General features: G+C 61.2%; 38 protein-coding genes (1 of these 38 cut by a window edge). 14 read left to right on the forward strand and 24 right to left on the reverse strand.

What is annotated here, in order from left to right:
* The 3 genes in view from J3R75_RS06240 to J3R75_RS06250 are tightly spaced (at most 58 nt apart) and all read left to right on the forward strand, a layout consistent with a single transcriptional unit that may run on beyond the window.
* Nucleotides 1–316: the 3' portion of a GldG family protein gene (locus tag J3R75_RS06240; protein WP_307260532.1), read on the forward strand. 1,616 nt of this gene lie to the left of the window's left edge; 316 of the gene's 1,932 nt are visible here — the last part of the coding sequence; its start codon lies off the left edge, out of view; it ends in the stop codon at nt 314–316.
* A complete protein-coding gene (locus tag J3R75_RS06245) occupies nt 313–1,542 on the forward strand; it encodes a DUF4340 domain-containing protein (protein WP_307260534.1) in 1,230 nt (409 codons plus the stop codon). The genes J3R75_RS06240 and J3R75_RS06245 overlap by 4 nt, the downstream gene beginning before the upstream one ends.
* A 58-nt stretch (nt 1,543–1,600) precedes the next feature.
* Nucleotides 1,601–2,392 (forward strand): TatD family hydrolase, encoded by a 792-nt coding sequence (locus tag J3R75_RS06250; protein WP_307260536.1) that lies wholly within the window; start codon nt 1,601–1,603, stop codon nt 2,390–2,392.
* A 29-nt stretch (nt 2,393–2,421) separates the two neighbouring features.
* On the opposite strand, the gene J3R75_RS06255 is transcribed toward J3R75_RS06250, so the two are convergent.
* The 9 genes from J3R75_RS06255 to J3R75_RS06295 all read right to left on the reverse strand — a co-directional run bounded on the left by J3R75_RS06255 (nt 2,422) and on the right by J3R75_RS06295 (nt 14,106).
* Nucleotides 2,422–4,122, reverse strand: coding sequence for a putative manganese-dependent inorganic diphosphatase (locus J3R75_RS06255; protein WP_307260537.1), 1,701 nt, complete (start codon nt 4,120–4,122; stop codon nt 2,422–2,424).
* A 69-nt stretch (nt 4,123–4,191) separates the two neighbouring features.
* Nucleotides 4,192–4,890 carry a DUF1559 family PulG-like putative transporter gene (locus J3R75_RS06260; protein WP_307260540.1) on the reverse strand — a complete coding sequence of 233 codons (699 nt, stop codon included), beginning with the start codon at nt 4,888–4,890 and terminating at the stop codon, nt 4,192–4,194.
* Between the two features lie 105 nt (nt 4,891–4,995).
* Entirely contained in the window at nt 4,996–5,412 is a 417-nt protein-coding gene (locus tag J3R75_RS06265) for a secondary thiamine-phosphate synthase enzyme YjbQ (protein WP_307260542.1), read from the reverse strand.
* A 43-nt stretch (nt 5,413–5,455) separates the two neighbouring features.
* Nucleotides 5,456–6,790: an SGNH/GDSL hydrolase family protein gene (locus J3R75_RS06270; protein ID WP_307260543.1), complete on the reverse strand. Its 1,335-nt coding sequence runs from the start codon at nt 6,788–6,790 to the stop codon at nt 5,456–5,458.
* Between the two features lie 270 nt (nt 6,791–7,060).
* Nucleotides 7,061–7,990, reverse strand: coding sequence for a hypothetical protein (locus J3R75_RS06275; protein ID WP_307260545.1), 930 nt, complete (start codon nt 7,988–7,990; stop codon nt 7,061–7,063).
* Between the two features lie 150 nt (nt 7,991–8,140).
* Nucleotides 8,141–9,010 carry a sugar phosphate isomerase/epimerase family protein gene (locus J3R75_RS06280; protein WP_307260547.1) on the reverse strand — a complete coding sequence of 290 codons (870 nt, stop codon included), beginning with the start codon at nt 9,008–9,010 and terminating at the stop codon, nt 8,141–8,143.
* 733 nt (nt 9,011–9,743) lie between these two features.
* On the reverse strand, nt 9,744–10,745 hold the full coding sequence (locus J3R75_RS06285; RefSeq protein WP_307260548.1) for a hypothetical protein: 1,002 nt from the start codon (nt 10,743–10,745) through the stop codon (nt 9,744–9,746).
* A 4-nt stretch (nt 10,746–10,749) separates the two neighbouring features.
* The gene (locus tag J3R75_RS06290; RefSeq protein WP_307260550.1) at nt 10,750–11,889 is read right to left on the reverse strand and encodes a GntR family transcriptional regulator; all 1,140 of its coding nucleotides are present in this window, start codon (nt 11,887–11,889) and stop codon (nt 10,750–10,752) included.
* A 1,644-nt stretch (nt 11,890–13,533) separates the two neighbouring features.
* Nucleotides 13,534–14,106 carry a DUF6788 family protein gene (locus tag J3R75_RS06295; RefSeq protein WP_307260552.1) on the reverse strand — a complete coding sequence of 191 codons (573 nt, stop codon included), beginning with the start codon at nt 14,104–14,106 and terminating at the stop codon, nt 13,534–13,536.
* A 697-nt stretch (nt 14,107–14,803) separates the two neighbouring features.
* On the opposite strand from J3R75_RS06295, the gene J3R75_RS06300 reads away from it, so the two are divergent.
* The 5 genes from J3R75_RS06300 (at nt 14,804) to J3R75_RS06320 (ending at nt 25,773) form a co-directional block, all read left to right on the forward strand.
* Complete coding sequence (locus J3R75_RS06300; protein ID WP_307260554.1) at nt 14,804–18,988, forward strand: carbohydrate binding domain-containing protein; 4,185 nt, start codon at nt 14,804–14,806, stop codon at nt 18,986–18,988.
* A 209-nt stretch (nt 18,989–19,197) separates the two neighbouring features.
* Complete coding sequence (locus J3R75_RS06305; RefSeq protein WP_307260552.1) at nt 19,198–19,770, forward strand: DUF6788 family protein; 573 nt, start codon at nt 19,198–19,200, stop codon at nt 19,768–19,770.
* A gap of 1,670 nt (nt 19,771–21,440) precedes the next feature.
* Nucleotides 21,441–23,423: an acetylxylan esterase gene (locus tag J3R75_RS06310; protein WP_307260556.1), complete on the forward strand. Its 1,983-nt coding sequence runs from the start codon at nt 21,441–21,443 to the stop codon at nt 23,421–23,423.
* A 104-nt stretch (nt 23,424–23,527) separates the two neighbouring features.
* The gene (locus tag J3R75_RS06315; protein ID WP_307260558.1) at nt 23,528–24,337 is read left to right on the forward strand and encodes a PHP domain-containing protein; all 810 of its coding nucleotides are present in this window, start codon (nt 23,528–23,530) and stop codon (nt 24,335–24,337) included.
* Nucleotides 24,338–24,654: 317 nt separating this feature from the next.
* Nucleotides 24,655–25,773 carry a bifunctional heptose 7-phosphate kinase/heptose 1-phosphate adenyltransferase gene (locus J3R75_RS06320; protein ID WP_307260560.1) on the forward strand — a complete coding sequence of 373 codons (1,119 nt, stop codon included), beginning with the start codon at nt 24,655–24,657 and terminating at the stop codon, nt 25,771–25,773.
* A gap of 380 nt (nt 25,774–26,153) precedes the next feature.
* Here J3R75_RS06320 and J3R75_RS06325 read toward each other — a convergent pair whose 3' ends face one another.
* The 5 genes from J3R75_RS06325 to J3R75_RS06345 all read right to left on the reverse strand — a co-directional run bounded on the left by J3R75_RS06325 (nt 26,154) and on the right by J3R75_RS06345 (nt 36,255).
* Nucleotides 26,154–29,342: a carbohydrate binding domain-containing protein gene (locus tag J3R75_RS06325; protein WP_307260561.1), complete on the reverse strand. Its 3,189-nt coding sequence runs from the start codon at nt 29,340–29,342 to the stop codon at nt 26,154–26,156.
* A gap of 112 nt (nt 29,343–29,454) precedes the next feature.
* Nucleotides 29,455–32,055, reverse strand: a complete 2,601-nt coding sequence (locus tag J3R75_RS06330; RefSeq protein ID WP_307260563.1) for a carbohydrate binding domain-containing protein — start codon at nt 32,053–32,055, stop codon at nt 29,455–29,457.
* A 344-nt stretch (nt 32,056–32,399) separates the two neighbouring features.
* The gene (locus J3R75_RS06335; protein ID WP_307260565.1) at nt 32,400–33,248 is read right to left on the reverse strand and encodes a carbohydrate ABC transporter permease; all 849 of its coding nucleotides are present in this window, start codon (nt 33,246–33,248) and stop codon (nt 32,400–32,402) included.
* 17 nt (nt 33,249–33,265) lie between these two features.
* Nucleotides 33,266–34,750: a carbohydrate ABC transporter permease gene (locus tag J3R75_RS06340; protein WP_307260567.1), complete on the reverse strand. Its 1,485-nt coding sequence runs from the start codon at nt 34,748–34,750 to the stop codon at nt 33,266–33,268.
* Between the two features lie 2 nt (nt 34,751–34,752).
* Nucleotides 34,753–36,255 carry an ABC transporter substrate-binding protein gene (locus J3R75_RS06345; RefSeq protein WP_307260569.1) on the reverse strand — a complete coding sequence of 501 codons (1,503 nt, stop codon included), beginning with the start codon at nt 36,253–36,255 and terminating at the stop codon, nt 34,753–34,755.
* A 186-nt stretch (nt 36,256–36,441) separates the two neighbouring features.
* Between J3R75_RS06345 and J3R75_RS06350 the strand changes: the two genes are divergently transcribed.
* Nucleotides 36,442–36,915, forward strand: a complete 474-nt coding sequence (locus J3R75_RS06350; RefSeq protein ID WP_307260571.1) for a hypothetical protein — start codon at nt 36,442–36,444, stop codon at nt 36,913–36,915.
* Nucleotides 36,916–36,989: 74 nt separating this feature from the next.
* Here the strand turns inward: J3R75_RS06350 and J3R75_RS06355 are convergent, their stop codons facing one another.
* The gene (locus J3R75_RS06355) at nt 36,990–37,805 is read right to left on the reverse strand and encodes an alpha/beta hydrolase (protein ID WP_307260573.1); all 816 of its coding nucleotides are present in this window, start codon (nt 37,803–37,805) and stop codon (nt 36,990–36,992) included.
* Nucleotides 37,806–37,962: 157 nt separating this feature from the next.
* Here J3R75_RS06355 and J3R75_RS06360 point away from each other — a divergent pair, with 157 nt between their 5' ends.
* On the forward strand, nt 37,963–38,598 hold the full coding sequence (locus J3R75_RS06360; RefSeq protein WP_307260574.1) for an SGNH/GDSL hydrolase family protein: 636 nt from the start codon (nt 37,963–37,965) through the stop codon (nt 38,596–38,598).
* Nucleotides 38,599–38,655: 57 nt separating this feature from the next.
* Nucleotides 38,656–41,601, forward strand: a complete 2,946-nt coding sequence (locus J3R75_RS06365; protein WP_307260577.1) for a glycoside hydrolase 5 family protein — start codon at nt 38,656–38,658, stop codon at nt 41,599–41,601.
* Nucleotides 41,602–41,843: 242 nt separating this feature from the next.
* Here the strand turns inward: J3R75_RS06365 and J3R75_RS06370 are convergent, their stop codons facing one another.
* From J3R75_RS06370 to J3R75_RS06395, 6 genes are all read right to left on the reverse strand, one after another.
* On the reverse strand, nt 41,844–42,533 hold the full coding sequence (locus J3R75_RS06370; protein ID WP_307260578.1) for a DUF1559 family PulG-like putative transporter: 690 nt from the start codon (nt 42,531–42,533) through the stop codon (nt 41,844–41,846).
* 203 nt (nt 42,534–42,736) lie between these two features.
* Nucleotides 42,737–43,174 carry a 23S rRNA (pseudouridine(1915)-N(3))-methyltransferase RlmH gene (locus J3R75_RS06375; RefSeq protein ID WP_307260580.1) on the reverse strand — a complete coding sequence of 146 codons (438 nt, stop codon included), beginning with the start codon at nt 43,172–43,174 and terminating at the stop codon, nt 42,737–42,739.
* 21 nt (nt 43,175–43,195) lie between these two features.
* Nucleotides 43,196–44,632, reverse strand: coding sequence for an oxidoreductase (locus J3R75_RS06380; protein WP_307260582.1), 1,437 nt, complete (start codon nt 44,630–44,632; stop codon nt 43,196–43,198).
* A 556-nt stretch (nt 44,633–45,188) separates the two neighbouring features.
* A complete protein-coding gene (locus J3R75_RS06385) occupies nt 45,189–46,892 on the reverse strand; it encodes a hypothetical protein (RefSeq protein WP_307260584.1) in 1,704 nt (567 codons plus the stop codon).
* 30 nt (nt 46,893–46,922) lie between these two features.
* Nucleotides 46,923–47,561: an Rnf-Nqr domain containing protein gene (locus J3R75_RS06390; protein ID WP_307260585.1), complete on the reverse strand. Its 639-nt coding sequence runs from the start codon at nt 47,559–47,561 to the stop codon at nt 46,923–46,925.
* A 192-nt stretch (nt 47,562–47,753) separates the two neighbouring features.
* Nucleotides 47,754–49,034 (reverse strand): O-acetylhomoserine aminocarboxypropyltransferase/cysteine synthase family protein, encoded by a 1,281-nt coding sequence (locus J3R75_RS06395; protein ID WP_307260586.1) that lies wholly within the window; start codon nt 49,032–49,034, stop codon nt 47,754–47,756.
* 125 nt (nt 49,035–49,159) lie between these two features.
* Here J3R75_RS06395 and J3R75_RS06400 point away from each other — a divergent pair, with 125 nt between their 5' ends.
* Nucleotides 49,160–50,203, forward strand: a complete 1,044-nt coding sequence (locus J3R75_RS06400; protein WP_307260587.1) for a serine hydrolase domain-containing protein — start codon at nt 49,160–49,162, stop codon at nt 50,201–50,203.
* A gap of 541 nt (nt 50,204–50,744) precedes the next feature.
* Here the strand turns inward: J3R75_RS06400 and J3R75_RS06405 are convergent.
* Nucleotides 50,745–50,867 carry a hypothetical protein gene (locus tag J3R75_RS06405; RefSeq protein WP_307260588.1) on the reverse strand — a complete coding sequence of 41 codons (123 nt, stop codon included), beginning with the start codon at nt 50,865–50,867 and terminating at the stop codon, nt 50,745–50,747.
* Nucleotides 50,868–50,988: 121 nt separating this feature from the next.
* Between J3R75_RS06405 and J3R75_RS06410 the strand changes: the two genes are divergently transcribed.
* The gene (locus J3R75_RS06410) at nt 50,989–52,920 is read left to right on the forward strand and encodes a sulfatase-like hydrolase/transferase (protein ID WP_307260590.1); all 1,932 of its coding nucleotides are present in this window, start codon (nt 50,989–50,991) and stop codon (nt 52,918–52,920) included.
* Between the two features lie 27 nt (nt 52,921–52,947).
* Here the strand turns inward: J3R75_RS06410 and J3R75_RS06415 are convergent, their stop codons facing one another.
* On the reverse strand, nt 52,948–54,504 hold the full coding sequence (locus J3R75_RS06415; RefSeq protein WP_307260591.1) for a hypothetical protein: 1,557 nt from the start codon (nt 54,502–54,504) through the stop codon (nt 52,948–52,950).
* Between the two features lie 66 nt (nt 54,505–54,570).
* Nucleotides 54,571–56,196, reverse strand: coding sequence for a glucose-6-phosphate isomerase (gene pgi / locus J3R75_RS06420; protein WP_307260593.1), 1,626 nt, complete (start codon nt 56,194–56,196; stop codon nt 54,571–54,573).
* Nucleotides 56,197–56,406: 210 nt separating this feature from the next.
* On the opposite strand from pgi, the gene J3R75_RS06425 reads away from it, so the two are divergent.
* Nucleotides 56,407–57,666: a hypothetical protein gene (locus tag J3R75_RS06425; protein WP_307260595.1), complete on the forward strand. Its 1,260-nt coding sequence runs from the start codon at nt 56,407–56,409 to the stop codon at nt 57,664–57,666.
* Nucleotides 57,667–57,671 lie beyond the last annotated feature (5 nt).

Raw genomic sequence — 57,671 nt, forward strand, 5'->3', positions numbered from 1 at the left:
CTACCGCGAACAGATCGCCAAACTCGAAGCCGAAGTGCAGGACATCCAGCGCGAAATCAATGACCTGCAGCGCAAACGCCAACCCGGCGAGCGCGATCTGCTCTCCGCCGAACAACGGCAGGCCCTGGCCAAATTCCGTAAGAAGGAAGCCGAGGCCAAGCAGAGCCTCAAGAGCGTCCGCAAGCAGCTGCGACAGGACATCGACGCCCTCGAAAACAACATCATGCTGGCTAATATAGCCCTGATGCCCGCGCTGGTCGTCATCGGCGGTCTCACCTTGGCATTGGTCAAACGCGGAAGGAGCAAACGCAAATGAACAAGAAACAACTCATTGTCCTGATCTGCGCGGCAGTCGTCCTCGCCATCGCTGCCTACGTCATGAACCGCCCGGAAAAACGCGGCTGGCAGGGCGGCGCCGCCGCCGGCACCACGCTGGTGCCGGAGAGTTTTGACAGCAGCGCCGTCACGCGCGTCACGTTCAGCTCGGGCGACAAGACCGTGACCCTGGAAAAAACGGAACCGGGCTGGAGCGTCAAGGAACGCTATGGCTTCCCCGCCAATTTCTCCGAGCTGAACCAGTTCGTCTTCGACCTCAGCGAGACCCGCGTCGCCCGCGAACTGGCCATTGCGCAGCAGCACTTCGCCGAGCTGCAACTCACGCCGGCCGACGGCGCAGTCACAGTCAGCTTCCATAATGCCGCCGGCGATGCCCTCCAGACCCTCGTCTTCGGCAAGAAGCACGAGCAGGAATCCGCCGAGCCGGCCATGCCCGGCATGATGCCCGGCGAGAACACGGCGCCCGTCGGCCGCTACCTCCTGCTCAACGACCAACGACCCGTCATCGCCGCCAACACTTTCGCCCTGGTAGACGAGCCGGTGACTTTCTGGCTTAACAAGGACTTCTTCAAAATCAGCGACCTCAAATCGGCCACCCTCAGCGCCGGCGATGTAACCATGTGGACCGTCGAACGCAAAAGCAAGAGCGACAATCTCGCCGTTGTCGGCGAGATACCCGAAGGCAAGGAAGCGGACACGTCCAAGCTCAACAGCATCAAATCGGCCTTCTCCTGGATCCGCTTCAACGACGTCGCTGACCCGGCCGCCAAACCCGAAGATGTCGGCATGGACGAGGTCAAGACTTTCACAGCCACCGATTTCGACGACCTCAGCTACACGATTCTCATCGGCAAAACCGTCAATGGCAAACGCTACCTGCGCATCAGCGAACTGACCTGGAACGGCAAGACCACCCGCGATGCCGCCGAAGACGAAAAACCCGAAGATAAAGCACGCCTCGACGCCGAATTCGCCCAGAAGGTCAAGGACGGCCAAACCAAGGCACAAGAACTCTTCGCCAAACTCGCGCCCTGGACTTTCGAAGTCGGCACCTACGCCATCAGCAATATCGATAAAAAGCGCGACGAGCTCTTCAAAGACCTCCCTAAACCCGAACCAAAGGCCGATGCAACGCCCGCGCCCGCACCGGCGCCCGCCGCACCTGCCCCAGCTGCTCCTGCACCAGCGGCGCCCGCCGCACCATAATCGTCTCAGCCACCCTCGGCCCGGCAATCCGCCGGGCCTTTTTTTCGGGAGCCGCGACATGGCAAACCTCCCACTCTATGACGCCCATGCGCACTTGGCCGATCCGCGCCTGGCGCCGATCCTGCCGCAGCTCTTCGCGGAGTGCGTGGTGCGCGGCGTCCGCCGCATTCTCGCCAATGCGGCGCGACGCGACGAATGGGACGCCGTCGCCTCCCTCAGTGCCCGCCATGACATCGTCTATGCCGCCCTGGGCATGCACCCGTTCTTCCTCGCCGACTGGGATGACCACAGCGCCGACGAGCTACGCCAGGCCATCGCCGCACCGCCCCCGGGCGCCAAGATCATCGCCGTCGGCGAAATCGGCCTGGACTTCCTCAGTCACCGCGACAGCACCGCCAAACAGCTCGCCGCGCTGGCGCAACAGCTGCTCATCGCCCGCGACTTCGACCTGCCAGTGTGCCTGCACAACCGCAAAGCCTGGCCAGAATTCTTCGCGCTGCTCAAGGACCTGCGCATCACCACCCTGCGCGGCTACTGCCACCATTTCGGCGCCAGCCGCGACATCGCCCGCCAAGCCCTCGACCACGGTCTCCACCTGTCCTTCTGCGGCCCCGTCGCCGACCCCAATAGCCGCCGCGCACGCGCCGCCGCGCTCTACGCGCCGCTGGACCGCATCCTCAGCGAAACCGACTGCCCCGACCTGCCCGCACCACAATACCACGGCCAACTCAGCCAGCCATGGCAGGTACACGCCGTCGTCCAGGCCATCGCCGACATCAAAAAGGCCACCCCAGAAGTCGTCGCCGCAACCATCGCCCAAAACTGGCAAGAGCTCTTCACCCAACCGTAAACGCCGTTTTTTTATCCGCGGATAAAGAATTACCGTTGGTCCTGCAGGGCCGCCGTGATGGCCAGGACCTGCGGCAGGAGTTGTTTTTTGCGGCTGAGGACGCCCGGCAGCACGAAGAGGTTCTCTGCCAGCGCCGCGTAGGGCAGATTGCGGATCAGCTCCTCGCAGCCGATGATCAGCAGCTCGGACGTCTCCCGCACCGCGTCTGTCACCATCAGGCCGACAAAATCTAGCTGCTGATCGGCAAGGACCTTCTGCATCTCGGCCAGCAACTCGTCCCGCCGTTGGTGCAGTAGCTCCAGGTTGGTTTCTTCCACCTGCGCCAGGGTGAAGCGGAAACGGCCGTCGCTGTAATCCTTGCGGTCGCCATGGATGACGTCATGCGCGGGCTTGGCCGCCAGCGGCGAATCGATCCGCAGCAGTTCGTCCATCAGCACCTCGGGCTGCACGCCGGCGATTTTGGCCAGCCAGTCGCACATGCGCCGGTCGAGGTCGGCGCTCGTCGGCGAGCGCAGCAGTAGCGTGTCGGAGATAATCCCGCCCAGCAGCAGCCCCGCCAGCCCCGCCGAAAGGCGTTCGCCGGCGCTGCGGAACATCGCCGCCACCAGCGTGCAGGTGCTACCCACCACGTCGCCCGTGAAACGGATCGGCGCCGTCGTCGGTGGCATGCCGATGCGGTGGTGGTCGATGACCTCAATCACCGGTATTTCCTCAACGCCCGGCAGGCTCTGCTCGATCTCGTTGTGATCGACCAGGATCATGCGGAAGGGCGGCGGCTGATTGCAGGCGTTCTTCAACACCACGCCACACAGCAGCCCGGCCTCGTCCACCACCGGCACCAGGTCGTCAACGCTGTTCAGTATCCGATTGCGCACGTCGCGCAGGCGGTCACGCGGCGACAAACACAGCTGGTTCGCCGGGAAACGGCTGAACTCCACTGGCACACTGAATTTCAGGCGCCGGATCACCGCCGCCGAATCGTAACGCGTCAGCAGTATGGATACCTTGGCGCGCGCCGCCGCTTCGACAATTAAGGGGTCCACCGGCCGATTGCCGGTCACAATCATCAGCCGCATCCGCCGGTGCAGCACCCGCAGGTGAATTTCCGGCCGGTCGCCGACAATGACCGCCAGCTCGTGGCTGGCCGTGTCCGGCAGATGCTCGGTGAAGCTGTCCAGGCTCATGGCGGCGACATAGACTTGGAAATCCTGCGTGCTGTCGGCGTCGTCCGCCGTGAGCACTTCGGCTTCCAGCACCTGCTGAATCAGCCGGATGGAGCTGTGAATGCAGCGCCCCGTCAGGCCGCTACCGGCGTCGTTGCCGATGTCCAACAGATTCGAGATCAGCGCCAAGCCACTGAGCATGCCGAGAAAACGGCCGTCGCCCTCGACCACCGGCAGCTGCTGCCGGCCCGTCTCGCGGAGTTTGCCAACGGCGTCAAACAAGGTCGTGCCGGTGCTGACCGGCGTGGCCGGGGTCATGACGTCCCGCACCCGTGTATAGACATCGTTGCGGCTCTGCGGCGGCTCGATGCCAAAACGCTTGAACAAATACAGCGCCCGCTCCGGCAACACTCCCGGACATAGCGCCGTGATCTCCGCCTGGCCCTGTCGCCGCCGCAACTCGGCAATCGCCACGGCCGCCGCCAGACTGTCAATGTCCGGATTGCGATGCCCACTGACCAATACCCGATAAGGCGCCTTCTTCTCCATAACCTGCTGTTCTGTCATATCCCGCCGTTGTCATCCGCCGCGCCGCCGCGGCCTGCTGTTTCTATCATCAATCCGCTGTTACTCTGCTCAGAGATCCGGATTCCACAGTTTGCGCATCTCGACGCTCGACCCGCTGAGCGACGCCAAATACGTCGTCTTGGAGCCATACCACAACACATGGCCATCGGCGTGAACCGCATTCGCGCCGCGGTTGTGCCGCCCGGGCAGCAGACTCAAATCCAGCGATTCACCCAGCTGTTTCTGCGTCTCCGCGGCGTTGCTCATCACGCAGCGGTAGCCCGAATTCACCTGATCGACCGCAAAGATGATTGCCGAGGGATTCTTGACCTCAATCATCGTCCGCGGGCTTTCTTTGTGCAGGAGGTAGTTGGCCGCGTAGGACACGGCGCACTGCGCGTCAGCCTTGACGCCAGTAATCATCACCAGGATACCCGAGTCGTTCGTCGTCGCTACAGTACGGCTATCCGATGCGCATTTGAAGACATTGCGTTCGCCGATGTAGTGCAGATAGGCCTGGCGCCACGTCGATGCCGACGCCGACCAGTTCGAACCGCTGCTGGCCAGGCCATTCAGCGGCGGGAACCAGTCCTGGTTGTCCTGCGAATACAGCGTCATGCCCAGGCCGATCTGTTTCATGCTGCTCGCGCAGGATATCGTCCGCGCTTTCTCTCGGGCTTTGCTCAATGCCGGCAAGAGCATCGCCGCCAAAATCGCAATGATCGCAATGACTACCAGCAATTCAATCAGAGTGAAGAACCGTTTCATCGTCGTCTCTCCTTTTTCCGTTGTCGCTGTTTCGTCGCCGTAACTGATTACACCTATGTGGCTTGTCGTTACGGGGCTTGGCGAGCTGCGCGCCGTCGCTCAGTCCTACTCGCCAATGACCTTGACCAGCACGCGCTTGTCGCGCTTGCCATCAAATTCATAATAAAAGATCTGTTCCCAGGTGCCGAAATCCAGTCGCCCGTCCGTGATGGCCACCACCACTTCGCGCCCCATGATGGTACGTTTGAGGTGCGCGTCGGCGTTGTCCTCAAAGCCATTGTGGGCATACTGACTGTAGGGTTGTTCCGGCGCCAGCTTTTCCAGCCAGCGTTCGTAGTCCGCATGCAGCCCGCTTTCGTCATCGTTGATGAACACACTCGCGGTGATATTCATGGCGTTCACCAACACTAGGCCGTCCTTGACGCCGCTCTCAATGACCGCCTGCTGCACCTGGCCAGTGATATTCACCAGGCCACGCCGCGCCGGCAGATTGAAATGGAGTTCCTTGCGAAGTGTTTTCATGCGCTTTGTCTGCTCCTTCCTCTCATATTGCTCCCCGGCCCGTTCATGGTACAATTTCACCGACCAGCAGGATGTTCCCCGCGTACCAATGCTGCGCCGACAAAGGCGAGGCCGCCAGCGCCTCGGCCGTCAACTCACGGTACTTCGGGCTCATCTGCAGCACCGCCAGCTTGTCTGCAATGGGCTCGGGGGCGACAAACATCTTCACGCTGTGCACCTTGTCTTCCAGGCCCATGGCCACATTGATGGTGCCCAGTATGTAGCAGTCCGACCAATAACCGCGACTGATCTGCGTCACGGTCTGCAGCGGCCCATCATCCACCGAGTAGCTCACTTGGCCGCAGTCTGGCCCAACCAGGCCGTAGATGCGCATTTCCGTGCCCTTAAAGCGTAGCTCCAGCGTGGCGCCCGGACCCGCCGCCTGCCACAACTCCGGCAGCCGCAGGGCGACATTCTTCGCCGGCAGCTCGCTGGCGCTGTCCTGCCGCCGCCACGAGCCCGTCAGTTTTGCGGCCGACAGCGGCAGCGTCCGCGCATTCTCAAGATTGTCCGCGCGATACGGCGCCGCTAGCGCGTGGGGCTTTTGCGCCGGCGCCACCGCTGCCCGGAAAGCGGCGAAGCCGCGCTTGATGGCCTCCGTGTAGAGCGGGTGACCAGTGTCCGCGTAGGGATGGACATTGTCATTGGTGAAATGCCAGACGCCGTCGTCCTGCAACGCCTTGCGGCGCACGGCCTCGGGCTCGGCCGATTTGAAGATGAGCTTGCCCTCGGCGGCCCGCCGGGCCACGTCGTAGCCCAGGTGGATGCTGGGAATGCCATAGTAATCGGCGATGTCTTCCATGCAGCTGGCGGCGTGAGGATAGACGCCCTTGGCGAAATCGGCGACCATGCCGCCCGTAAGGGTGTACACGAAACAAATGTCGGTTTCCGGGCTAGCCTGCCAGACTTTGCGCACCACGCCTTCCATGCCGCGATGGATCTCCTTGGCGCTGGTACCACCATCATTCACCGCGAACTCCACAAAAAGCAGGTCAGGTTTGTGCCTCAGCACATCATAATCCAGGCGATACACGCCTAGCCCCACGTTCGTGCCGCTGATGGCGCCATTGATCTCAGTGATCTCCGCCGCCGGGTAGGACTCCCGAAACCACGCGAGCGTCTGCACCCGCCACCCCCCGGCCGCTGTGATGCTGCCGCCAAAATAAGCCACCCGCAACGGCGCCATGCCGCCCTCGGCCTGGCGATAAAAATTCGGCAGTCCTCCACGCACCGTGTATTCCACCGCTGGGCGCCGCGTCGCCGGCTCTTCCGCGGCCTCCGCCGCCACCGCACAACCCGCCAATAGTGCCGCCGCCATCATGCCTACCTGCCTGATCATAGTACCCGCTTTCATCGTAACGCATTTTTGCCGTTCGTGGCAAGCCCCCCGGCCACCCTGTCGGTCGCTACTGTAACGCCGGTGAACTCAGCCTGCAATGGCTGTTCACCACGGCAGAATCAGTCTAACACAAATTCAATCAATTATCAACATTTCCCAACCCCGCCCAGTGATCGAAACGCGACGCCGACGGCAAGGTCTTTTGCGCCTGGGCATTGGTGCGGAGCACCGGTGGTCTGCCTCATGGCACTGCGCGTGCGGCGGCGCTGTTCAGCGCGGTGCGAGGACGCCGTTGCTGTCGTCGCAGAGAACATCGGCGTTCAGGTGGTCGAGGACGATGACGCCGTGGAGGGTGCCGGCAAAGGCCGAGTCGTGCCAAGTCCAGACGAGTTTGCCGTCCTGGTCGAACTGCAGGAGCTGCGGGCCCTTCTGGCTGTCCTCCGGCCGATGCCCGGTCCAGTTGCACACCACCACGGTCCCGTCCGGCAGGATCTGCATGCCGGCGAAAAACTGGGTATTGACGCCGCGCGCCTTGTCGTCCGCACTCGCGGCGAAGCGCCTCAGTTCCTTGCCATCGGCGGCGAATTCGATGACCGCCGAGCCGTAGCCACTGGCGACCACGGTGCTGCCGCCGGGCAGACGCAGCGCTTGATAGACATGGCGGCCGCCGGGAATGACGATTTCGCGGCGGATGACGCCGCTCATGTCGGCCTCAACGATCGTGTTGTCGGGCCCGCCAAAGAGCAGCGTGTCATCGCGGGTGACGCGCATCAGCCGTAGGCTCTTGCGACCGCTGAAGAGCGCCTGGCGCAGCAGTTCGTCATTGGCGCCGAGTTCATAAATGACGGTATTGCCCTGCTGGATGCAGCCGATGAGGGTGCGCCCCTCGGGGGTGCGGCGGACGGACATCGTGCCCGCGTAGTCCGGTTTGCTGAAGGTCTTGACACAACTGCGCGTCGCCAGGTCGTATTCGTAGTAGCCGTTGCTGCCACTCAGTAGTACCCGCTGCTTGCCGATCAGCTGAATATCCCGGCATTTCACCGGCAGCGACAGCGCCCACGACTTACTCGCGTCAGCAGTATCAACATAAATCAGCTGGCCGCGGGATTCATCGACCCCGAGAAAGCGCTGCGGCGCCGCAGTCAACGCCGTGCAGCAGGCGATGACAAGCATCAGGATGAGCGTCAATGTGTTTTTCATGGTGGGTCCTTCCGGGCTTTGTGTGTGGAGAGATACTACGGCGGGATCGCTCACGGCGCAAGAGGAAACGTGGGTAGCAAAGGAAACGCGCGAAACGCCGTGCTTCTTGGCGCCTCGCGCGTGAGGGCGACGGCAGATGCCTGGATATGCTCAGACCATGGCCAGGAAAGTCCGGCAGACGTCTGCAATGCTGCTATTGGTGCGGACAGGAATGACCTCGCTCTGGAAGCACTTTATGCGCGGCGCCTGCTTGAGCAGCGCCATGCAGTGCTGCCAGTCGATGGTGCCGCGGCCGGGAAGCAAGTGCTGGTCGTTTTGGCCGTCATTGTCATGCAGATGGCAGGTGGTGATCTCTGGCAGGAGCTTCTCGAGAATCTGGTCGTCGTAAGGCACGGCGCCGAAGCGTTTCCAGCCGTTGATGGCGGCGCTGACCTCGAAATGGCGATCGACTGCCATCAGGTTGGCGTGGCCGGCATCGAAGCAAATGCCCAGGTGCTCCGAACGAAAATGAGCAATGATGTCCAGCAGCTTCTCGGGCGTGCTGGTGGGAAACCAGATGTTCTCGATGGCGATGGTCACGCCCAGACGCGCCGCCAGCGGCAGCAGTTCCTCCAGCGAACGAATGATCGCCGCGTGAAGATCGTCGAGGCTGTACGCCGCAAAGGTCTCCGGCGTATTGCCCACATGCACGGCAATGCTGTCAACGCCGAAATCCGCCGTGATGCGCAGCGCCAGCTTCAGCCGCTCAAGCATGATCGGCCGCTGCTCGGCAATAGGCACATTGAGGTCTTCGTTGACGCCGAAAGGCGCGTGTGCATCCACAAAGCGGGTGCCGGTGTTCTTCAGGTCGTCACGGAGTTTTTTGGCGAAGCCCGGGCTCTTCATGATCTCGCTGATGAGCGTGTCCGTCAATACCAGATTCGTCACGCCGTTGACGGCGAACTCCTGCATGACATACGGGCGAGTCTTGTCATTCGTGTGCTCAAAATCAAAAAGACAGGTCAGGGGGGCGGTGTGCATGATCGACTTCCAGGGGTTGGGGATGAAATTGTGGCTGAACCAGGACGACCTTGCAATATAGAACCCCAATCAGCCACGGCAACACCCGCCACACACACACACAAAGCAAAGGACGTAATGCCTCACCCATTGATACTGGCGGTTCCAAGGAACGCCAGGGACCGTGCGGACTAATTGGCGCGGCGCACTGGGGCGAGGACTCACGGACTCATGAGGCATGATCCCATGGATTGGACCGTGGGGATTGACTCCCGACGCCTTGGACTGATTAGGGACTGATTCGACTCCTGGGAGCGCCGCCGTCCCGGCGGCATTTGAGCGCTGAAAGCGCGAAGCATACCAGCCCAGGGCAAGCGACGCCGAAGGCGGAGCGCCGCCCTGGGTGGAGCGCCATTTTTGCTCGTGTTCCTCGGCCTCTTTGGCCCCAGTCGGCGCAGCTGACTGGGGCCAAAGAGGCAATGGAACTCATTGATTGCTGCGGCAATTTTGCGCTGCGACCCATCGTCGCAGGTCTTTTAGGTCGCCCTTTCAGGGCTCTTTTCGGGTGGGACTTTTACCCAGGGCAACGCGCCCTGCGGGCGCTTGCCCTGGGCTATCTTAGGCCGCGCCTTCGGCGCTGAAAACAAAGGCCGCAAGAATATGGCCGGTATCAATGGGTGAGGGATTACCAAAGGACCGCCAAGCAAACCAAGAAACCAGATCAGACCGATCAGACCGCAGGAAAAACCCCAGCTCAGAACAGCGCCTTGCCGTCGTCTTTGGGCTTGTTGGCGCTGGCGCTGGCGTCGTTGGCGGCGGGCACGTCAGCCGCAGTATTGCCGCGGTCGATCTTCCACGGCTTGCGCTTGCGGAATTTCGTGGCGAATTTGTGGGTGAGGCGGCCAGCTTCCTCCAAGTGCACGTAGCATTCGCGCATGCAGCCACGGGCGCCTTCGAGGGCGGATTGATGGCGCATGTAGAGGGGGATGATCTGGCTGTCGGGGAAATCCGCCAGCGTCTGACCGTCCTTGAGGAAGGGATTGTACTCGTTGTTGCCGCCGCGATAGGCATTGCCGCATTTATGCAGGTCGATCTTGGCGTATTCGCAGACATGACCGGCAATGGTGATGTGGTCGCTTTCGGTCTTGGAGATGGCGTTGCCAGTGCAGGCCTGGGCGCAACGCAGGCAGCGGTCACAGATCTTGCCGGTGAAGATCGGGTCGGGTTCCAGCTCGTAGTCCGTCAACATGGCGGCGAAGCGCTGCATGGGGCCGAATTCCGGGGTGAGGAACACCTTGCTCCAGCCGTATTCGCCGAGGCCGGCAGCAAAGGCTGCTACGCGCATGTCGATCATGATGTCGGGCTCAGGGAGGCCTTCACGCACAGGTATGCTGCGATTGAACGGCTTGTCCCAGCTCATATTTGGGCGCAGGTAGATGTTCGGCAGCGGCACGGCCTCGTAGCCGTGGTCCTCAACGTAACAGCACATGCGACGGATTACGGCCGGCGCGAAGACTTCGTTGATGCCAGCATAGCCCATGGACGTGTAAGCCGAGAAGTAAGTGCCCTCCTCAATACCGCGAAAGTAGCCGCGGGGAATACGGAAGGCCATGACAATACAGCTCTTGGCTTCCGGGAAGATATAACGCGGATCCTGCCGTTTTGGTGCGCCTGCAAAGCGGTCCATGGAGGCAATGCCTACCAGATCCGCCCCGTATTCACGGGCCATTTTCTTTACGTCCTTCGCAGTCAGCATGATGTCAATCCTTCTCCTTGGTGGTGTTCTTCCTGGCATGGGCACGGCGCCGTGACGCCGGCAATGCAGTGGGTGAAGCGCCGGCTGCCGGCGTGGCCGCGCCGCGCACGGTGGCGCCGACATGCAGCGTCGGCGCCAACAGGGTAAGCGCCGGCGCCGAAGCGCCAGCGCGGAGGCTATCCAGCAGCCGCACGATAGCCTGCGCGACACCGTTGGTGGCATGGCCGACCGCCGTGATCGGCGGCTGATGAACCAAGCATTCATGCGAACTGGCCAGCGCTATGAAGCCAAAGTCGTCGGGAATGCGCCGCGTCGGCGAAAAAGAGCTGTAAAATAGCTCGATCATGCCGTCGCCAGCCACAAACAGCGCGTCAATGTCCTGCCGCAAAAAGTCGTCAATCTTCCCGAGGTAATCGCGGATAAAGGCCAGCGAGGACGCCCCGACCATGTGCAGCTTCGGTGCGTCATAGCCCGGCAGAACCCGCGCCAGCTCGCCACAAAAGCCCTCTTCGCGGTGCTCGAAGGCGAAATAGCCGTCTTTGCGCCGCAGAATGGCCGGCCGCTGATAGCCCGCCGCCAGCAGCGTCTGCGCGGCAAGACGGCCGGCGGCCCGATTGTCCAACGCGACCACATAGGGCAGCAGCCCGACGTGATTCTCCTGGACACCAATGACCTTGCCGCGCTTGGCCGCGTAAGCGCCCAGACGCCGTCCAGCCGCATCGGCGCTGCCGCTGTAGATGATCGCATCAGCGCGGTCGAGGACGTCCTCACTCACCTCGCCCAGTGCGAGCTCACAGTCGTAGCCGGCGCGACCAGCCAACTCCTTGAACACGAACCACAGGCGGTTCCACGCCGGCAGCTGAATACAACTCCGCCCCTGCGAGATAAACAGCACCCGGCCCTTGCCCGCAGCAGGCGACGAACCCGCAATAACCCGCCCCTGAGCACAGGACGACGCCAACAGCCCCTCGTTCTCCAACTCCGCTAACGCAATCCGCAAGGTCACCCGACTCGTCCCAATCTGTTCGCATAACGCCCGCTCCGACGGCAGAAATACCTGCCCCGCCGAACGTAATTCTGCGACCAACACCCGCATACGCTGCAAAACCGCGTCACGACGACAATTTTCCCGGCGATCCGCCATGATCTATCCCATCGGCAAAATGAGTTGAATTGTGGTGAAAACCCTATAAGTATACCACTGGTATTTTCATTGTCAACCCCCTACCGCCATTGGCCCGGCACCACCCAGTCCCAAAGAATCAGCCGTTGCCATTAAGACCACTTCACGCTGCTTGCTGGGAAAAAACGATTTGGGCGCTAAGGTAGCGTGTCGCCTTCCTCCTGCTGCACCTTAAGTTTGGTTAAGTTCTTAATGTTTGTGCGCACAGTTGAGGCGACTTTTTCGTTTCTGGATTGTATCGCGGGTTTTGGACTGGATTGGCGGTCGGCTTCCACGCTCATGCCGTGTCGAACTCAAGTCGCCATTCCCCTACGTCGATCTGACTCAAGGGTCTGGTCGTGATCGATCTTTTGAATTTGCACATCAAGTTTTTGATGGTGCCGTACCATGTCATCATCCGTTCGCGGATTGTATGCTTGACGCGATCCGGATTCTGGTGCTGCTGGAGACGGCGAAACAGGTTGCTGTGCAGCATGAGTTCCAAGATGATGTTGGCGATTTGCACGATGTGGTAATAGTTGGTTCCCGCGTGTCCCACTGTGCCGAACGCTTGTTCCAGTCCAAGTCCGTGACATTTCTGAACCTTGAATGCTTCTTCGATTTGCCAGCGCGTCCGACATACGTCGTCGAGCAGGTTGGTTGCCCTCCTTTTGTGAATGAAGATGCTGGTTGCGTAGACGAATTTATCCGTCTTGCCCTCGCTGCCTGTCTTGGTCATGGCCAGGACGTTGAGGCTGACCTTGGTTTTTCCGAATGTGTGTTGCACGTGGTTGGTCCAGGTGACCACGCGTTGCTTGCCATCGGCCGGGTCATCCTCTTTGACCCGGTTTCTGTGGTCGGCAGCCATTTTTTGTTCTGCTTTGGCAAGGAACGCGGATGTATTGTCCTTGACCGTCACCGATAGTTCCATGTGGTTTTTCCTGGTCAGATTAACGATGTCCTCGCACAGATAAAGCCCATCCATCAGGATAATCATGGGAAGTCTGGGATACTTGTCCCTCAGTCGGACCAGGAGCCTTTTGGCCGCTACCAGTTCGCTGTCTTGCTTGTTGTACTCGCCCCCCTCGGGATTCTCAATGGGTTCGGTCATCAACGGGATTCTTACCCCGCCTGGACAGACCATATGGGCCTCCAGCGCTGTCAACATGTGCTCAACCGTTCCATCTGAACGCGTTTTGTGGGTGGAGTGCGGCAGTTCCCGGGACGACGTGTGATAATGGACGCCGTCGATAGCGACGAGAAAATGCTTTTTCCCGGTGAGCGTTTCATCCGTGCGCATGCCGTCAAGGACTTTATTCCGGATAAGCCGGCCAAGCATCTTGTTGCGCATGCCGGCCAGTTCTTTCGGGGGAAGACCTTCCATGGAGTACTTCAAGGTGTCCGAATGGGGAAACCTCTCCATCTTGCCGCCAGTCAAGGTGTTCAGGTTGTCCAGGAAAGCCTGTTCGTCCTGCTCGTTGTCCGTGTCGCGATTGGCCGTGTTGCCCATCAGGCGTGACAGAACGCACAACATGACAATGACGTAAAGCGGGTAGGTAATGCGATCCTCTCGCCTGAAATCATTGATGTCGTCGACGTACCGGTTCAGCTGCGGAAAATAGGCGTCTATGACTCGGATGAGGTCGCCGTGGTTGATGCCAGGCTCGCGTTCCTGCGCTTTGCGGCCCGGGCGCGCGGAACATGAAGGCGTACCACCTTTTCCGCCAGCACGTCTATTTCCTTGAGCAGTTTCTTTACTCGCTTGTATTCGCTTGTCCATGCCTCAACCTCGTCGGCGATGCCGACTGGTATGTAGATGGCCTTGGTCTTGCCGGCGACCTTGCTGGTCACCGCACATGCGGGATGCGCTTCGCCACCCTTGGCGCAGGCGCAGGCGGGGTTTCCGCATACGCGTCGCTTGCGCACGAAGGTGCCCGACATGAACAGCCCGGCCTTTCCCAAAGCCTTGATTTTTGCATGCATCTGCGCCTTGAGGGTCTCGATGGATTCAGGCATTTCCATGGCCACATCTCCCTGATCAATAAAAACACGGATAAAACAAGCCGTATATATACGGCTCAGGTAATTTACGCCGTCAATAGCTGATTTCAAGGTGTTGCGCAAAAAAACCACCGAAAAAACACAAGAAAATTTAAAGATCGTATAATTACGGCTCAGATATTTTTTACAAAAAGACAAAAAAAGGCCTTTGCGAACTAATCGTCGCAAAGGCCTGGAGGATTCACGCACGATCCATGCGCGAACTATTTCTCATTCTTTGTTACTGGGCACCACCGGGTGTTGCCTCCGCAACAAAGAGCCGCCGGGACGGCGGCGCTCCCAGGTTCGATGCCGCCGGGACGGCGGCGCTCCCAGGTTCGATGCCGCCGGGACGGCGGCGCTCCCAGGAGTCCAACCGGTCCCCAATCAGTCCCCAGCGTCCAAAGCGTCAATCCCCACGGTCCAACTCGTCCCCACGGTCCAATCCATGAGATCATGCCTCATGAGTCAGTGAGTCCTCGCCCCAGCGCGCAGCCGCCGCCAAGAGCCGCCGGGACGGCGGCGCTCCCAGGAGTCCAACCGGTCCCCAATCAGTCCAATGCGTCCAAAGCGTCAATCCCCACGGTCCAACTCGTCCCCACGGTCCAATCCATGGGATCATGCCTCATGAGTCAGTGAGTCCTCGCCCCAGCGCGCAGCCGCCGCCAAGTGCCGCCGGGACGGCGGCGCTCCCAGGTTCAATGCCGCCGGGACGGCGGCGCTCCCAGGAGTCCAAAAAGTCCCCAATCAGTATCACGCCGTGGTTTGTTTCGCGCTATGCGTAGACTACAGTGAAAGTCATGTTTCACGGGCGTATTTATACACGTTCCATGCTTCAAAAATGGAGGACTTAGTGATGACTTGTCGCGTTTTTCTTGGTCTGCTTGCCCTGACTGCCGCCTATGCGTGGTCGCAGTCGCCCAATCTGGTACCCAACGGCGACTTTTCATTGCGGCCGCGTGATCCGCGCACGGCGGTGGGCTGGGAGCCCCAGGCGGCGGCGGGAACGGTAGTCATAGAAGTGGATCGCGACATTGACTTCAGAGGCTCGCCGGCTCTGCGCATCCGTTCGGGAGCCGATGGCGAAAAGAAGTGGCATTGGTCATCGCGGACGGTGCCGGGCTTGCGGGCGGGCACGCCCTACACTCTCAGCGCCTATGTGCGCACCGAGGGCCTGGGCGACGGATCGATGGCCTACATTTCGCTGAATTGTTATCGTGGCGCCGGCGCATCGAATCGCCTGCAGACCAACGACAGCCCCACCAAACTCAGCGGCACGACGGACTGGACGCGCATTGTCATGACCATTCCCGAGCTGGCCAAGGGCAGCTCGGAGGTGCGCGTCCACCTCTGTCTTTACGGCACGGGCACCGCTTGGTTCACCCAGGTTCAGGTTGAAGAAGGCCGCGACGCGACGCCTTTCCAGCCCGCCGACGCCGACCGCCGCGACGGCCATCAATCCGATGCACAACAGGCGCTGGCCCGCGAATGGCTAGCGGCCCTGCCCGCCAGCGCGCAACGCATCGCCGTGCTCGATCTGGGGCCGCTCGACCACCTCGGCCCCGGCCGCGCGCCGGCGGCAGTGCCCACACTAACCAAGGCGCTCGCCGCCAGCGGCTACCAGGCCGTCGCCATCCTGGCCGCACAGCTCATCAACGACCACTATTTCAACAGCGACAACTTCGAGCTGCTGGTCGTCCCCAGCGGCGATGTCTTCCCCGCCAACGCGCACACGGCGCTGACGCAATTCCTACAGGACGGCGGCCTGCTGCTGACCATGGGCGGCTACGCCTGCGACCGCCCCGTCAACCAAGACCGCGATGGCCGCTGGCGCGACCAGCGGGACATCCCACGCGACGGCCTGCGGCCGGACCAGCCCGTCGCCATCGGCGACGCCGGCCGCTGGCGCCCGTCCACCAACCGCAAAGACCGCCCGACGTTAATCAACGCCATCGCTGGCCCCGATGGCAGCGACGGCATTGAGATCGCCACGCCGGAATTGTCCGGCTGGGACACCGGCCTGTTCCGTTTTGCCGACGAGCTGCCGGCAGCATGGTCCGTCCTGAGCTTCTGGGTCAAAGGCGGCCCCGAAACCAGCCGCGCATGGTTCGAGCTCACCGAAGAGGACGGCTCGCGCTGGCACTACGCCGTCGAGCTGACACCCGAATGGCGCGAAGTCGTCATCACCATGGAGCAACTCACCTATTGGCATGACAACCCCAGCATCGGCCGCGGCGGTGATGGCGACTTCATCAATCCGCGCGCCGTGCAGCAGCTGTCCTTCGGCGTCGCCCTGGACATCGTCAAGACCGGCATGGCGCACCAGGCGGCCATCGCGGGACTGAAGGCGGGCGTCGATCCGCGCTGGCAGGAGCGCCTGGCCGTCTGGCCGCAGATCAACACCCGGCGCGCCCGCATTCGCGACGCCATGTGGCCCAAGGCGACCCAGATTGGCGCCTTCGACCCGTCCTTCCCCTTACGCGACGTCGCCCGCACGGCATCGGCGCCGGAAGCCGCCGGGATATTCCCGCAGTTGACCCTGCCGGGCGCGGTCGGCGGCTGGTCGGCGGTGGCGATGCTCGGCCTCAACGGCCATGGCTTCGGCCCGAACCACGCGCGCTGGCTGCCCCTGCTGGAATGCTACGACGGCGCTGGCAGTTCCCGCGGCCACGCCGCAGCTGTCATCAGGCATTTCGGCGGCGTGTTCTCCGGCTCATCGTGGGCGATCTTTGGCGTCAACGACCGCGATCTTTTCAGTGCGGACAGCCCCGTGCTGAATACATTGCTGCCGCCGCTGCTGGCGCAGCTCCTGCGCCGTTACTTCCTCCACGACACCACTACGGGCTACGCCTGCTATCGTCACGGCGAAACCGCCGAATTCAAAACCACGCTGAGCAACTACGGCGACAAGGACATCAGCACCGTGGTCCGTTTCACGCTCAAAGACGAAGCCAGCGCCGTCCTGGCCACTTGGGACCAGCCGACGACAGTGGGGCCCATGGCCAGCCAGACGCTAACCCAGGCCTGGCCCGTGCCCGCCGACGCCCCCGACTACATCGACTTCAGCGCCGAACTCTGGGAAGACGGCCGCTGCCTCGACCGCGAAGAAGGCGCGGTGGTCATTTGGACCCCCGCCGTCATCGCCTGCGGCCCCAAGCTGGCCAAGGACGGCCTGATGCTCAGCATCGACGGCCAGGCGCGCTTCACCATGGGCTGCCAAAACTACTGGGGCCAGCACAACTCCGTCACCGCGCGCTCGCCGCGCGCTTTCAATCGCGATTTCAAACAGATGCGCGAACACCATCTGCGCTGGTCGCGCTGCTTCCTGCCCATCAAGAACGAGAGCGACGCCCGCGTCAGCGACGCGATTGTCCAGCTGGCGCAGAAGCACGGCATCGTCCTCTACCACACGCCAAACCTCAGCAACACCCTCGAAGAATGGTCGCTCGCCCAGCAACGCCAGAGCGCCAGCGACATCGGTCGGCGTTACCGGGACGTGCCCGGACTGGCACTGGACATCTGCAACGAACCCAGCATGAAATTCGCCGCACCGGGTTTTGAGCAGGCCCTCGGCCACGCTCCCAAGCCCGATGGCCACTGGGCAGACCCGCAGGTGCACAACACCTGGCGCCTGGTCAGCGACGCCCAACGGCGCTGGGCCCAGAACAGCCGCGACGCCATCAGGGCCGAAAAGCCCGCGTTGCCCGTGTCGATCGGCTGGAGCCAAGGCTGGTCCGGGGGCGTTGCCGCCAAAGACCCGCTGCTGGCTTCGCTTGACCTCGATTTCACCGACCGGCACTACTACGGCACGCCTGCGGCCTTCGCCGGCCATGTCAAAGACGTCGATTTGCGGGTGCTGGGCAAGCCCCTCATCGTCGGCGAATGCGGCGCCAAGAACCACCCGACCTTCAAGGAGCAGGACCCCTGGCGCAACGGCGATGACGACGAGAGCTACAGCCGGCGTTTCCTCTACCTGGTCCACCACGCTTTCGGTTTCGGCGCCACGGCGCTGCTGTCCTGGCATTGGCGCGATCCCATGGAAGGCATCTTCCCCTGCGGGCTCATCCATCAGACCGGCACGCCGCGACCAACCGCCGCTCTCTACAGCGACATGGCCCGCGTCTTCGGCTTGCTCGAACTGGTCGACAACCCGCCCGACGTCGTGCTGCTACTGCCGGACTACCTCCGCCACACGCCCAAACGCGGTACCCTCACTGAGGCCGCGCATAATGTCACCGACGCCCTTCTCTGGCACGGCGCCAATCTGTCGCTTCTCCCCGATTCGCTGGCAAGCGAGCTGCCCGCCAGCGTGAAGCTGGTGATCTATCCCCTGCCCTACGTGGTCAGCGACGATACGCTGCAGGCCCTCACGGCATTCGTCCAGCGTGGCGGCGTGCTCTGGCTCTCCGGCGACATGTCGCGCGACAGCGCTAATCCCGGTGGCGACCCCATCCCCGCGCGCCTGGAGGCGCTCTGCGGCGTGCGCCCCACCGCGCTGCTGGCAGCCGAACCCATGGTCGCCGGCCCCGACACGCTGCCGCCGGTCGCCGCCGGCCCCCTCGCCGGCCAGCAGTTCCGGCCTGCCATGGCCCTGGAGCTAACCACGGCGCTGCCCTGGTTCAGCGCCGGCGACACGCCAGTGGTCGTGCAGAATCGCCTAGGCGCCGGGACGGTCGCCTTCACCGCCGATCCGCTGGAAATCAGCAGCCTCAATCGCCACGCCATGCGCGTCATCTACGGCAAACTGCTCAAACAGGCCGGCGCCCAGACGACCCGCCACGCCGATACGCCCGACGACCTCACCACCTTCCGCGTCCCCGGCCGCAATGGCACCGCTTGGGTCTTCTGGAACAACGGCCTGGACAGCATCAACGCCGTCCACAACGACATCACCCTCCCCGTCGCCGCCGGCTACGGCGCCTGCCTCATCATCGGTCACGACGACCGCATCATCGCCCTCGAAGCACATGGCGATGTCCGCCGCGGCAACAAGGTCGTCGCCAAACTCAATGGCCACGGCTTCGTCGTCATCGAGAAATGATCCGACGGATCTTCTGTCTATTATCGCGGACGGATCGGACGGATCGGACGGATCGGACGGATCAGACGGATCGTTGACTTGATCGGTCCGATCGGTCCGATCGGTCTGATCGGTCTGATCACAGTAACAAAGAATGAGAAATAGTTCGCGCATGGATCGTGCGTGAATCCTCCAGGCCTTTGCGACGATTAGTTCGCAAAGGCCTTTTTTTGTCTTTTTGTAAAAAATATCTGAGCCGTAATTATACGATCTTTAAATTTTCTTGTGTTTTTTCGGTGGTTTTTTTGCGCAACACCTTGAAATCAGCTATTGACGGCGTAAATTACCTGAGCCGTATATATACGGCTTGTTTTATCCGTGTTTTTATTGATCAGGGAGATGTGGCCATGGAAATGCCTGAATCCATCGAGACCCTCAAGGCGCAGATGCATGCAAAAATCAAGGCTTTGGGAAAGGCCGGGCTGTTCATGTCGGGCACCTTCGTGCGCAAGCGACGCGTATGCGGAAACCCCGCCTGCGCCTGCGCCAAGGGTGGCGAAGCGCATCCCGCATGTGCGGTGACCAGCAAGGTCGCCGGCAAGACCAAGGCCATCTACATACCAGTCGGCATCGCCGACGAGGTTGAGGCATGGACAAGCGAATACAAGCGAGTAAAGAAACTGCTCAAGGAAATAGACGTGCTGGCGGAAAAGGTGGTACGCCTTCATGTTCCGCGCGCCCGGGCCGCAAAGCGCAGGAACGCGAGCCTGGCATCAACCACGGCGACCTCATCCGAGTCATAGACGCCTATTTTCCGCAGCTGAACCGGTACGTCGACGACATCAATGATTTCAGGCGAGAGGATCGCATTACCTACCCGCTTTACGTCATTGTCATGTTGTGCGTTCTGTCACGCCTGATGGGCAACACGGCCAATCGCGACACGGACAACGAGCAGGACGAACAGGCTTTCCTGGACAACCTGAACACCTTGACTGGCGGCAAGATGGAGAGGTTTCCCCATTCGGACACCTTGAAGTACTCCATGGAAGGTCTTCCCCCGAAAGAACTGGCCGGCATGCGCAACAAGATGCTTGGCCGGCTTATCCGGAATAAAGTCCTTGACGGCATGCGCACGGATGAAACGCTCACCGGGAAAAAGCATTTTCTCGTCGCTATCGACGGCGTCCATTATCACACGTCGTCCCGGGAACTGCCGCACTCCACCCACAAAACGCGTTCAGATGGAACGGTTGAGCACATGTTGACAGCGCTGGAGGCCCATATGGTCTGTCCAGGCGGGGTAAGAATCCCGTTGATGACCGAACCCATTGAGAATCCCGAGGGGGGCGAGTACAACAAGCAAGACAGCGAACTGGTAGCGGCCAAAAGGCTCCTGGTCCGACTGAGGGACAAGTATCCCAGACTTCCCATGATTATCCTGATGGATGGGCTTTATCTGTGCGAGGACATCGTTAATCTGACCAGGAAAAACCACATGGAACTATCGGTGACGGTCAAGGACAATACATCCGCGTTCCTTGCCAAAGCAGAACAAAAAATGGCTGCCGACCACAGAAACCGGGTCAAAGAGGATGACCCGGCCGATGGCAAGCAACGCGTGGTCACCTGGACCAACCACGTGCAACACACATTCGGAAAAACCAAGGTCAGCCTCAACGTCCTGGCCATGACCAAGACAGGCAGCGAGGGCAAGACGGATAAATTCGTCTACGCAACCAGCATCTTCATTCACAAAAGGAGGGCAACCAACCTGCTCGACGACGTATGTCGGACGCGCTGGCAAATCGAAGAAGCATTCAAGGTTCAGAAATGTCACGGACTTGGACTGGAACAAGCGTTCGGCACAGTGGGACACGCGGGAACCAACTATTACCACATCGTGCAAATCGCCAACATCATCTTGGAACTCATGCTGCACAGCAACCTGTTTCGCCGTCTCCAGCAGCACCAGAATCCGGATCGCGTCAAGCATACAATCCGCGAACGGATGATGACATGGTACGGCACCATCAAAAACTTGATGTGCAAATTCAAAAGATCGATCACGACCAGACCCTTGAGTCAGATCGACGTAGGGGAATGGCGACTTGAGTTCGACACGGCATGAGCGTGGAAGCCGACCGCCAATCCAGTCCAAAACCCGCGATACAATCCAGAAACGAAAAAGTCGCCTCAACTGTGCGCACAAACATTAAGAACTTAACCAAACTTAAGGTGCAGCAGGAGGAAGGCGACACGCTACCTTAGCGCCCAAATCGTTTTTTCCCAGCAAGCAGCGTGAAGTGGTCTTAATGGCAACGGCTGATTCTTTGGGACTGGTCTGATCAAATTGCCGCAAAGTAGCCGGTTGACAGCCTGTTTGCGGGGGCTATCTTTGATGGTTTTTTCCCATTCCGCAGGCAGCGACTGCTGTTGCGGACATAGTGTTTCAGGTTGTGAAAGGAAGATCATGAACATCGCACGCTGGGTCGGAGTCATTGTGCTGTTGGGCCTGCTGGCCCGTGCCGAAGTCCCGGAATTGACGGCCTTGGTCCCACAGGCAACGGGCTACGAATTGATCGCGAAGCTTGACCCGACGGCCTACGCGGGCAGCGGCTATACCATTGACCGCAGCGAGATCCTCGGCGGCGATGTCAAACGCATCGGCTACCTGCTGAAATTGACGGACAAACAGGGCGAGCTCTCGTGGGTGTTCGCAGCCATGGACCCCTTCATCACCGACATCGCCCGCCTCGGCATGCCCACGCCTGGCGGCGACATCTTCCAGGACTACGTCACCAACCTGGAGGTCTTCAGTAATGTCCCCGCCATTAAAACCGGCGCCTTCCCCAAGGGCAATGTCGAAATCTGGGGCTGCAATTACGGCGGCACCAACAACAAGAATATCCCCGGCGCCACCAGTGCGTTCGATTTCGGCGACCAGCCCGACAGCAATGGCAATGGCAACTACGGCTGCCTGCAGGTACATAACTACGAACAAAAGCAGGTCGTGCTCGCCTTTAATAAATTCACTGCCGGGAAAACTTGCGACCTGGGCATCGGCAACAACACCGACGTCGAAGCGAACTTCGGCGGCAGCAAAACCCCCAATCCCGACTGGACTTTCAGTAGCAGCGGCCAGAACTACCAGCAGGCCGAGCTCTTCATCGTCGCCAAAATCGACAACCTCACCGTAAAAGAAGTCGTCCTGCTCGATGGCAATAAGGCGTCCCTCACCGGCACCCTCGACCGCGAACAGGCGCTCTTCGCCCCCGGCGAAGAAATGGCCTTTAACCTCGTGGCCGATTTCCAAGGCCAAGAGCCCAGCAATGACTACTTCATCACCTGGGAACGCACCGGCGACGACGGCGTCAAGGACTCCGGCAAAGCCAAAGTCGGCCCAGAACCCCTGGTAATCAAGACCAGCCTCGACCGCCCCGGCTTCGTCCGCATTCTCGCCTATCTCGTGGACAAAAATGGCAAGCGCGTCACCAAAAAAGTCATGCGCCGTGGCAAAGAAGCACAGGAAAACCTCTTCTTTGACGGCGGCGCCGGCGTCGACATCGACAAACTCCAGGGCGTGCCCGAACCAGCCGACTTCGACGCCTTCTGGGCCAAGCAGAAGGCCCGTCTGGCCGCCGTGCCCATGAATGCCCGCCTCGACGAGCAGCCCAGCAAAGACCCCAAGGTGAAGATTTATGCGGTGAGCATCGACTGCCCGGGCCCGCGGCCCGTCACGGGCTACCTGACGGTACCGGCGGACGCCAAGGAGAAGTCCCTGCCGGTGAGCGCCTCTTTCCACGGCTACGGCACCAGCATTCAGCGCGCGCCCAGCGGTGGCTCCGACACCAGCATCAACTTCAGCGTCAACGCCCACGGCTACGACCTCGGCCAAAGCGACGACTATTACAAGGCCTTCTTCGAGTCCATCAAGTCCAATGGCCAGGGCTACGCCTTTGATCCCGTCCAGAATGCCGATCCCGAAACGGCCTATTTCAATGGCATGGCCTTGCGGGTGATGCGCGCCCTCGAATACCTCAAGAGCCGGCCGGAGTGGGACGGCAAGACTCTCACCGTCGGCGGCGGCAGCCAGGGCGGCCTGCAGACGGTCTGGGCCGCCGGCCTCGACACCGACGTCGTCAAAGCCAGCGCGGGCGTGCCATGGTGCTGCGACCTCGGCGGCGTAACCCTCGGCCGCATTACCGCCGGCTGGCGCCTGCCCTACGTTGAAGCACTGAATTACTACGACCCCATCAACCACGCCAAGCGCATCCCGACCAGCTGCTATGTGGACATCAATCGCGCCGGCCTGGGCGATTACACCTGCCCACCCTCCGGCGTGGCCATTCTCTACAACAACATCCGCGGCCCCAAACGCATCAACTGGGTACAGGGTTCCACGCACGGCTATGTGCCGCCCAAAGCCCAGACCTTCGTCTTGGAGCAGAAATAACCACGGCCTGATCGGCGATTACAATTCACGGGGCCCAGTCTTGATACCAAAGCAAGACCGGGCCCTATTTTTTCAGCACCATCATTACAATAAGGAGCTTACTAATGCACATCACCAGCGACATCCATCTGCACAGCAATCTCTCGGCCTGCGCCAAACCCGAATCGACGCCAGCAGCATTGCTCAAGGCCTGCCGTGACCAGGGCATCCGCACCATCGGCTTTTCCGACCACCTGTGGGACAAGGCCGTGCCCGGAGCGTCAAAGTGGTACCAGCCCCAGGACGTCGACCACGTCCTCAGCATCAAAAAGGCCCTCGCCAGCGATGAATGCCAGGAGCTCAGCCGCGGCCTGAAAATCCTCGTCGGCTGCGAAACCGAATTCCTCGGCGGCAAGCAGGTCGGCATATCCCGCGATGCCGCCAGTCTCTTCGATTTCGTCCTCATTCCACCAGACCATTTCCACATGAAGAACTACGTCTTCCCAGCGGACGTGACCGACCCCGATGGCATCAAGACGATCATGATCCGGCGCTTCATGGAAATCATGGCGCTGGACCTGGCCACAGCCGTCGTCCATCCTTTCCACGCCATGGGCTTCACGCCGGAGATGCCCTACACCGTCCAGTCGCGCATCAGCGACAACGAATACTGCGAGTGCTTCATCGCCGCCAAACAGGCCCGCTGCGCCATCGAACTCAATGGCTGCGCCGCCAGGCGCGACGAAACCCACGGCTCCGGCGATGACCAGTTCTCGCCCGAGTACATCCGCATGATGACCATCGCCCGCGAATGCGGCTGCACCTTCAGCATCGGCAGCGACGCCCATTCCCCAGAATCAATCATCGGCGGCGTCCACAAACGCCTGGAACGCTTCGCCGACGCCTGCGGCATCACCGACATTCTCCAGCTCTGAACAGCAGTCTTTTATCGCGGACGAATCGGACGGATCCGACTGATCCGACTGATCCAATCGACGATCGGTCCGATCAGTCCGATCAGTCCGATCAGTCCGCGATATCAAAAAAGAAGATCTGTCCGATCAGTCCGCGATAAAAGACCGTTGCTCCGACTGATCCGACTGATCAAATCGACGATCGGTCCGATCCGTCCGATCAGTCCGATTCGTCCGCGATAGAAGACCGTTGATCCGACGGCACGTCGGCTTAATCCCATGGCATGCGGAACCGCCGGGGCTACATTACGGCCTCGGGTCACCAGGCCGATTTGCCCATGCCCATGCCCGTGCCCATGCCCATGCCCATGCCCGTGCCCGTGCCCGTCCTCCCGCCGCCAATTTGCCCGAACTTCCCGCCACATCGAGGTAATCCCATGGCCATGCTGAGTGAATGTGCTGTCGAAGCCGCCGTCATCCGCGATTTATTCGAACGCCGTAACAGCCCAGTGGCTCTTTTGGGCGACTTCTGCCTTGACGCGTATTGGGAGATCGACCCCACGCGCAGCGAGACGTCACTAGAGACCGGCCTGGCAACGCAGCCGGTGTCGCGCCAGCGTTATTCCCTAGGCGGCGCTGGCAATGTCCTCGCCAATCTCTGCGCCTTGCAGGCCGGACAGGTGTCGTGCATTGGCGTGGTCGGCGCCGATCTCTTTGGTGACTACCTGGCCAAGCTGGTCCACGGCTGCAACTGCGACGCGCCAAGTCTCATCTGGAAGATCCCCGGCGGCGCCTACCAGACGCCGGTGTACTGCAAGCCCATGCTGGCCGGCCGCGAGCTGCCCCGCTTCGACCTGGGCGTAGCCAACGACATACCTGAGGCCATCCAGGAAGAAGTCTTCCGCGCCTTCTGTGATATCTGCAAATGCGTGAAGGTCCTGGCCATCAACCAGCAGCTCAAGCGCGGCCTGCACCAGCCCTACCTGCGGCGACGCCTCGCCGACTACCTAGCCAGCCATCCCGAGGTCGTTGCCATCTACGATGGCCGGGACTACCTCGATGCCTATCCCGCCGCCGTGCTCAAACTCAATGCCCGCGACGCCGCGCGACTGGCCTTCGCCCGCGACGACGCGCCCGCGCTGGACGCCGGCGATGCCCTGCTACAGCGCTTCCGCCGCCCTGTCGTCATCACCGACGGCGCCAACGGCTGCTATGTCTTTGAACTCGACTTGACGACGCACATCCCGGCCATCCCCAGCTCGGGCCCAATAGACATTGTCGGCGCCGGCGACAGCTTCCTCGCCGGCCTGGCTGTGGGCTACGCCGCCAGCCGCGACTGGGTCAAAGCCGCACAACTCGGCACCTGCTGCAGCGCGGTATCCATCCGCAAAATCGGCCAAACCGGCAGCGCCACCCCTGAAGAAATCGCCGAGATCCTCCGCCAGGACACTAAATAAGCAAAATCGACGGCTATCGCTGGCCCCTCGCCAGAGGGGCGGACACGCAGGTCCGCCCCTACAAAAGGCGACGGCCATCAACGGCCTGCGGATATTCCTGCGCCGTAGGCGCTTAACCATGCTTAACCCCAGGCTTTAGCCTGGGGTTAGAGCCTCCCAAGGGCCGTGCCTCGTAGAGGCACCACAGAAGAGCAGCCTCTATGTCCGCCCAGCCATCGCCCGTCCGACTGCGCTCGGCTGCCTGCGACCGGGGCGGACACGCAGGTCCGCCCCTACAAATAACACTCCTTTCGCGGCGGGCGGACGACGAGCCCCACCCCCAAAAAACAATCTGCGCACATCTGCGTTATCTGCGGATAGATGCATGTAGTCCCGCGCCGTTATTCCACGACCAGTTCGAAGAAGGTCGTCGGACTCTCGATGGTGGCGGTATTGACGGCGACGGTGGCGACGCCGTCGCGTGCGGTCACCGGCAAGTTCTGCAGGCGTTGGCCGTCGAAGCCCAATGCGTAGAGCGCAAGCCGATCGGCGCGCTGATGACGCAGCAGCAAGGCAAAATCACCGGCCTGCAGGAGCACGGGCGAGCGGCCGCTGTTGATCATTTTTTGGCGGCCGGGGCCGAGAGTCGTGTTGGAATTAACCACTGATGTCGAGTAAACAAGCACAACGCGGTCGCTGGCGGCCAGTTCATCGCCGCGCATGGCGCAGGCGGCGATGCATGCCGGCACGCTGCTCTTGAGGACGGTCATAGCGCCGAGGACGACGGGTAGCGCGCCGCCGATGTCCAAGCTGACGGCCTCGCTGCGCGGCGTGACCACGGTCAGACGGCGGTCCTGGCTGTACATGGTGACTTCGCCGGTGTCGCTCTGGTAAATACCAGCGTCGTGGTCGCTGGCGTTGGTCGCCGGCAGCGCGCCGCGCTGCTTGAGTGTCGCGATAGCCTCGCTCAAGGCGAAAGTGCCGTCCTTGCTTTCCACCACGTTGACGAACCAATCGTGGGCATCGACTGTGGCGATGCCAGCCGGCAATATCTGCATGGCCGGCGGCGCGCCCGGGAAGGTCTTCGGCGCGGGCCGCGCCCAGGGGAAAGCGATGGTGAAGCCCGTAATCAGGGCCAGTCGCGATTGCTCGGCGGACACCGCGCCGTCGGCAACGCCGTCAGCGACGAGCACTTCTTCGGGCACGACCAATTCCACGCGTTGCCGGGCTTTGCTGACGTCGCCGCGCTGGAACAGACAGGCAGTCAGGAACTGGCTGGCACGCACAATCGGCGAGCTGTAGCAGGAAAATGCCCCGACGTAGCTGCGCGCACCCGCAAAAGCCACTGGCCCAGAATGAACTTCGAGCGCGTTGAAGCCCTGCAGGGCCGAGTAGGCGCCAAAGACCATGCCGCCCTCGTACTGATAGGGATTCCAATAGCAGTGGTTGTATTCGCTGACGATGAAGGGCCGGCCCGCAATGCGCGACGATGTGGTGTTGCGCCAGTAATTAGCCGCGTCGGCCAGCGAGCTGGCCTGACCAACAGTGCAACCCGGCGCACCCCAGCCACCGGCGGGATGCTGGTAGTAGGTGTTCATCTCAATCACCTGCGACGCCTCCCAGCGCACCGCGCTATCGCCAATCTTCTTCGACAGATTGTACTGGGTGGTCAAACCGCTGTAGCCCGTCCCACGCACCACGCCCTCGCACCATGCCGCGCACTCCTTGCTCAACGCCATGCGTAACAGCGAGAATTCATTGGCCATGGCGGTGCCGCGGCCACGGTGGCCCATAATGGGCAGCGGTGCGGCAGCCAAGGGCGCGCCGCCGAGTTCGGCGGCCAGCGCCGCCGGCAGGTCCTTGCCCTCATAGCGGGCGACCAGCCATTCGCGCCAACGCCGTTCCAACGCGGCTTTGGCGTCGGGATAATTCTCCAGGACCGCGCCAATGCGCTCAAAACCCAACTCGTGCTCGTTGTAGTATTCCACAAAGGCAATAGCCGGGTCGTCCCGCCAATGCAACTTGGTATAGGGGTTGTAGTGATTGAGGACGGTCTCCGCGCCATACTGAAAATGCCCCCTCTGCCAGGCGCCACCGAGGTACATCATCAGCTTATGCATGTCACGATCTTCAAAATTCTTGCCGCGGTTCTGCGGCGCATCGTAGAGCGTGAAGGAAAAGACGACCATGTGGCAGTAAATGCCCTCTTGCTTGAGTGCATGAACGAGGTAATCCCAGCGATCGAGTTGCCGTGGATTGATCTGCATCGGGCCGTCGCTGCCTTCGCAGAGCGTGCGGTCGAAGACGCTGTGGAAACGGAAAAGCCGGTAGCCCTGGCGGCGCGCAGCTTGGGCGAATTCGTGGGCGCGAGCGCGGAACTGCTCGTCGTCATCGACGTTGAGTACGCCCGAGGGTATGCCGTTGAAGCCGAGGAGGCGCAGTGGCGTGGCCGGATCGTCGGCAAGGACCAGCTCGCCGTCGTCGCGAATCGCCATGCGGCCGAGTGTCCCGGCGGGCGCGGCAACCTGTTCGGACAGGTCCAAGGCCGTACCGGCCTTGATCACGGGGTCGGGCATGGACACCGGCCGCCATTCGTCGTTGGCCACGTACTTGATCGGCGGCTGCGGCACGCCGCAGACAAAACGCCAGCCCTGCGATCCAGCCAGGACTTTCACGGCGAGCACATTGCGTCCGCTGTCCACATTCAGGGCCACGGGGTGGTCGTCGGGAACCAATTTGGCGGAGCGGTTGCCGTCCTTGAGAGTGCTGTAGATGGGCTGGCCATTGAGGGTGATGTCCATCCACCAGTCGGCAGCAAAACCGAGGGCGATGACGCCGGGGCCGTCGCAAACGAAGTCGTTGATCAGCACGGCGACCTGCTTTTCGGACACAGCGCCGCCGGCGAGCGCCGCCAGGTCAATTGCGCCGTCCTGCAGTGCGGCACGCTGAGGCGTGACGTCTGCGCCCGCCCGGCCCGGCAAAGACGCCGGCGTCGCGGCGGGCAACGCCGTATCTGCGGCGACATCAAGGAAGACCAGCCATTCGAACGACAGCGCCGTCGCGGGATACTCCTGCGCCAGCTCCAGGCGTATATCCGAGATTTCCACATGGCCCTGGAGTTTGCTGAGATTGAGCGTGAGGTTATTGGGCGTGGCGTTTTCCTGCAGAGCCACGAAAGACGCCTTGACGCGAGTGCGGCCGGACTGCACATCGACATTTTCGGCCAGGCCGAGGACTGAATGCGGCGAGGAACTGAGCTGGAATAGATGGCGCGTGGTGCCGGGCTGGTCGGTCTCCACCGTGTAGCTCAGCTGGTAGCGCTGGCCGTCTTGCAGGACATGCCGTTGAATCAGGAGGATGTCGGTGGCGCCGAGGGCCGTCCCCGGTTGAATGTCCAACACCAGCCGGCCATCTTTGACGACGTGGGCGACGACGGCGGCTGGGGCTTTCTTACTGAAAGACCAGCTGTTGAGACCGTCCTTGAAATCACCGTTGATGATGAGATTCTCAGCGGCGACGGTGCTGCCAGCGGCGGCCAGCAGAAACAGCGCGGCGGTCAATCCGGCAAAATGGCTTTTCGCGGTGATCATGGTCTGTCGCTCCTTTGGTTTTCAATGCCTGACTGCAGTTCGCCAGCGTCGTTTGGCCTCATGTTATCCTGCCGCGCGCCTCTCCTCGCGCGGCATCGTGCACAGGCCGTGGTCAACGCACGATGATTTCGTACCACACGGTCTGATAGTCGGGGCCGATGACAATTTTGGCGCCGGCGCCTTCGGGTCCGGCTTGGACGGGCACTTCGCCTTTGCGTTCGCCGGCGCCATCGAGGGCGTAACAGCGCACGCGGTCGGCGTTGGCCTTGAGGGTCAGCTCGGCGGGGATGCCCTCGGCGACCACCGGGCCCTTGCCCCAGTCCGTAAGGCTGATCAGCTTGGATGCGTGTTCTTCGATGACCATGCCGTCATTGCCGCAGTAGCCGGTGGCGGCCAGGAGAATGCGGGCGGGACCGGCGGCGCCGAAGCCCGTGGCGTCATGAGATAACAACGACACCGTCGCCCACCCCAGGCGCGTGTCGCCCACCGCCAGGCTGACTTCCCCGAGATCGACCGCGCGGCCGCGCGGAAAGCCCGAGAAGAGCTTGGTGTTGGGTGTATTGACCAGCCAATAGCAGGCGTCCGGGATATCGCGGTTCCAGATGAGCTCGCCGGTGTCGCTGCTGATCACCGGACCGGCGGGGACCACCAGCGATTCTGGCGCGGGCGCGTTTTCGCCGGTGAAGGCCACGGCGCATTTATGCACCAGCGGGTGATTGGCGTGGAAGCCGGCGTGAGTGATGCTTTGGCCGACGCTGCTGGAGCTGGCCAAGTTTTCCAGGTACTTCTCCTGGTCGGGAACGGCGATCAGGCTTTGGCGCGCTTCCTCCACATCCCCGCGCAGGTACATGGTCGCGCAGGCCGGAAAATGCGCCAGCACGTCCGTACGGGCAATGATGCTGAAAAAGTAGCTGTTCATGGGCGGCTCGAAGTCCGGCCCGTGGTTGTAGGTGTACTCGAAGACGCCGTCCCAGCCCTGAAAGCGACCGTAGGCACGCAGCATCGGCTGGCCTTCGGCGCCGTACAGGTTGGGAAAGGGATGGTTGTACTCGCTGACGGTAAAAGGCTTGCCTGCAACCCGCTGCGCCGCCAAACTGCGGACACAGGACAGCGAATTGACCATGGACTCGTTGCGAATGCGCCAGTCCTTGTTCACCGGACCGGGATGGCACCAGTAGCTGTGATGGTCAACATAATCTAGTCGCGCCTGAACCGGCGGCGGGCTGTACCCCAGCTGCGTGCCGGAGACCACCGCGCGGCATTTGAGCTCATCGCGCAGAAACAGATACATCTCGTCATGCCAGTAGCGATCTTCCGTCGCGCACAGGAAACGCGCGAAATCCAGGCGCGCGGTCTTCGGCGCAAAGGCCGACGATCGGATGATCGGCACCGTCCCTTCGGCAAGCGTGCCCTCCAAGCGGTACTGCTCGTGAACACCGCTTTGCAGGGACAAGTTGTCGATCTCATACTCGCCGTCAACAAAGCGGGTGATCTGCACCTGCGCCAAGTCGGAATCCTCAGTGGCCTCGAAACTGTAGAGGATCTCACGCCACGCATCAGTGATCATCACCCGGCGAACCAAGCCGAGGGACTTCCAGCCGCCGGCAGTCTGGGCAACGCCCAAGCCGAGCTCGACCCGCCGACCATCCACGCGCCGGACGCGGAAAGAGAGGGTGTAATTCTGGCCCGCTTTCACGCTAACACCGCGGTAGAGCTTCGGATAGTACTCTTCGCCACGGCGGGTCACCGTCAGATGTAGTAGGCCATCGCGCACTTCGGCGCTCGCCGCGCCACTTTGGCCGGTGGCGATCACCCAGGGCTCAGCCGTGAAGTCCACGGGGGCGTCAAAGCGTCCTTCGGCGATCTGTTCGTCGTGAAGCGGCTCGGGCTTCCAGGCCCAGGCGGCGCGCCGAGCGTCGTCCGTGCCGTACTTGGCCTTAAGCCAGTCATTCCATTGCCGGCGGAATTCGCCACCGATCTTCGGCCCGAGCCAGTCGAGACCGCCGCCGCCGTACTGGTTCCAGAGGGCGTTCTCGTTATTGATTTCGATCATGGCGACGCACGGGTCGTCAGTATACGCCATGCCCGTGTAGGTGTTGACGCGGGTAAGCAGCTCGCGAGCGTAGTCTTTCTGGTGCTGGATAAGCGGCCCGTAGAAGCTATCGACGCCCTTGTTGGCCCATGGCGTGCGTTCGTCAATGCCATCCCGTTTGTCCAGCTGGCGGCCAACATGGAGGTTCATGTTGGTGTATATCCCCCGTTTCTTCAGCGCGGCAACGAGGTAATCCTGGCGATCGCGCTGCTCTGAATCGAGGCGCAGCTGCGTTTCCGGGTCGGCGGCGATAATGCCGGGCAGCGCCGGCGTCATGAAATTGCCGTAGGGCGTGTCGAAGTAGTGCAGACGGACGCAGTTGATGCCCAAGCGCGCAAGGCGCTCGGCGAGTTTGTCGGCGTCAGCGTGGGTGGGAAAGTTGGCCGGACCAGTGAGGTTCGTGCCGTGAAGCCGAACGGGGCCGGCGTCATTGACGAAACGGCCATCGACAATGCGGATCTGCCCATCGCGCCCTGCCGGCGTCGGCAAGAGCTTGGCGACGCTGCTGGCGTTGTCGGCACCGCCATAGCTGATCATGAAAGGAAAAAGTGGCGCGTCAGCAGCGATGCCCGAAGCGCAACACAAGACGGTACAAAAGCCGACAAGATTGGTAAAACGCATGGTGGCGTGGTCCTCTTTTGGGGTTGTCAGCCGCGTCGGGGCGGACCAATGTGTCCACCCCAGCCCGATCCGACTGATCTAGTCGACGATCCGACTGATCCGACTGATCCGACTGATCAAGTCGACGATCCGTCCGATCCGTCCGATCCGTCCGATCCGTTCGCGATAAAAGACAGTAGATCCGACAGATCCGACTGATCCGACTGATCACATCGACGATCCGTCCGATCCGTCCGATCCGTCCGATCCGTCCGCGATACAAGACAGTAGATCCGACTGATCGGTCCGCGAAAAACCGCGTCGGGGCGGACCGATGTGTCCGCCCCAGTCCGATCCGATCTGCGCTAGCCCTTCACGCCGCCGAGCATAATGCCCTTGACGAGTTGTTTCTGCATGAGGATGAAGATGATGATCATGGGCAGCACGCTCATGGCGACGGCGGCCATGAGGAGATTTGTCTGCTGGCCCTGGCTGGACTGGAAGGCCAGCATGCCGATGGGCAGGGTGTATTTGTCCGGGCTCTTCATCATCACCAGCGGCCAGAACATGGAGTTGTAGTTGCCGATGAAGGTAAAGATGGTCAGCGTGATCATCGCCGGCCGCGCCAGCGGCAGGATGATCTCCCAATAAAGCTGCCACTTGGAGGCGCCGTCAATCTCGGCGGCCTCGTCCAGCGACTTGGGGATATTCATCATGAACTGCCGCATCAAGAAGGTCCCAAAGGCCGAAAAGGCCGAGGGAATGATCAGGCCCAAATAAGAGTTGACCAGGCCGAGGCGGATCATGTTCTGGTAATTGGGAATCATCATCACCAGGCCGGGCAACATCATGGTCGACAGGTACATGAAGAACACCCGGTCGCGGCCCTTCCACTCCAAACGCGAAAAGCTGAAGGCCGCCAGACTGCTGGTAAAGACTTGCAGAAAGGTCACCCACGCCGCCACAAAGATCGAATTCCAGTACCAGCGGCCAAACTCAATGCCGCGCATGCGGAAGACATCGGGATAATTCCGCCACTGGAATATCGTCGGCAGCCAACTATCGAACTCGACTTCTTCCAGCAGCTTGAGGCTGGTGAGAATCATCCAGGTGAAAGGTAGGATCATCAACAGCGCGATCAGCGACAGGCCGATATGCAGAAGCGTCGTCCGTGTCAGCCGCGCGCCAGTGGTATTTTTCTTTTTAGTCGCCATCGCCGTGCTCTCTTGAGTTACTCGTTGGTGTAGCGGTTGCCGAATTTCCAGTTGAACATCGTCACCACGAACATCAGCAGGAACAGCAACCAAGCGACTGCCGATGCGTAGCCGAGACGGCCGGTGGCAAAGCCCTGCGTATAGATGTAGTAGGACAGCGTGGTGGTCGACCCGGCGGGGCCGCCGTTGGTCATAACACGGGCCATCTCAAAACCGCCCTGGATACCGCCGATGATGGCCATGACCATGATGAAGAAAGTCACATTGGCCAGCTGCGGCCAAGTCACATGCCAGAAACGCTGCCAACGCGACGCGCCGTCGATATCCGCCGCCTCGTAGAGGTCCTGCGGCACACCAGATAGCCCGGCTAAATACAACAGCATGTTGTTCGAGCCTACCGCCGCCCAAAAGCCCATGAAAATGATGGACGGCTTCGCCCAATAGTAATCCGCGATCCACTTCGGCAGCGGCAGGCCCTCCGGCTGCCCCACCAGCTCGGGCAAGTTCCACACCACATTGGCCAGGCCAATCAAGGCAAAGCTAGCAACCATCGCCACGCCGTCAACGATGGTCGAGTCGCCAATTTTGTAATCAAGCACGCAATTGTAAATGCGCTTCATGCCGAAGATGTGCCACGCGAACCAGAGCCAACCGACCGCCAGCAGCACCGGCATCGCCACACGCACCCACGGCGCGTCCACCCACAACATGGACAGCACCGGCGGCGTCGACAACACGACCATGCCCAGCACTGCCGACACGTGGCCACACTCGCCATCTTCCCAACGGCGCATCTTGCGGAAGACCATGACCACGTACAACGCCATCATCAGCCCCAGCAGCACCGTCGCTATGCCGTCGGCAAAGGGCAGCAGCGACTCCGCCACCGGCGTCAGGGCACTGAACAGCGGCCGCAACGCGTTGTTGATCGGGCCATTCTCCGGCGCGTAGAGTTTCTTCCAGAGTATGAAGGTGGCAACGCCCGAGGTGAAATGGGGAAAGTAGAACAGCGTGCGGTACACGGTGCGGCCGCCGATGCTGCCAATGAAAAAGACCGACCCGAAGAGCGACGCCATCAGCATGGTCATGGCCGTGGCACCCATGCCAGCCAGCGTCAATATCACGCAGCCGCCAAGCATCAATGCCGTGAGTATCGACAGGCCCCAGAAACGCCGCGTGCCGCGAAATTCCAGGCTAAGCAGTATAGCCGAACCCAAACTGGCAGCGACACCGAAGGGTATGCCAATCATCAGAAAGAAGGTGTTGCCCAGATAGCGGCCAAAGTCCGGGTCGGCAAACAACTGCGCAAAATTCCGCAGGCCGACGAAGCGTATCGGCTCGGCCCGGAAGTAATTGTGCATCTCGAGGTTCCAGTCGGTGAAAGCCATGTAGATGCTCATCACCAGTGGCAGCATGGTAAAAGCCAGGAAGCCCAGGAGATTCGGCAGGAGAAAGGCCATGCCGGTGCAGACGTTTTTAAGTTGCCGTTGGTTGCTCTTCATGCTTATCGTGCTCCCGCAGTGGTCGTTTCGACCAGCATGCCCATCTTGCGATAGTACCGGATGTGGAATGGATTGCTGATCCACTCGACGGGTATTTTCTTGCCGGCGGCCTTGTACTCGTCAATGCGCGCCTGCACGTGCATCTGCTCTTCCCAGTCGGCACGCGTTGCCGGATTGGCCTCGCAGGCCGTGTCGATTTCGAGATTATAGCGGTATTCCACGTATTCCGCAGCCTCTTGGGCACTCTTGCGGCCATTGAAAAATTCGCTGATGCTGTTGCCCAGCCAGTTGGGCGTGCCGGCCTTGAGGTAACGCGGACGGGATTCGGGAATGGCGATGGTCTGCGCCCAGCCGATCTCCAGTTCGTGAGTGATACCCTCGCGCGGATACTTGAACTTGAGCTGCTTGAGGTCTTCTTCGACAATGTGGGGATTGGGCGGCAGGCCGTCGGCGAAATCAATGATGTACTTGTTGTACTCGTAGCTGGCCAGGAAACGCAGGAACATATCGACCAGCTCGGGTGATTTGGTCCGACCATAGGGCATGGCCGCGCGCACGGTAATCAGCAAATTCTTGAAGTCGTACATGGGCAGCTGGCTCAACGAAAACGTCACCTGCCGCTCAAACTCGCGGAAGCGAATCAGGCCATAGCGCCCCGTCACTATCATCGCATAGCGCCCCTGCAGAAAGTTGGAGAAATTCGCCCCGCCGTAGCCCGTGGCATCGGCATTCATGGACGCGACATCCGCCGCAGTCGGCGCGATCCGGTCCTCGTAGGTCCACTTGTAGAGCAACTCGAAGACCTTCGCCAGCTCGGGGGTATTGGCCACCGAACGCGTCATCGTTTCGTTGTAGACATCCTTGCCCATACTGCGCAGAATCGGCATCGCGAAACTGCTGGACTCCACCGACGGCACAAAAAAACACAGCTGCCGGCGGCTGCCCGCATTGGCGAGTTTGACGAAGCGCTTGCCCAGCTCTTCAAATTCCTCCGGCGTCCACTCCTGCGGCGGCACGGGCAGGCCGTACTTCTTGAAGGTATCCACATTCACCCACAGCGCCGGCACAGCCCCATTGCAGGGATAGGCGTACTGACGCCCCCCCAATGACAGCTGAGACCACATGCCTTCGTAGGTCGTGTTCAAACCATAGCCATTGCGATTGGCCTGCTCAGTGACATCCACCCCGACGCCCATGGCCGCATAGTCCGTCACCGCAAAACAATCAAAAATATCCCCGGCCATGCCCGATACAGCCTGAATCAGCGTACTCTGGTTGGATGCCGTGTCCAGCACCAGCTGCCCGCGCGGCGACCCGTCCTCCTTGACCACGCCGTTCTTCTGCAGAAACTTGTGGTACATGTCAATTTGCTCGTAACGCTGCGGATTGGCATCGGACTTCCACGATATCACTGGCACGTCCGTGCGCTTGCTCGCTCCCGTTAAATACGTGTAGATCGACGCGGCGATCAATATCGCCAGTAATAAGATGAATATTTTTTTCATAGCCCTGGTGAATATCTGGGGTTGGCAATGCACAATACGCGGCAAACGCTCCCTGCGGGAACGGCGCCAAAACTGCGTAATTTATACCCCAATGCCCCTTTTGGCGACCCCGCGGCCAATTTTGTCCGCGCCGAACGATAATCGGTCAGTCACTGATAACAGCCGTGCCACCGCAAAGAGGTGTTTTTGTCTCACGCGAAGCCGCGAAGCCGCGATGAAGACAAAGGCAAAGAAGATGGCGGCATGTCTTGCCGCTTTGCGGCAATCCACGCCGCCGCTTCAAGCCGCAACGGACACAAGGGCGCCATCCTCACCGTGCCTATTGCCGTCGATTGCCGTCGATTGCCGTCGATTGCCGTCGATTGCCGTCGATTGCCGTCGATTGCCGTCGATTGCCGTCGATTGCCGTCGATTGCCGTCGATTGCCGTCGATTGCCGTCGATTGCCGTCGATTGCCGTCGATTGCCTGTCGATTGCCGTCGATTGCCTGTCGATTGCCGTCGATTGCCGTCGATTGCCTGTCGATTGCCGTCGATTGCCATCGATTGCCAAGAAGCCCCACCGGTTCCAGGCGTGCCCTCGAACTGGCTGTTATCAATGGGTGACCGGTTACCGCGCCAAGTAATAATACCCCATGGCTTTGCCCGGCCGCTCGGTTAGCAACAACCGGCGGCGCGGCAAGCCGCGCTGCCCCATACTCAGCGTTACTCTGCGCAATCTGCGGATAAAAGTCCTCAGAAGCCCAGTGTTTTGAGCCAGTTGCCGCAGAGATCGCTCCACTGTTCGACGAGCGGCAAGTCTTCGCCGGTGCCGAGGCCGAGGCCGTGACGCCCATGCGGGAACAGATGCAGCGCGAAAGGCACCCGGTGCTCACGCAGGGCCGCAGCCATGACCAGGCTGTTTTCCACGGGCACGACCGGGTCGTCGACAGTCATCCACATGAATACCGGCGGTGTCTGCGGGCTGACGTGGGTCTCGACGCTGTAGAAATCGAAAGCGTCGGCGGCAAGATTGCCCTGCGTGTCTTCGGCGAGATTGCGCAGGCAACGCTCGAGTTTGCGATCGCGGAAAGTCAGCGCAGCATAACAAGCAACAAGGGCGTCGGGGCGGCTACTTTCGCGGTCGACGGGGTCGGCGGCCGCGGGAGCGCCAGGTTCGCCGAGAGTGGCGACCATGCCGGCGCAATGACCGCCGGCACTGAAACCGAGGATGCCTACGTGCTCGGCGTCAATGCCCCACTCAGCGCGGCGAGCGCGAAGTAGGCGCACGGCGCGCTGCGCGTCCATCACCGGCACGGGAAAACGATACGGCGCGACGCGGTACTGCACCACGGCGCCAGCGATGCCATATCGATTGAGCATGTGGGCAATGGGCTCGCCCTCATGCCGCGCCTTGCGCACATAACCACCGCCGGGACAAATCACCACGCAGGCAAAAGGCCCCGGGCCGTCCGGCAGGTAGAGCGTCAGGTCCGGCTTATCTTCCACGGCATCGCCCAGAGCGCCGGGAGCGCCGTCGGGCCATAGTAACGCATTGATGGTCTTGGTCATGTCAGCGTGTCCTTTTGCGTCGTTGTTTCAGCACGATTACGGAGCACAATTTTCTCCGGCCATACGGCCTTTTCAGTGGACGGCGTTATTGTACTGCCTTTTGTCGTCGCCGCCATGGCGCGCCGGATCTTTCACCTCAAACCTCGCGGACCACAGCATGACTGAGCTCTTCCCTGCTAGCGACATCGCCGCCATTCAGAAGTTCTACCAGAGTTACGAGCCCTGCCGGGCGCTGGACAACTACCGCGGCATCGCCGCGGCGGTCGGCGCGGTCAAGAATCTCTTTTTTGGCGATTCGATCACGGCGGCGTGGCCACTGCACGAGTTCTTCCCGCAGTACAGCGTACTCAACCGCGGCATCGGCGGCGACAACCCGGTAGGGCTCCACACGCGACTGGAACAGGACGTCTTCCAGTACTCGCCGCGGCGGGTATTCATGCTGGTTGGCATCAACGGCATCCAGGTGCCGCAAGAATTGATTATAGCGCGCATCTGCCATGTCGCCCAGGCCATTCGCGAGCGCGGCATCGCGGTCTATCCGGGTAGCATCCTGCCCCTGCGCTCGCCGGATCAGTGGAACCGCTTTCAGTATCAGGACAAGATCGTCGCCATCAACCGCGAGCTTGCTGCGTGGTCGGCGGCGCAGGGCCTGGTCTTTCTCGACTATCACAGCGCCTTGAAGGACACCGACGGCCAGCTCGCCGAGCGCTTCGCCCGGCCCGATGGCACCCATGTGCAATTCCCCGCCTACATCGAAATGGCCCGCATCGTCAAGCCCCATCTGGAAAGCTAGGCCGCACCGCAACACGACCGCACACGCCTTACTCGCCCCCCGACTCGAGGAGTAATCATGATGAAACAACTGACTGCCGCCATCCTTGCCAGCGCCCTCAGCATCGCCAGCCTGGCCGCCGCGCCCGCTCCGCAGACTTTCCCGGCTCCCGCTGACCTGCTCCAGCCCGAACGCTGGGAGAAAAACAGCTCCGGAGCCATGTCTATCGCTTTTGACGCCGACGAACAGGCGCTGGTCTTTGACGTGAAATTTCACCCCGATGTCGATCACTGGATTTATCCCGGATTCAGACTCGGCAATGGCGAGACTCTTCACGGGGCCGACGCCATCAGCTTCGAGCTCAAAATCAGCCCGCAGGACGACTACCAGGGCCTCGCCACCGCCAATGTCATGCTCGCCGGCCTGCATCCCTATCAGGCGCCGGAGCCCGGCCAGTGGCAAGACATCACCGTAAAGCTCCCCGGCGCCACCAGCAAGGGCCAGGAAGAAGCCATGCTTTTCCGCGTAGGTATGAATCCCAAACATGACAGCCACCGTTTCGCCCTGCGCAACATCCGTTTCCACGGCACCCCGCAGCGGCGCTACATCGCGCCGGTCCTGGCCACCGCCGCGCCCGGCGCGGTGTGGCTCGAACAGGAAGAACCGACCTTCACAATCAATGCCCCGCTGGACAATCTCCGCTACGTCCTCAAGAACTGGCATGGCACCGTCCTCAAAGAAAGCACCTGGCCGGACGGCGGCGACAGCCCGCTGGTCTTCCCCCCCATGAGCCCCGGCTACTACCTGCTTGAGACCAGCCATGACGGCGCGGACCAGCTGGCGCCCTACAGCTTCGTGGTGGTCATCGACCCCGCGCGGCGACCAAAGACCCACCGCAGTTTCTTCGGCACGGACTCCGCCCAGAGCTGGCTGGCAAAGCGCGGGAATTTCGCCTGCCCGTGGTACGACGGCGACACCTTCAAGCTGATCAGCGAGCTGATCTACCGCGCCGGCGTCCCCCATGTCCGCGAGCGCCTAAGCTGGCCGGAGGTCAATCCCAATCCCGGTGAATACGACTACGGCCACTATCTCTACAATGCCAATCTGCTTCACGAACGCGGCATCCTGATCAGCGGCATGTTCCACAACGCGCCAGCATGGGCCGGCCGCAAGATCAAACTGCCACTGGACCTGCGCGAAGTCTACATCTTCTGCAAAAAGACCGCCGAGGTCTTTGGTGACCGCATGGGCAACTGGGAATACTGGAATGAACAGGACATCGGTTTCGCTCCCGAACCCGCCTGGGACTTCGCCGCCAGCATGAAGGCCGCCTACTTGGGCTTCAAGGCCGCACGCCCAAATATGCCCGTGGCCATCGGCGCACTCTGCCGCCCCGACCGCAACGCCTATGACTACGGGCTCTTCGCCAATGACATCGCCAAATACACCGACCTCATGAACTTCCATACCTACGCCGGACTGGCCAGCTACCCAAATATCTTCGCCGAAATGCGCCAGTTCATGGCCGACCACGGCATCGCCGATCGACCGCTGTGGATCACCGAATGCGGCACCAACGCCGAAGGACCGGCCACCGCCGACAGCGGCAAGGACAAACTCAAAAAACACAGCCCCGACCAGGAAATGGTCCTCGCCGAATTCCTGCCCAAATCGCAGATTCTGCTGATGCTGGAGGGCGTCGCTCGCAACTACTACTTTGTCTTCCCGCCCTACAATGAACGCGGCGGCCACAAAGACTGGGGCCTCATGCGCCGCGATGGCACGGTCAAGCCCGGCTACGCCGCCTTTGCCACCATCACCGCGCAGCTCCTCGAAGCCGCCCTCCTCGGCGAAATCAACACCGATGACCAAACTCGCGCCTTCCTCTTCCAACAGCCCGATGGCTCGCAAACCGTCGTCTTCTGGAGCAAATCCGCCGTCGATACCGGCGGCAAAGCCGCCACGATCGCCGAGCTCCACGCCGCCGATATCAGCCTGGCCCTCCCCGCTGGCGACTACGTCCTCACGGACCTCGTCGGCACCGCCCAGGCACTGACCGTGGCTGGCAATGCCGGCGCCACGACATTACGCGCGACGCGCTTCCCGCAGTACCTCGCCGGCCTCCGCGGCCTCAAAGCCGACCAGCCGCCCCATAGCCCCGGCACGACTCTGACCAACAATGCAACCGCCAGCGACGACCTCAGCGTCATCGTCCACCTCGATCTCAATCCCGACGATGTCGAAATCGGCGGCATCAAGAGCATGGCGACCCTCTACAAGAATAGCGCCCGCGGCACGCTCACGCTATGGAATCTCGACCACACGCCCAAGAACGGCCGGCTGCTGGTCAGCGGCGCCGCCGTCGGTGGCCTGCCAGACAGCATCAGCATTGCCCCCATGGGCAAAGCGCTCTTCGCTGTCGTCATCACCCCCGAACTGCCTGCGGAGGGCTACAATACCTCACTGACCATCGTTGGCAGCTTCAATGACAAGAAAATCAGCAAATTCCACTTGCCCATGCTCCTCTTCGGCGACCTCGTCGCCAACTGCGATGAAATCAAGCTCAACACCGCCCAACCGGAAAACTGGCGGCAGAATGACTCTGGCACGACATCGAACATGGTCTATGACGAAACCGAGCAGGCCATGCGCTTCGACATCAGCTGGAACGACCCCGGCGTCGATCGCTGGTTCTACCCCGAGCACGTCCTGACACTGCCCGACGAGTCCTTCGCCGGCGCCTCCATGCTGGCCTTCGAGGTCAAAAGCAGCCAGGACAAGGTCGAAAACGACTTCCGCTACAACTACCTCATGCTGGTGACCGAAAACGTCAAGGAACGCGGGGACAGCCGCTCGATTTCCTACCGGGCGCCCCTGCACGATTGGGAAACGCGCTACGTGCCCCTTGATGGCGCCAAAATCCCCCTGGACAGCGTCAAGATGTTCCGCCTTGGCGCCAACCCCATCGGCCAACAACTCACCTACTGGGTCCGCAATATCCGCCTCCTCAAACCACGACAATAAAAACCGCGGAAGGTACACCGGGGCCACCGCCGCCGCTGCTGCCGCCGCTGCTGCTTCTACTATTTCCGCTTCTTTTACTACTATTTCTACTGCTTCTTCTGCTTCTTCTACCGCTTTTTCTTCTGCTGATCCGTCCGCGAAAAGACAGTCGATCCGCCCGATCCGTCCGCGCAAACGCAAACGAGCGCCGGCAGTATCGTGCCGGCGCTCGTTGTTCATGCGTCTAATTAAACAGCAACCGATCAATCGAGGGTGCCGGTGTAGGTGGGCTTCCAGAAGCGGCTGGTATCGCTGTAGTTGGGCATGCCTTGGTAGGTGACGCTTCCGACGTGGCCATCGGCATAGGCGATATTCGCCGAACTGTTATGGCGGAAGCTGGTCTTGCGCGACGTCGAATCTGCCGCGGAACTGGGTTTGGTATGCGCGTCGATGGTATAGCTCCAGCTGGACACGCCCCCGGAAGGCATGCCGGCACTATAGGCCGGATTGGCTTCGATGAGCATCCCCGTGGTGCTGGGTGACACGTAAGACGAATCAGCCGCGCCGCTGCCCTTGTGATTCCAGCCGTAGTGCTGCTGGTAGTACGCGCCCTCGCCTTTCCACTTCGCGGCAGATGAACTACCACAGCTAAAGGTCTTTACATCGCCGACATACGGATAGATCGAAACAAACCAGTACATACTGCCCGTCGTCGTATAAGAACTATCGGGGTTCTGGTAGCGCGCATTGCTCGTAAGATACCATATGCCCTGCGGAAAGTCGTCAAGATATTGCCGACAACCCAGGCCGAGCTGTTTCAAGTTGCTCGTGCAACTGATAGCGCGGGCTTTCTCACGGGCCTTGCTCAAGGCCGGCAGCAGCATCGCCGCCAGAATCGCGATGATAGCGATCACTACCAACAACTCAATTAGGGTAAAAACACGCCTTTTCATACTTTCTGTCCTTTCAAACATGGAATTACAGAGGAAAAACACCAAACCAGACGATAGCCGCATTTTACACAATTCTTGCAGCAATAGCAAGAGCGGCCCCCAAAAATCAGCGGGAGGAACTAAATAAAGCAGGTAAAAAAGACTACTCGTGGCTTGGCCCACAGGCCGCTCAGCCCGCTCCACAAGCCGTCGCGCGCATCTTCTCACGGGTTATGGTAATGCCCGCCGTGGAGGATATTGACGGCGCGGAACAGCTGTTCGTAGAGCAACAGTCGGGCGATTTCGTGGGTAAAGGTCAGTTTTGAGAGCGACCAGAGGATGTCTGCCCGGGCTTTGACGGCTGGCGCCAGGCCGTACGGCCCACCAATGACGAAGATGACCTTGCGGTCGAAACGCCCGAGCTGCTCCGCAAAAGCCACACTGCCGAATTCCCGGCCCTCTTCGCTGAGGACGACCACTGCCGCGCCACGGTCGCGATCGAGTTCCTTGCTGATGGCAGCGCCTTCGCGCTCCACGTCGCTGTCGGCGAGTTCGCGCTGTTCGACCTTCGCGTAGGGCCCGAGCCACTTGGCGAATTCGTCACAACGCGCCTGCAGAGCGCGGTCCTTCAATTTGCCGACAACGATGATCTTGATCAGCATGGGCAGTCCGGCGGCGCTGCCTCAGCGCCCTTTCTTGATCTCTTTGAGGCGGATGGCCTCTGGGCGCTGCTTGTAGAATTCGTCCAGCGGGTAGCAGCCGGAGATCATGCCGGCGCGGGGTGCGTTGGTGCAGTCGCCGAAAGTCCGGCAGATACGGCAGCGGTCGAGCTCGCGGCCGGCGAGGACGTCCGCGCAGAGATCAGGATACGAGAGCACCATGCGGCCGATGCCGACGAAGTCCGTCATGCCTTGCGCAACGGCGTACTCGGCGGCGTGCGGCAGGAACTCCTGCAGGCAGGTGTAGCCGGAGCCCACTACCTGCAGCCAGGGGCAGAGCTCCTTGATGCGCCTCACGGCCAGGATATGCCGCGAGACGTTGTAGAGCGGGTGCTCCGGCATGAGATAGCCGTCGCTGACGGGATAATAGGCCGGCCGCTGCATGTGCGGGTTGTAATAGGGACTGCCGATGGTCGCGCAAATCATCTCCGCGCCATAGCTGCGCAACAGCTCCATGAGCTGCACGGTTTCCTTGAGCTCGGGGTCCATCGCCATGCCGCTGCCGTCGCCGCCAAACGCGTAGGGGTAGCGGTCGCCGCCCCAGGCCATCGGCCGGCCAACTTTGTCCGGCCCCTTCTCAAAAGGCAGGATGTCAAAGAGGCTCACTCGCGCCGATATACCCAGCGCGGGACAACGCCGGCGAATACCGGCGGCAATCTCGCGGAAAAAGCGCGTGCGGTTGGCAAAAGACCCGCCAAATTCGCCCGGGCGGTCGTGCGCGGTAAGCAGCTCGTGGCCGAGATAGCCGTGCGCGAGCTTGATGTCCACGAAGTCAAAACCGGCATCGGTGGCCAGTTCCGCCGCGCGGATAAAGTGCGCGATGATGTCCCGCAATTCATCGTCCGAAGCGACATTGGCCGCGCTGTTGCCGAACTTTTTGTCCAGCAGCGGGTGGGCGTAAGCCGTGACGGATTCGAGGGTATGTGCGTCATTCGGGTGCGAGTAGCGGCCGGAGTGGGTCAGTTGCAGGCCGATCAGCAGATCGTCGTCGCACCCAAAACGCTCGCGATGCGCGGCGCGCATTTCGGCGCAGAGCGCCTTCAGCGTCGGCAGGGAATGATCGCCGATGAACAGTTGCTGAGGATTGCTGCGGCCGCTGTGCATAACTGCGGCCGCCTCGGTACCGAAGATCATCTTCGCGCCGCTAGTGGCGAAGCGCAGCCAGCGGCGGCGGGTGAACTCGCTGGGCGTGCCGTCGTCCATACAGTCCCAGCCTTCCATAGGCAGAATCGCCCAACGGTTCCCGACCGTCCGCCCAAGACACTGAATGGGCTGCGCCAAGGCCGCGCGACCATCGGCGGGAACGCTGTCCACCAAGCCGATGTCAATGCCCTCGCTGGCCAGGTAATCACGAAATTCAGCCACGGTCTTGAATGCGGTCACTTTGCGATATTCTGCCATCGTCAGTCCATTCCATGCTTGAGATAGATAAGTCGTAGTGTCTTGCGCAAGAGTATTTTGCGACAAATTGCGCGGAGCTCGCCACACTCAGAAATACACGCCCTTTAGTTTACCACCGCTAACGCCTTTCTCCAGCGACCACGCAGGGAAAGGCCTTTACTAGGTAATGCCTTACTCACTGATTCTCGTTGTCTCTGTGGCCTTATTGACCGCCCTGCCACAAACCGTCATCCCGTTGGTATTTGAGCGCTGAAAGCGCGATCTATGATAGCCCAGGGCAAGCGACGCCGAAGGCGAAGCGACGCCCTGGGTAAAGCGCCATTTATGCTCGTGTTCCTCGTCTTGTTCTTTGCGCATTCAGCGCTGTTATTTAGGTCGCCCCTTCAGGGCTCATTTCTGGTCGGGCCCTTACCCAGGGCGGCGCGCCCTGCGGGCGCTTGCCCTGGGCTATCTTAGGCCGCGCCGTTGGCGCTGAAAACAAAAGGCCGCAGGAATGGCTGGTAGTGATGACAAAGACATTACTGTCCACCGGGTCCACTCTGTCCACCGGGTCCACTTAGTCCAGCCTGCGAATAGCCTCCCGCCGGCTGTCGGCCAGCAGCGCGTCGACCTGCAGCATTTGGCTGCTCTGTAGCAGCATAAAGCCGGACAGGTACGCGTAGCCGGGCGTATCGTCAACGTTCAGCGCGACAGGCTCGTCACTGCCCTTGGCCAGGGCGCTCAGCAGCTCGTGCTGCTTGGCGAAGTACCACGCGAGATCGCGCTGCATGGCCCAGTGGATGGGATTGCAGAGCACGCCGCCCAGGGCCTGAAAGCCCGGCAGATAACGCCCGAAGCGCGTTAAGCCGCCAACGACGCCCGTGGTGTTTGTCGCCTGCCGTCGCGCCAGCGGCGAAAAGCTCAGGTAGTCGATGGCGGCCAGCATGTCCAAGGCATCGCGGAACAGCGCGTTTTTCTGCTGCGCCGCATGGCGGCCCACCGCTGTCACGAGATCGGCTTTGAGCGCGACCCGGGCATCGGCGGCGAGGAGCTTGCGGTCAAGCGCCGCCGCGACGACGACGAGACGCTGGCGTTCGATGGTCACTGCTAAATGATGGAAGACCATGCTCGGAACGGCCCCAGCGCTGTCCCGCAGCCATGCCTGACGACGCAGCGTCTGCGCCAGCAGTGCGCCATCACCTTCTTCCAGGGCCTGCAAGGCCTGCAGGCGATATATCCGCGCTGCCGTCCACAGCTGCATCCAGGCGCCAGACTCGCACGTGTAGATGTCCGCCAAGCTCGATTCGCCGTAGTCCAGGCCCAGCGATAAAGTCGGCCCGTCGCTGAGCGCGTTGAGCTGCGCGACGACCGAGCGATTTTCCTCCAGCCACTGACCAATGCGCGCCGGCTCACCCGCACTTAGCGCCGGGGACGCGGCGCCGGCGGCGTCAGCATTGGCCACGGGCTGCGCGGCGTCCAGCTCGGCGGCGCTGACGCCGGCCAGGATTTCCCCGAGGGCGCCAACGGGCGCGGCGTTGTCGCCATTCGCACCAAAGCCGCTGCGCACATTGAGAGCACTTCTCACCAAGTCGTTACCGTGGGCCGACGCCAGCTGCAGCTGTTCGACGGCATTGCGCTGCTCGGCGTCGAGGGTGAGAATGCAATGCCACGCCTGCAGGGCGAACCAGGTCAGGGTCAGCGCCCAGGCGGCAGCTATCGTCCGCCGGCTGAAGCCATCGCTGCCAACGAGCTGGGTCAGCGCCTGGGTGGCAGCGAGGTACGCGGCAATGCCGCAGAGACTGAACCAGAATCCGATCTGAAAATTGATACCGAAGGCGCCACTGAGGCCCCAGATGATTGCCAGCCACTGACCACAACCGCCAATCACGCCCAGAAAACTCCAGTAGGCGGCGCGGCGTTGCCGCTGTTTAAAGGCGACCAGGAGGACGGCTAGGTGGTAATAGAGCGGCCCGAGGACCACGATGGGCAGCAGCCACAGCGTCGCCCACAACTGGCTGCGTTGGTAGGTCCTAGCCAGGACGTCCGTCCAGTACTGATAAATCATGCTGAGGCCGATGATAAAACCGATGAGGATGGCCATCAGCCCCATTTCATATACCGCCGCGTACGGCGCCCTGCTGGCCCCTTGTATTTGTGGCAGATACAGGTAAAACAACAGGGAAATTAGTACGCTCGGCAGGCAGAAGACCATGCCTATGCCCACCAAGGCCTTGGCTGCCGATGGGCCGGCCTGGGGACGCTCAAACCACGCGTTGCTCATGTCGGTCTTTCTCGCGATGTCATGCGTAAATCAGCCTTCGTGGTTGGGCGCGGCGCCGGTCTGCGGCCAGATGCTTTTGACGACCCACACCACGACGCCGAGGGTCAGGAAGGCGCCGGGCGCGGTCTTGAGGAACATCGCCGGCTGGAAGCTGGCCGGGAAGACACTGTGGCCCAACAGGGTGCCACCACCAAGAAGCTCGCGGATAACGGCGATGAACAGCAGCACCAGCGCATAGCCGGCGCCATTGGCCAGGCCATCTAAAAAGGCCGGCAGGGGCTTGCTGCGAATGGCAAAGGCCTCGCAACGGCCAAGCACGATGCAGTTGGTGATGATCAGACCCACGTATGGTCCCAGCGCTTTGCTCATCTCCAGATGGTACGCGCGCAAATAGAGGTGAACCAGGATGACAAACACGGAGATGACCATCATCTGCACCATCAAGCGCACGCGATAGGGGATGGTGCTGCGCAACACCGACACCATTAGGCAACTCAGCGACGTCACGATCATCAACGCCAAGCCCATCACCAGCGTGGTGCTGACCAGGCCAGTTATCGCCAACGCCGAACAAATCCCCAAAACCTGCACTAAGACTGGATTGTCCTTCCCCAGCGCGTCGCGGATGATGCCCATGGGGCCGGGCTTGCTGTTCTGAAGTGCTGCCATCGTTGCGGTGTCCTGCGTAAAAATCATGTGGGGCTGCGCCAATGCGGCAAAGCCCTAAATATCACCCGGAAAGACCAATATGCCAGTAAGACCAGCGGGTTTTAGGGTCTCCTGGGAGCGCCGCCGTCCCGGCGGCACAGGCAGCCGGCTATTCGCAATCGTTGACCGGTGGCTCCGGTGGACCCGGTCTCCTCAGGCCTTCCCGGCCTTGTCCAGCGCCTGATCGAAGTCCGCGCAGAGATCGTCGATATGTTCCAGGCCGACAGACACCCTGATAAGATCTGACGAAACGCCGGCGGCGGCGAGTTCCTGCTCGTTAAGCTGCCGATGGGTCATGCTGGCCGGATGGAGCACGCAGGTCCGTAGATCGGCGACATGCACGGCGATCGCCGCTACCTTGAGGCTGTTCATGACGATTTCGCCGGCCTTCGCACCGCCTTTGACGCCGAAACAAAGGACGCCGCTCGCGCCGCGCAGGTATTTCTGCGCCATGGCGTGCTGCGGGCTTGCAGGCAGCCCCGGGTAATTCACCCAGCTGACCATCGGGTGCTGCTCCAGATGCTCCGCCAATTTCTGGGCGTTGAAACAATGCCGTTCCATGCGCACGTGGAGCGTCTCGCAGCCCACCATCGACATGAAGGCATTGAAAGGCATCATCGGCGAGCCCAGATCGCGGATCCACTGCGCGCGCAGTTTCACCGAGTAGGGACAGGCCTTGAAATCGCGAGTGTAAATCAGCCCGTGATAGCTCGCGTCGGGCTCGACAAAATCGGGGAAGCGGCCGTTGCTCCAGTCGAAACCGCCCTTTTCGACCACCATGCCGCCAATACTGGTAGCGTGGCCCTCAATGTATTTCGAGGTCGAATGGGTGACGATGTCCGCACCGTACTGGAAGGGCTGACAGAGGAAAGGCGTCGGAAAGGTGTTGTCCACTATCAGCGGCAGGCCGTGCTTGTGAGCGGCGGCGGCCATCTTCTCGATGTCGAGGACAATCAGCGCGGGATTGGCCAGCATCTCGGCAAAAATAGCCCGGGTGTTGGGGCGCACCAACGCGTCAATCTCCGCCAGGGTAACTTCCGGCGGCACGAAGGAGAATTCCAGACCGGCCTTCTTGAGGGTGTTGGCAAAGAGCGTCACCGTCCCGCCGTAGAGGCTCGACACCGCGATGATGTGGTCGCCACTGCGGGCGATATTGAGCAAGGCCAGCGCGTTGGCGTTTTGCCCCGAACTTGTCGCCACCGCGGCCACCCCACCCTCCATCGCTGCGATCTTCTTCTCAAAACAGTCCACCGTGGGATTGGCTAGACGCGTGTAGAAAAAGCCCTCGCGCTTCAAATCAAAAAGATCGGCCACGCTTTGCGCGTCGTCATACTTGTACGTCGTACTTTGGGTGATGGGCACTACCCGCGGTGCGCCATTTTCGGGTGTGTAGCCGGCCTGAACCGCCAGGGTCTCGAGTTTCCAATTAGCCATTGTCGTTTCCTTCTCCTGTATTACTTTGTGGGTTTTCGCGTATTGACGGGCTTAATCTAGTCCGCCAGGCCCGGGCTGACGAACCGCCCGCAGCCGAATTTTCCAGCAGCAGGGAGCTTGAGACCATGGCGACCACGATCGAAAACATCATCGGCAATGCCATCAGCGACGGCGTCATCCACGGCGCGGCTATCGTTGGCGGCGACAACGCGCGGGTCATCTTCCGGCACAGCCAGGGGCTGGCCGTAGGCGGCACGGACATCGCCATGACCACGCGCACAATCATCGACATCGCCAGCGTCAGCAAAGCTGTCGCCACCGCCACGGCGCTGGCCATCTGCCACGACCGCGGCCTGATCGACTTCGACGCGCCCTTTACCGAGTATCTGCCGGAATTCCGCGCCGAACTGCCCGCGCCAATCCGCGTCCGCGACCTGGCCATGCATATCTCCGGCTTCGGCCACCGCGCCGGCGAACGCCGGCAATACGACGCGCCCACCGGCCCGGAAATCATGAACAACATCCTCGCCTTCCCACCACTCTACCCGCCTGGCACGCACTTCGAATACGCCTGCTGGAATTTCCTCCTCCTCGGACGCATTGTCGAACGACTCAGCGGACGATCACTGGTGGCATTCTGCCAAGACGAAATCTTCGCGCCCCTCGCCATGCACGACAGCAGCATGGGCCAACCTGTCAGTGACGACCCACAACGACTCGCCCAGACCGAAGGCTGCAGCGCGCCGGGACAAATCTCCGACTTCATCGCCAGAAGAGTCTTCCGCGATGGCGGCTGCGCCGGCAACGCGGGCGTCTTCAGCAGCGCCGACGACCTGGCCATCTTCTGCCAATGCCTGCTCAACCACGGCTGCTACGGCAAAGAAAACAAGGCGCTCTTCTCCACCGCGACCTTCGCCGAACTCACTACCAACCGCATGCCCGACGGCATGCCCAAACGCAGCTTCGGCTGGGTCATGGCCGACCAATACAAACCGCAGAACAGCTCCGCGAAAATTATCTACCACTCCGGCTGGAGCGGCCAGTCCATCTTCGCCGATATCGCCAAAAAACGCTTCGTCGTCGTCCTCACCACCCGCTGCGGTGACTACGATCGCGCCAAACAAGAACGCACAGACATCGCCGACGAGGTCTTCGCGCTCATGCGCTGAACAACACGCGACGCACATGCGCGCTACCCGGCACGATCATCAAACCGATCAGACCGATCAGACCGATCAGACCGATCAGACCGATCAGACCGATCAGACCGATCAGACCGATCAGACCGATCAGTTATCCGATCCGTCCGATCCGTCCGATCCGTCCGATCCGTCCGATCCGTCCGATCCGTCCGCGAAAAAAGGTAATCGGTCAGTGATTGATAACCAAAACTGTGGTGCCTCTACGAGGCACTGTCTGTTGGCAGGCTGCGTCCCCAGGCTAAAGCCTGGGGTTAAGCATGGTTAAGCGCCTACGGCGCAAAAACATGGATACTGAATGATGGTGGTTTTCGGCCCGAACCGGACAAAGCAAGTCGTCAGATCGGCCAAGTTCGGCCCGGAGGGCCGCACCATGCATAGCCCCGGGTGAGGCGCCCGGAGGGCGCCGCAACCCGGGGTATGAAAGCAAGTTAGAATTGCGCCCGGAGGGCGCCACATTGGCGAGGCACGCCGCGTCCCACGCGCCAGCGCGAGGCATGCCGTGCATCCGTTAGCAATGACTCCTATGAAACACGCTGCCGCAAAGGTCGGCGGAAATCAAGATCGAATGGCTGGGCGGCGGCGGGCCGTGGGTTTCCTGCAAATTGTCCCAGCGAAGCGCCGGGGTGTACACTGACCGATTACGAAAATCCGCCCGTTCCGTCCGCCGGCAGCTGCAAGAGCTTGGCAGGTGGTGTATATTGTTTCCTTTTTTCAAGCAATTCCTATTTAGTCATTTACTCTGGACCCCGCCCATGCACAAGTCCGGCTCCCGCAGCCTGTTATACGGCGTTTTGCTGTATGCCGCCACTCTGCCCTATTTTCTCTGGTTCGCGTTCCAGCACGATGACGGGCGGGGCTTTTTCCGCCTCTTTTTCCTAGCGGTGACGGCCCTAGCCAACGCCGGCTTGCTGGTGCTGCCGCCACTGGGCTTCGCGTTACTTGGCGAAACCCTCGGTGACTCGCGCGGCTTTCGCCGCGTCCTACCCGGATTCTTCTGGACCCTGGCCGCGCTAACAGCGGGTTTGACCCATGTCTTTCTGGTGATTGATGCCGTCATTCTGCTCAAATTCGGCTACCATTTCAACGGCTTTGTGTGGAATCTGCTGATTACGCCCGGCGGCTTTGAATCAATGGGCCTAGAAAGCCACACGATCATCCCGGGCTTCATCGCTATTATCGTGATCATGGCCGCCCACGGTGCGCTGGCCTTCGTTTCGCGCCGTTCGCGGCGCCTGCCGGCGCTTGCGGCGCGGCACCGGGCAATTTTCTCTTGGTGGCGCCTGGCGTTGCCCCTGGCGCTGTGCCTGCTCTTTTCGCTACTAAGCACGGGCGTCGCCGATTTTAATCTCCACCAGCACGCCCTGATGGCGCAGGACGCCTTCCCTTTTGTTCTCACCATGCGTATGCGCAGTACCATGCGTTCACTGGGCTTTGCGGAACCCGACCGCAAATCGCGCGCGGTCTTGCAGGCGATGAATGGCGACGACGGCTATTTGTCCTATCCACTACGGCCCATACAACGCCGCACGCCGGACAAGCCCATGAACATCGTCTGGCTGGTTGGCGAGTCGCTGCGCGCCGACCTGCTCAACGAAGAAGCCATGCCCAACAGCTGGCAACTGGCCGCCAAGGGCCATCGTTTCACGGAGCACTACAGCGGTGGCCACGGCACCCGCCCGGGTATGTTCAGCATGTTTTACGGCCTCTACGCCAACACCTGGGATCATTTTCTGCGGCTCAGCCGGGGACCGTTGCTCATCGACTGGCTGCTGGCCGATGACTACCAGTTCCTTTGCGTCACCTCAGCAAAATTCACCTATCCGGAATTCGATCGCACCATTTTTTCCGCGCTACCAAATGCCAGCATGATTTCGGACAGCAAAGGCCAGCCGTGGCTGCGTGATATCCGCAACACCGACCGCATCGTGGACTTTATTGCCGACCGCGATGCCTCCCGGCCCTTTTTTGTCTTCAGCTTCTTTGAGTCCACCCACGCGCCCTATACCTTCCCGGACGACGCGGTCATCCGGCCGGACTACCTCCCCGAGCTCAATTACGCGACGCTGTCAGCCAAGGACGCCCCACGCATCTACAACCGCGCCGTCAATGCCGCCTACCACCTCGACCGGCAAATCGGCCGCATCATCACGGCACTATCCGAGCAGGGCTTCATGGACAACACGATCATTGTCATCACGGGCGACCACGGCGAAGAATTCTACGAGAAGGGCTTTCTCGGCCACAACTCGACCTTTGTGCAGGAGCAGATCCGCACGCCGTGGGTGCTCTATGCGCCTGGCAGTACGCCAGCCGTACATGCCCTGATGACCCATCACACCGACATGGTCCCCACCATCGCGCCGCTCCTCGGCGTGAAAAATCCCCCGGAAGACTTTTCGGTAGGACAAAATGCCCTGGCCATGACCGGCGAACGCGAGTTCTTTATTGTCTGTGGCTGGGAGATCGCCACCATCGTCACCCAGACGCACAAAATGCTACTGCCCTTGGGCGCCAAAGCGCGCTTCCGCAAGCAACAACTCAGCACCCTCAACGACCGGCCCTGCTCGGAAGACGAGGAAGACGACTTCTACGCGAATCACCACGGCCTGCTTGGCAAAGCCCAGCACGACATGTGGAAATTCGTCGCCAATCGTGATGACGACCACAAGGTAGCCGCCCATTAGCCTTCAGGGCGATATGCGCAGCCGCCATCACCCGGGCATGATTTGCCGGAAGACGGCGAGGCGCTGGGTGCGCACGTGCAGCTCAAAGTCCATCTTGGCGGCGAGCATTTCCTCCAGCGACGACGCGAAATCCCGCCGGCGGGCGAGGTAGCGACGGGCAGCCGAGGCCATGCCAGCCAGTTCGGTGATGACGCCGCGCCGCAGAATGCCGTCGAGCTCTTCAGCAGGCAGGTGCTGGCGGAGGTAGTCTTCATGGAGGAGCCGCATGAGACTGCGGTAACGCCGCGACACTTCCGTAGCGAGGAACGACGCGTGGCGATAACTGGCATAGAATGACGCCAAGATGGCAATGACGCGCTCGCGCTGCTTGATGGAATCAAATTGCTCTTGGACAATATCTAGTTCGGCGCAGGCGCGTTTGAAGGCCACGAGGTCGCCAAAGGTCAGCCGCTGAATCGTCGCCAAGGGCTTGCGGCCATCACGCATGTCCGTAATGAACATGCGGCGAATGACACGCACGGCGAACTGCTCGACGCGCTGGTCCCATTGCTCGCGGCCCTGGCCGGCCAGGCCCATAAAGGCGAGGGCAAGTTTCTCGCTGCCGTCCGGCAAGGTCAGAATCAGGTCAGCGGCAAGCATGACGACAGGATAGAGCGCCGTCATGCGGCGCAGCTCGCCGACCAGCGCTGCGGTCTTCCAATCTTTCTGCGACGTCGCCAGGGACTCGTCCAGAGCCATGAAGCGCAATACGCTTTCGCCGAGGTCATTGAGGGCCTTGCGCAGCCAAGAGAGGAGCTGGGTGTCATCCAAACGCCGTTGATCGACCAGCAGGCGCAGATGCGCCAGCGGAGCGATGCGCGCCGGGGCGCTGTCGCGCCAGGCGCGCATGCCGTGGCGGCAGAGCAGACGGTCGGCCTTGCGAGTGACATTCGGCCAGTATTCAAGGAGATTGGGGTCGGCGCTCCAGCGCTCCGCCCAGGCAAGAAAATCACGGGGAATGGGCCCGGGCGCTTCGAGAACGACAGTCAGGGCATCGCGAATGACATCCGGATCAAGCTGACCATCGTGCCTGGCAAAAAAATCCAGGAACCACTGGCAGGCGCGAGCGGCGTCCATGCGCCAGAGTACGCGGAAAGCCAGTTCGAGGACAGTTTCGACGACCTCATTGCGGCGGCGGAAAGCGTCGGCGGCCTTACCGAGCGCATGCGGAACCACGGCACGGCTGAGGACCATGCAGCGGTCGAGAGCGGTGAGTGTCTGAGCGGGCACAAGGGCCTTGGAGAAGGTCGTGGGTGCGGGTTCGGGCTGACTGATTTCGCCACCTTGCGCCAGCAATCGCGAGCTATTCTCAATGCACTCAAAGTACTCGGCGAGTATGTTCTCGCCGCTGATTTTGACGGCGCAGGTGCGGTAGAGAGTGACCAGCCGTTCGACCTGCTCGGCAGCCAGGCCGAAGAATTGCTGGCCAGACTGCTCCGCGAGCAGGTTGAGGCGCTCGACTTCCGTGGCGGTGAGGTCCGGATTCAGCCGCTCAAGCCGCCGAAGCTGTTGGGCCAATTCGCGATATGCTTCGTCAGGACTCATGCTGCCCAGTCGGGTTTCGGGCAGGCCGGCCGCCAGCTCGGCGGCGCGACGCTGCCAACGGGGGTATTACATGCGATTGCGCAGGCGCTGGATGATGGCGTTGGTAGAACAGTCGTGCTTGAGCTCGGCTTTCTTGCCGGCTGTGAGATCTTTGAGGATATTCTTGGCCAGGACTTTGCCCAGCTGCACGCCCCACTGGTCGAAGGAATAGACATTCCAGATAACGCCCTGCGTGAAAATCTTGTGTTCGTAGAGGGCCATGAGGATACCCAGCATACGCGGCGTCAACTCGTCGGCCAAGAGCGTGTTGGTCGGGCGATTGCCGTCGAAAGTCTTCTGTGCGGCCAATGCGTCGCTGATGCCGGGCTCTTCGGCCTTGACGGCCGCCGTGGTCTTGCCGAAGGCCATGGCTTCGGTTTGGGCGACAAAGTTCGCCATCAGTTTCTGGTGATGGTCACCAATGGGCGTCTGCGACTTGCAGAAGCCGATGAAATCGCCGGGAATGAGCTTGGTGCCCTGGTGGAGGAGCTGGAAGAAGCTGTGCTGGCTGTTGGTGCCGGGCTCGCCCCAGATGACCGGGCCGGTCTGCCAGGCGACGGGCGTGCCGTCTTTACTGGTGGACTTGCCGTTGCTCTCCATGTCGACCTGCTGCAGATGGGCCGCAAAGCGATGCATGGCCTGGTCGTAGGGCAGTATCGCGTAGCTCTGAGCAGCAAAGAAGTTGTTGTACCACACGCCCAGCAGGCCCATGAGCACTGGCATGTTCTGCTCGAGGGGCGTCGTCCGGAAATGCTCGTCCATCGCGTGGAAGCCATCAAGCATCGCCGTGAAATGCGCCGGCCCAATCGCCAGCATGATGGGCAGGCCAATCGCCGAACACATGGAATAGCGGCCGCCGACCCAGTCCCAGAACTCGAACATGTTCCGGGTGTCAATACCAAAAGCCGCGACATCATCCTGGTTGGTGGACACCGCCACGAAATGGCGGGCAATGGCGGCTTTACTGCCAAAAGCCTTGAGCGTCCAGTCACGCGCGCTCATGGCATTCGTCATGGTCTCCTGCGTGGTGAAGGTCTTGGACGCTACAATGAACATCGTTTCGGCCGGGTCCAACGCGCTTAGCGTGTCAGCCAGGTGGAAGCCGTCGACATTGGACACAAAAAGCACATTGAGGTTTTTGCAGCAGAAGGGCTTGAGCGCCTCGCAGGCCATCTTCGGCCCGAGATCGGAACCGCCAATGCCGATGTTGACGACGTTGCGGATCGGCTTGCCGCTGTAGCCCAGCCAGCTGCCGCTGCGCACCTGCTCGCAGAAATCCGCCATGCGCTTGAGCACTGCATTGACGCCGGGCATGACGTCCTCGCCATCGACCATAATGGGCCGGTTGGAGCGGTTGCGCAAAGCGACATGCAGTACCGCGCGTTTTTCAGTCTCGTTGATGGCCTTGCCGCTGAACATCTCGCCAATGGCCTTTTCCAAACCGGCTTCGCGAGCCAGCTCGCACAAGAGCGTCATGGTCTCGGCGTTGATGCGGTTCTTAGAGTAATCCAGCAGCAGGTCTTCAAATTCCAGGGCAAACGTCGCCGCGCGCTTGGGATCCTGCTGGAACATATCGCGCAGATGCTCGTCTTTGATGCGTGCGTAGTGGCTCTGCAGCTTCTGCCAGGACGCCGTGCGGGTGATGTCGCTCATGCTTATGCCTTTCCATGCAAATGACAACCGTGGTGATGCGCGCCACCCGAACCGACCTGCGGCCCGGCAACAACGCGCGGCTTAATGTAAGCCCTGCCAGGTGATAGGCAATAGCATGCGCCAAGAGATCAGAACGATCATCCGTCCGATCTGTCCGATCTGTCCGTATACCGCGACCCCATCGGCGGCCAAGCACCACGGCAGCGTCCAATGAAAGGCCCTGGCGATTCGTCGTTGGTAGCACAAGGCCAACGCGTTTATTCACCTACGCGCCGCGCCTGTGTGGTCGACCAGGAAAACAACAACACAACCATGGCAAACTCCGAACCCAATCAACACGAAGACGACCAAAACAGCGCCCAGCACGGCGACAGCGCCGAGAACTCGCGCGGGGCAGCGACACCCCCCGGCAACGCGGTCGTGCCAGCAACATCTGGCGCTGTCCGCAGCCAAGGCGGCGCGGTCACCACCCTCTCGCCGGCCTACGGCCCGTACCTGCAGACCCTGCCAGCGACCCGGGCATTGAGTGACGACGAGCAGCGTGCTGCCGACATTCGCGAGGGCATCCATCCGACGGCATCAACCGGCGTGGATCAGCAGGGCGGCCGCTCGCTCTACGAGCTGCTGGCCCTGCTGGCGGCGGTGCTGGCCTTTGTGCTCGTGGTCGCGCTGGCCTTTCCCTGGCGACATTTCATCAAGACCGCTCCCAAAGACGACGCCTTGCTCTTGCACTCGCCGCTGTTGACCGAGCGCCCGCCCGAGGTCGTCAAGAACGCCCTGGCCGAAATCACCGTCTTGCGCGAAACTGGCCGCCTCAATGGCGCCCGCGACAAATGCGCGGAGTATCTCGACGCCCTGCCCACGCAGCAGCGCGAGCACATTCTGTGGTTACCGATATGGCAGCAGCACCTGGAGCTGCTCTTCCTCCTGCGTCAACACAACGACCTTCGCCGGCAGTGCAGCCGCCTCAGGCAGCTGGTCCCCGACGCGGTGGAAGCCGTCTATTACCCAGCCAAGCTGGACATCGACACCGTGCCCCGCATGGACTACTACACCCGCCAAGACCGCAAATACTACGGTAAACTTCTTGCCTTTCAGCTGAAAAAATGCGCCGCCGCCGAAGCCGCGCTGGCCACCCGAAAACCCACGCCGGCCGTCAGCAACGCCCTCAAGGCCTTCCGTCTGCTTATGGCCGACTGCCAGCGACGCCTGTGGTGGCTGAGCAATTTCTCCTGGGACGACGATCACCGCGAAGAGGCCTTCGCCATGCTGCGCCAAATACCCGAAGACAGCCGCCAGGCCCTGCAACTGCGCCTGTCCCTCCTGCGGGACTGCCGACAGCACTGGCGCAACTGGTGGCAACGCAACCCAGGCAGCCGCATCGTGGACGGTCGCCCCATGACCTACACCAATGTCGAGCAGGAAATCGAACTCCACGAACAACTGCTGCGGCAGCGCGGCAACAACTGACAACG

It is taken from the genome of Oligosphaera ethanolica (assembly GCF_030814695.1).
Taxonomy (GTDB): domain Bacteria; phylum Verrucomicrobiota; class Lentisphaeria; order Oligosphaerales; family Oligosphaeraceae; genus Oligosphaera; species Oligosphaera ethanolica.

What these genes read in the sequence shown, in the direction of transcription:
- J3R75_RS06245 (WP_307260534.1), top strand. Translation starts at nt 313, where the DNA reads ATGAACAAGAAACAACTCATTGTCCTGATCTGCGCGGCAGTCGTCCTC.
- J3R75_RS06250 (WP_307260536.1), top strand. Translation starts at nt 1,601, where the DNA reads ATGGCAAACCTCCCACTCTATGACGCCCATGCGCACTTGGCCGATCCG.
- J3R75_RS06255 (WP_307260537.1), bottom strand. Translation starts at nt 4,122, where the DNA reads ATGACAGAACAGCAGGTTATGGAGAAGAAGGCGCCTTATCGGGTATTG.
- J3R75_RS06260 (WP_307260540.1), bottom strand. Translation starts at nt 4,890, where the DNA reads ATGAAACGGTTCTTCACTCTGATTGAATTGCTGGTAGTCATTGCGATC.
- J3R75_RS06265 (WP_307260542.1), bottom strand. Translation starts at nt 5,412, where the DNA reads ATGAAAACACTTCGCAAGGAACTCCATTTCAATCTGCCGGCGCGGCGT.
- J3R75_RS06270 (WP_307260543.1), bottom strand. Translation starts at nt 6,790, where the DNA reads ATGATCAGGCAGGTAGGCATGATGGCGGCGGCACTATTGGCGGGTTGT.
- J3R75_RS06275 (WP_307260545.1), bottom strand. Translation starts at nt 7,990, where the DNA reads ATGAAAAACACATTGACGCTCATCCTGATGCTTGTCATCGCCTGCTGC.
- J3R75_RS06280 (WP_307260547.1), bottom strand. Translation starts at nt 9,010, where the DNA reads ATGCACACCGCCCCCCTGACCTGTCTTTTTGATTTTGAGCACACGAAT.
- J3R75_RS06285 (WP_307260548.1), bottom strand. Translation starts at nt 10,745, where the DNA reads ATGCTGACTGCGAAGGACGTAAAGAAAATGGCCCGTGAATACGGGGCG.
- J3R75_RS06290 (WP_307260550.1), bottom strand. Translation starts at nt 11,889, where the DNA reads ATGGCGGATCGCCGGGAAAATTGTCGTCGTGACGCGGTTTTGCAGCGT.
- J3R75_RS06300 (WP_307260554.1), top strand. Translation starts at nt 14,804, where the DNA reads ATGACTTGTCGCGTTTTTCTTGGTCTGCTTGCCCTGACTGCCGCCTAT.
- J3R75_RS06310 (WP_307260556.1), top strand. Translation starts at nt 21,441, where the DNA reads ATGAACATCGCACGCTGGGTCGGAGTCATTGTGCTGTTGGGCCTGCTG.
- J3R75_RS06315 (WP_307260558.1), top strand. Translation starts at nt 23,528, where the DNA reads ATGCACATCACCAGCGACATCCATCTGCACAGCAATCTCTCGGCCTGC.
- J3R75_RS06320 (WP_307260560.1), top strand. Translation starts at nt 24,655, where the DNA reads ATGCCCATGCCCGTGCCCATGCCCATGCCCATGCCCGTGCCCGTGCCC.
- J3R75_RS06325 (WP_307260561.1), bottom strand. Translation starts at nt 29,342, where the DNA reads ATGATCACCGCGAAAAGCCATTTTGCCGGATTGACCGCCGCGCTGTTT.
- J3R75_RS06330 (WP_307260563.1), bottom strand. Translation starts at nt 32,055, where the DNA reads ATGCGTTTTACCAATCTTGTCGGCTTTTGTACCGTCTTGTGTTGCGCT.
- J3R75_RS06335 (WP_307260565.1), bottom strand. Translation starts at nt 33,248, where the DNA reads ATGGCGACTAAAAAGAAAAATACCACTGGCGCGCGGCTGACACGGACG.
- J3R75_RS06340 (WP_307260567.1), bottom strand. Translation starts at nt 34,750, where the DNA reads ATGAAGAGCAACCAACGGCAACTTAAAAACGTCTGCACCGGCATGGCC.
- J3R75_RS06345 (WP_307260569.1), bottom strand. Translation starts at nt 36,255, where the DNA reads ATGAAAAAAATATTCATCTTATTACTGGCGATATTGATCGCCGCGTCG.
- J3R75_RS06355 (WP_307260573.1), bottom strand. Translation starts at nt 37,805, where the DNA reads ATGACCAAGACCATCAATGCGTTACTATGGCCCGACGGCGCTCCCGGC.
- J3R75_RS06360 (WP_307260574.1), top strand. Translation starts at nt 37,963, where the DNA reads ATGACTGAGCTCTTCCCTGCTAGCGACATCGCCGCCATTCAGAAGTTC.
- J3R75_RS06365 (WP_307260577.1), top strand. Translation starts at nt 38,656, where the DNA reads ATGATGAAACAACTGACTGCCGCCATCCTTGCCAGCGCCCTCAGCATC.
- J3R75_RS06370 (WP_307260578.1), bottom strand. Translation starts at nt 42,533, where the DNA reads ATGAAAAGGCGTGTTTTTACCCTAATTGAGTTGTTGGTAGTGATCGCT.
- J3R75_RS06375 (WP_307260580.1), bottom strand. Translation starts at nt 43,174, where the DNA reads ATGCTGATCAAGATCATCGTTGTCGGCAAATTGAAGGACCGCGCTCTG.
- J3R75_RS06380 (WP_307260582.1), bottom strand. Translation starts at nt 44,632, where the DNA reads ATGGCAGAATATCGCAAAGTGACCGCATTCAAGACCGTGGCTGAATTT.
- J3R75_RS06385 (WP_307260584.1), bottom strand. Translation starts at nt 46,892, where the DNA reads ATGAGCAACGCGTGGTTTGAGCGTCCCCAGGCCGGCCCATCGGCAGCC.
- J3R75_RS06390 (WP_307260585.1), bottom strand. Translation starts at nt 47,561, where the DNA reads ATGGCAGCACTTCAGAACAGCAAGCCCGGCCCCATGGGCATCATCCGC.
- J3R75_RS06395 (WP_307260586.1), bottom strand. Translation starts at nt 49,034, where the DNA reads ATGGCTAATTGGAAACTCGAGACCCTGGCGGTTCAGGCCGGCTACACA.
- J3R75_RS06400 (WP_307260587.1), top strand. Translation starts at nt 49,160, where the DNA reads ATGGCGACCACGATCGAAAACATCATCGGCAATGCCATCAGCGACGGC.
- J3R75_RS06410 (WP_307260590.1), top strand. Translation starts at nt 50,989, where the DNA reads ATGCACAAGTCCGGCTCCCGCAGCCTGTTATACGGCGTTTTGCTGTAT.
- J3R75_RS06415 (WP_307260591.1), bottom strand. Translation starts at nt 54,504, where the DNA reads ATGAGTCCTGACGAAGCATATCGCGAATTGGCCCAACAGCTTCGGCGG.
- pgi (WP_307260593.1), bottom strand. Translation starts at nt 56,196, where the DNA reads ATGAGCGACATCACCCGCACGGCGTCCTGGCAGAAGCTGCAGAGCCAC.
- J3R75_RS06425 (WP_307260595.1), top strand. Translation starts at nt 56,407, where the DNA reads ATGAAAGGCCCTGGCGATTCGTCGTTGGTAGCACAAGGCCAACGCGTT.